This is a genomic window from Kosakonia sp. S57 (assembly GCF_016516575.1).
In the GTDB taxonomy this organism is placed as follows: domain Bacteria; phylum Pseudomonadota; class Gammaproteobacteria; order Enterobacterales; family Enterobacteriaceae; genus Kosakonia; species Kosakonia cowanii.
Genome location: NZ_JACVUL010000003.1, coordinates 230686 through 286994 on the forward strand (window position 1 = coordinate 230686; position 56309 = coordinate 286994).

At 56.7% G+C, this 56309-nt stretch carries 58 protein-coding genes and 1 other annotated feature (1 of these 59 running past the window's edge); of the genes, 29 read left to right on the plus strand and 29 right to left on the minus strand.

Annotation, left to right across the window (positions count from 1 at the left end; genetic code table 11):
- Positions 1 to 78 precede the first annotated feature (78 nt).
- Positions 79 to 267, minus strand: a complete 189-nt coding sequence (locus IAE48_RS04295) for a YdiH family protein (protein ID WP_023478583.1) — start codon at positions 265 to 267, stop codon at positions 79 to 81.
- Positions 268 to 682: 415 nt separating this feature from the next.
- Positions 683 to 2299 carry an ABC transporter substrate-binding protein gene (locus tag IAE48_RS04300; RefSeq protein WP_200133598.1) on the minus strand — a complete coding sequence of 539 codons (1617 nt, stop codon included), beginning with the start codon at positions 2297 to 2299 and terminating at the stop codon, positions 683 to 685.
- Between the two features lie 156 nt (positions 2300 to 2455).
- On the opposite strand from IAE48_RS04300, the gene mpaA reads away from it, so the two are divergent.
- Complete coding sequence (gene mpaA / locus IAE48_RS04305; RefSeq protein WP_094419960.1) at positions 2456 to 3169, plus strand: murein tripeptide amidase MpaA; 714 nt, start codon at positions 2456 to 2458, stop codon at positions 3167 to 3169.
- On the opposite strand, the gene ycjG is transcribed toward mpaA, so the two are convergent.
- On the minus strand, positions 3121 to 4125 hold the full coding sequence (gene ycjG, locus IAE48_RS04310) for an L-Ala-D/L-Glu epimerase (protein ID WP_200133599.1): 1005 nt from the start codon (positions 4123 to 4125) through the stop codon (positions 3121 to 3123). The genes mpaA and ycjG overlap by 49 nt on opposite strands.
- 115 nt (positions 4126 to 4240) lie before the next feature.
- Here ycjG and tpx point away from each other — a divergent pair, with 115 nt between their 5' ends.
- Positions 4241 to 4747 (plus strand): thiol peroxidase, encoded by a 507-nt coding sequence (tpx, locus tag IAE48_RS04315; protein ID WP_023478815.1) that lies wholly within the window; start codon positions 4241 to 4243, stop codon positions 4745 to 4747.
- A 67-nt stretch (positions 4748 to 4814) separates the two neighbouring features.
- On the opposite strand, the gene tyrR is transcribed toward tpx, so the two are convergent.
- From tyrR to pspA, 7 genes are all read right to left on the minus strand, one after another.
- Positions 4815 to 6356, minus strand: a complete 1542-nt coding sequence (tyrR, locus tag IAE48_RS04320; RefSeq protein ID WP_139966282.1) for a transcriptional regulator TyrR — start codon at positions 6354 to 6356, stop codon at positions 4815 to 4817.
- 145 nt (positions 6357 to 6501) lie between these two features.
- The gene (locus tag IAE48_RS04325; protein ID WP_200133600.1) at positions 6502 to 7563 is read right to left on the minus strand and encodes a TIGR01620 family protein; all 1062 of its coding nucleotides are present in this window, start codon (positions 7561 to 7563) and stop codon (positions 6502 to 6504) included.
- Complete coding sequence (locus IAE48_RS04330; protein ID WP_200133636.1) at positions 7560 to 8957, minus strand: YcjX family protein; 1398 nt, start codon at positions 8955 to 8957, stop codon at positions 7560 to 7562. Before IAE48_RS04330 ends, IAE48_RS04325 begins: the two co-directional genes overlap by 4 nt.
- Positions 8958 to 9027: 70 nt before the next feature.
- Positions 9028 to 9270, minus strand: a complete 243-nt coding sequence (gene pspD, locus IAE48_RS04335; protein ID WP_094419805.1) for a phage shock protein PspD — start codon at positions 9268 to 9270, stop codon at positions 9028 to 9030.
- Positions 9271 to 9279: 9 nt separating this feature from the next.
- Entirely contained in the window at positions 9280 to 9639 is a 360-nt protein-coding gene (gene pspC, locus IAE48_RS04340; protein WP_094419804.1) for an envelope stress response membrane protein PspC, read from the minus strand.
- Positions 9639 to 9863, minus strand: a complete 225-nt coding sequence (pspB, locus tag IAE48_RS04345) for an envelope stress response membrane protein PspB (RefSeq protein WP_023478697.1) — start codon at positions 9861 to 9863, stop codon at positions 9639 to 9641. The genes pspC and pspB overlap by 1 nt, the downstream gene beginning before the upstream one ends.
- A 52-nt stretch (positions 9864 to 9915) precedes the next feature.
- Complete coding sequence (gene pspA / locus IAE48_RS04350) at positions 9916 to 10584, minus strand: phage shock protein PspA (RefSeq protein ID WP_200133601.1); 669 nt, start codon at positions 10582 to 10584, stop codon at positions 9916 to 9918.
- A 152-nt stretch (positions 10585 to 10736) separates the two neighbouring features.
- Here pspA and pspF point away from each other — a divergent pair, with 152 nt between their 5' ends.
- The 10 genes from pspF (at position 10737) to pdeR (ending at position 23691) form a co-directional block, all read left to right on the plus strand.
- Complete coding sequence (gene pspF, locus IAE48_RS04355) at positions 10737 to 11741, plus strand: phage shock protein operon transcriptional activator (protein WP_200133602.1); 1005 nt, start codon at positions 10737 to 10739, stop codon at positions 11739 to 11741.
- Positions 11742 to 11839: 98 nt separating this feature from the next.
- Complete coding sequence (sapA, locus tag IAE48_RS04360) at positions 11840 to 13471, plus strand: ABC transporter substrate-binding protein SapA (protein WP_200133603.1); 1632 nt, start codon at positions 11840 to 11842, stop codon at positions 13469 to 13471.
- Entirely contained in the window at positions 13468 to 14433 is a 966-nt protein-coding gene (sapB, locus tag IAE48_RS04365) for a putrescine export ABC transporter permease SapB (RefSeq protein ID WP_054803435.1), read from the plus strand. Before sapA ends, sapB begins: the two co-directional genes overlap by 4 nt.
- On the plus strand, positions 14420 to 15310 hold the full coding sequence (gene sapC, locus IAE48_RS04370; protein ID WP_023478710.1) for a putrescine export ABC transporter permease SapC: 891 nt from the start codon (positions 14420 to 14422) through the stop codon (positions 15308 to 15310). The genes sapB and sapC overlap by 14 nt, the downstream gene beginning before the upstream one ends.
- A complete protein-coding gene (gene sapD / locus IAE48_RS04375; protein WP_094419800.1) occupies positions 15310 to 16302 on the plus strand; it encodes a putrescine export ABC transporter ATP-binding protein SapD in 993 nt (330 codons plus the stop codon). The genes sapC and sapD overlap by 1 nt, the downstream gene beginning before the upstream one ends.
- A gap of 1 nt (position 16303) precedes the next feature.
- Positions 16304 to 17110: a peptide ABC transporter ATP-binding protein SapF gene (sapF, locus tag IAE48_RS04380; protein WP_200133604.1), complete on the plus strand. Its 807-nt coding sequence runs from the start codon at positions 16304 to 16306 to the stop codon at positions 17108 to 17110.
- A 123-nt stretch (positions 17111 to 17233) separates the two neighbouring features.
- A complete protein-coding gene (gene fabI / locus IAE48_RS04385; RefSeq protein WP_023478625.1) occupies positions 17234 to 18022 on the plus strand; it encodes an enoyl-ACP reductase FabI in 789 nt (262 codons plus the stop codon).
- A 177-nt stretch (positions 18023 to 18199) separates the two neighbouring features.
- Positions 18200 to 19360, plus strand: a complete 1161-nt coding sequence (locus tag IAE48_RS04390; protein ID WP_200133605.1) for a CMD domain-containing protein — start codon at positions 18200 to 18202, stop codon at positions 19358 to 19360.
- Between the two features lie 110 nt (positions 19361 to 19470).
- Entirely contained in the window at positions 19471 to 21405 is a 1935-nt protein-coding gene (locus IAE48_RS04395) for an exoribonuclease II (protein ID WP_200133637.1), read from the plus strand.
- Between the two features lie 294 nt (positions 21406 to 21699).
- Positions 21700 to 23691 carry a cyclic di-GMP phosphodiesterase gene (gene pdeR, locus IAE48_RS04400; protein WP_200133606.1) on the plus strand — a complete coding sequence of 664 codons (1992 nt, stop codon included), beginning with the start codon at positions 21700 to 21702 and terminating at the stop codon, positions 23689 to 23691.
- On the opposite strand, the gene IAE48_RS04405 is transcribed toward pdeR, so the two are convergent.
- Positions 23688 to 24557, minus strand: coding sequence for a crotonase/enoyl-CoA hydratase family protein (locus IAE48_RS04405; protein ID WP_094419797.1), 870 nt, complete (start codon positions 24555 to 24557; stop codon positions 23688 to 23690). The two genes, pdeR and IAE48_RS04405, sit on opposite strands and share 4 nt — an antisense overlap.
- A 190-nt stretch (positions 24558 to 24747) precedes the next feature.
- On the opposite strand from IAE48_RS04405, the gene IAE48_RS04410 reads away from it, so the two are divergent.
- The 3 genes from IAE48_RS04410 (at position 24748) to osmB (ending at position 26251) form a co-directional block, all read left to right on the plus strand.
- Positions 24748 to 24930 (plus strand): hypothetical protein, encoded by a 183-nt coding sequence (locus IAE48_RS04410; RefSeq protein ID WP_200133607.1) that lies wholly within the window; start codon positions 24748 to 24750, stop codon positions 24928 to 24930.
- An 88-nt stretch (positions 24931 to 25018) separates the two neighbouring features.
- Positions 25019 to 25777 (plus strand): DNA-binding transcriptional regulator YciT, encoded by a 759-nt coding sequence (locus tag IAE48_RS04415; RefSeq protein ID WP_200133608.1) that lies wholly within the window; start codon positions 25019 to 25021, stop codon positions 25775 to 25777.
- A gap of 255 nt (positions 25778 to 26032) precedes the next feature.
- Positions 26033 to 26251 (plus strand): osmotically-inducible lipoprotein OsmB, encoded by a 219-nt coding sequence (osmB, locus tag IAE48_RS04420; RefSeq protein WP_034812242.1) that lies wholly within the window; start codon positions 26033 to 26035, stop codon positions 26249 to 26251.
- A gap of 107 nt (positions 26252 to 26358) precedes the next feature.
- Here the strand turns inward: osmB and yciH are convergent, their stop codons facing one another.
- The 5 genes from yciH to pgpB all read right to left on the minus strand — a co-directional run bounded on the left by yciH (position 26359) and on the right by pgpB (position 30000).
- Positions 26359 to 26685: a stress response translation initiation inhibitor YciH gene (yciH, locus tag IAE48_RS04425; protein ID WP_200133609.1), complete on the minus strand. Its 327-nt coding sequence runs from the start codon at positions 26683 to 26685 to the stop codon at positions 26359 to 26361.
- Positions 26682 to 27422: an orotidine-5'-phosphate decarboxylase gene (pyrF, locus tag IAE48_RS04430; protein WP_200133610.1), complete on the minus strand. Its 741-nt coding sequence runs from the start codon at positions 27420 to 27422 to the stop codon at positions 26682 to 26684. The genes yciH and pyrF overlap by 4 nt, the downstream gene beginning before the upstream one ends.
- Before the next feature lie 188 nt (positions 27423 to 27610).
- Positions 27611 to 28780, minus strand: coding sequence for a lipopolysaccharide assembly protein LapB (gene lapB, locus IAE48_RS04435; RefSeq protein WP_094419792.1), 1170 nt, complete (start codon positions 28778 to 28780; stop codon positions 27611 to 27613).
- A gap of 6 nt (positions 28781 to 28786) precedes the next feature.
- Positions 28787 to 29095, minus strand: coding sequence for a LapA family protein (locus tag IAE48_RS04440; protein WP_200133611.1), 309 nt, complete (start codon positions 29093 to 29095; stop codon positions 28787 to 28789).
- 140 nt (positions 29096 to 29235) lie between these two features.
- Positions 29236 to 30000 carry a phosphatidylglycerophosphatase B gene (pgpB, locus tag IAE48_RS04445; protein WP_200133612.1) on the minus strand — a complete coding sequence of 255 codons (765 nt, stop codon included), beginning with the start codon at positions 29998 to 30000 and terminating at the stop codon, positions 29236 to 29238.
- Positions 30001 to 30194: 194 nt separating this feature from the next.
- On the opposite strand from pgpB, the gene ribA reads away from it, so the two are divergent.
- On the plus strand, positions 30195 to 30782 hold the full coding sequence (ribA, locus tag IAE48_RS04450) for a GTP cyclohydrolase II (protein WP_200133613.1): 588 nt from the start codon (positions 30195 to 30197) through the stop codon (positions 30780 to 30782).
- A gap of 32 nt (positions 30783 to 30814) precedes the next feature.
- Here the strand turns inward: ribA and acnA are convergent, their stop codons facing one another.
- From acnA to topA, 5 genes are all read right to left on the minus strand, one after another.
- The gene (gene acnA, locus IAE48_RS04455; RefSeq protein WP_200133614.1) at positions 30815 to 33490 is read right to left on the minus strand and encodes an aconitate hydratase AcnA; all 2676 of its coding nucleotides are present in this window, start codon (positions 33488 to 33490) and stop codon (positions 30815 to 30817) included.
- A 183-nt stretch (positions 33491 to 33673) separates the two neighbouring features.
- Positions 33674 to 33772 (minus strand): small membrane protein YmiC, encoded by a 99-nt coding sequence (gene ymiC, locus IAE48_RS24000; protein ID WP_233631411.1) that lies wholly within the window; start codon positions 33770 to 33772, stop codon positions 33674 to 33676.
- A 309-nt stretch (positions 33773 to 34081) separates the two neighbouring features.
- Positions 34082 to 34243, minus strand: a complete 162-nt coding sequence (locus IAE48_RS04460) for a YmiA family putative membrane protein (protein WP_076769923.1) — start codon at positions 34241 to 34243, stop codon at positions 34082 to 34084.
- A 315-nt stretch (positions 34244 to 34558) separates the two neighbouring features.
- Entirely contained in the window at positions 34559 to 35533 is a 975-nt protein-coding gene (cysB, locus tag IAE48_RS04465; RefSeq protein ID WP_023478728.1) for an HTH-type transcriptional regulator CysB, read from the minus strand.
- 179 nt (positions 35534 to 35712) lie between these two features.
- On the minus strand, positions 35713 to 38310 hold the full coding sequence (topA, locus tag IAE48_RS04470) for a type I DNA topoisomerase (RefSeq protein ID WP_200133615.1): 2598 nt from the start codon (positions 38308 to 38310) through the stop codon (positions 35713 to 35715).
- A 393-nt stretch (positions 38311 to 38703) separates the two neighbouring features.
- Here topA and IAE48_RS04475 point away from each other — a divergent pair, with 393 nt between their 5' ends.
- Positions 38704 to 38955 carry a YciN family protein gene (locus IAE48_RS04475; protein WP_023478774.1) on the plus strand — a complete coding sequence of 84 codons (252 nt, stop codon included), beginning with the start codon at positions 38704 to 38706 and terminating at the stop codon, positions 38953 to 38955.
- Between the two features lie 34 nt (positions 38956 to 38989).
- Here the strand turns inward: IAE48_RS04475 and sohB are convergent, their stop codons facing one another.
- Complete coding sequence (sohB, locus tag IAE48_RS04480) at positions 38990 to 40036, minus strand: protease SohB (protein WP_200133616.1); 1047 nt, start codon at positions 40034 to 40036, stop codon at positions 38990 to 38992.
- Between the two features lie 226 nt (positions 40037 to 40262).
- Between sohB and IAE48_RS04485 the strand changes: the two genes are divergently transcribed.
- Together IAE48_RS04485 and cobO are read left to right on the plus strand one after the other, a co-directional pair.
- Entirely contained in the window at positions 40263 to 41018 is a 756-nt protein-coding gene (locus IAE48_RS04485; RefSeq protein WP_200133617.1) for a YciK family oxidoreductase, read from the plus strand.
- Complete coding sequence (gene cobO, locus IAE48_RS04490) at positions 41015 to 41605, plus strand: cob(I)yrinic acid a,c-diamide adenosyltransferase (RefSeq protein WP_054803446.1); 591 nt, start codon at positions 41015 to 41017, stop codon at positions 41603 to 41605. The genes IAE48_RS04485 and cobO overlap by 4 nt, the downstream gene beginning before the upstream one ends.
- Positions 41606 to 41637: 32 nt before the next feature.
- Here the strand turns inward: cobO and rluB are convergent, their stop codons facing one another.
- The 3 genes from rluB to rnm form a co-directional block, all read right to left on the minus strand.
- Positions 41638 to 42534, minus strand: coding sequence for a 23S rRNA pseudouridine(2605) synthase RluB (gene rluB / locus IAE48_RS04495; protein WP_054803447.1), 897 nt, complete (start codon positions 42532 to 42534; stop codon positions 41638 to 41640).
- A 98-nt stretch (positions 42535 to 42632) separates the two neighbouring features.
- Entirely contained in the window at positions 42633 to 43253 is a 621-nt protein-coding gene (locus tag IAE48_RS04500) for an L-threonylcarbamoyladenylate synthase (protein WP_200133618.1), read from the minus strand.
- The gene (rnm, locus tag IAE48_RS04505) at positions 43250 to 44131 is read right to left on the minus strand and encodes an RNase AM (protein ID WP_094419784.1); all 882 of its coding nucleotides are present in this window, start codon (positions 44129 to 44131) and stop codon (positions 43250 to 43252) included. The genes IAE48_RS04500 and rnm overlap by 4 nt, the downstream gene beginning before the upstream one ends.
- Before the next feature lie 160 nt (positions 44132 to 44291).
- Positions 44292 to 44387, plus strand: a sequence feature (Trp leader region).
- 19 nt (positions 44388 to 44406) lie between these two features.
- On the opposite strand from rnm, the gene IAE48_RS04510 reads away from it, so the two are divergent.
- Genes IAE48_RS04510 through trpA form a run of 5 tightly spaced genes read left to right on the plus strand, consistent with a single transcriptional unit; the run spans position 44407 to position 50938 of the window.
- Positions 44407 to 45969 carry an anthranilate synthase component 1 gene (locus tag IAE48_RS04510; protein WP_200133619.1) on the plus strand — a complete coding sequence of 521 codons (1563 nt, stop codon included), beginning with the start codon at positions 44407 to 44409 and terminating at the stop codon, positions 45967 to 45969.
- A complete protein-coding gene (trpD, locus tag IAE48_RS04515) occupies positions 45969 to 47564 on the plus strand; it encodes a bifunctional anthranilate synthase glutamate amidotransferase component TrpG/anthranilate phosphoribosyltransferase TrpD (RefSeq protein WP_200133620.1) in 1596 nt (531 codons plus the stop codon). The genes IAE48_RS04510 and trpD overlap by 1 nt, the downstream gene beginning before the upstream one ends.
- 3 nt (positions 47565 to 47567) lie before the next feature.
- Complete coding sequence (gene trpCF / locus IAE48_RS04520; RefSeq protein ID WP_200133621.1) at positions 47568 to 48926, plus strand: bifunctional indole-3-glycerol-phosphate synthase TrpC/phosphoribosylanthranilate isomerase TrpF; 1359 nt, start codon at positions 47568 to 47570, stop codon at positions 48924 to 48926.
- A 9-nt stretch (positions 48927 to 48935) separates the two neighbouring features.
- Positions 48936 to 50129 (plus strand): tryptophan synthase subunit beta, encoded by a 1194-nt coding sequence (gene trpB / locus IAE48_RS04525; protein ID WP_023478707.1) that lies wholly within the window; start codon positions 48936 to 48938, stop codon positions 50127 to 50129.
- Entirely contained in the window at positions 50129 to 50938 is an 810-nt protein-coding gene (trpA, locus tag IAE48_RS04530; RefSeq protein ID WP_200133622.1) for a tryptophan synthase subunit alpha, read from the plus strand. Before trpB ends, trpA begins: the two co-directional genes overlap by 1 nt.
- Positions 50939 to 50989: 51 nt before the next feature.
- Here the strand turns inward: trpA and ompW are convergent, their stop codons facing one another.
- Complete coding sequence (gene ompW, locus IAE48_RS04535) at positions 50990 to 51625, minus strand: outer membrane protein OmpW (protein ID WP_023478900.1); 636 nt, start codon at positions 51623 to 51625, stop codon at positions 50990 to 50992.
- A 278-nt stretch (positions 51626 to 51903) separates the two neighbouring features.
- Between ompW and IAE48_RS04540 the strand changes: the two genes are divergently transcribed.
- From IAE48_RS04540 to yciA, 4 genes are all read left to right on the plus strand, one after another.
- Entirely contained in the window at positions 51904 to 52308 is a 405-nt protein-coding gene (locus IAE48_RS04540) for a YkgJ family cysteine cluster protein (RefSeq protein ID WP_200133623.1), read from the plus strand.
- 24 nt (positions 52309 to 52332) lie between these two features.
- Positions 52333 to 53076, plus strand: coding sequence for a YciC family protein (locus IAE48_RS04545; protein WP_200133624.1), 744 nt, complete (start codon positions 52333 to 52335; stop codon positions 53074 to 53076).
- Positions 53077 to 53122: 46 nt separating this feature from the next.
- Complete coding sequence (locus IAE48_RS04550) at positions 53123 to 53665, plus strand: septation protein A (protein ID WP_023478762.1); 543 nt, start codon at positions 53123 to 53125, stop codon at positions 53663 to 53665.
- 99 nt (positions 53666 to 53764) lie between these two features.
- Complete coding sequence (gene yciA / locus IAE48_RS04555; protein ID WP_076769929.1) at positions 53765 to 54166, plus strand: acyl-CoA thioester hydrolase YciA; 402 nt, start codon at positions 53765 to 53767, stop codon at positions 54164 to 54166.
- Positions 54167 to 54194: 28 nt separating this feature from the next.
- Here the strand turns inward: yciA and tonB are convergent, their stop codons facing one another.
- The gene (gene tonB / locus IAE48_RS04560) at positions 54195 to 54926 is read right to left on the minus strand and encodes a TonB system transport protein TonB (protein WP_167552481.1); all 732 of its coding nucleotides are present in this window, start codon (positions 54924 to 54926) and stop codon (positions 54195 to 54197) included.
- Positions 54927 to 55146: 220 nt separating this feature from the next.
- Here tonB and IAE48_RS04565 point away from each other — a divergent pair, with 220 nt between their 5' ends.
- Positions 55147 to 55443, plus strand: a complete 297-nt coding sequence (locus tag IAE48_RS04565) for a YciI family protein (protein ID WP_023478925.1) — start codon at positions 55147 to 55149, stop codon at positions 55441 to 55443.
- 39 nt (positions 55444 to 55482) lie between these two features.
- Here IAE48_RS04565 and IAE48_RS04570 read toward each other — a convergent pair whose 3' ends face one another.
- The gene (locus IAE48_RS04570) at positions 55483 to 56103 is read right to left on the minus strand and encodes a LysE family translocator (RefSeq protein ID WP_200133638.1); all 621 of its coding nucleotides are present in this window, start codon (positions 56101 to 56103) and stop codon (positions 55483 to 55485) included.
- A 62-nt stretch (positions 56104 to 56165) separates the two neighbouring features.
- Positions 56166 to 56309, minus strand: the 3' portion of a protein-coding gene (locus IAE48_RS04575) for a YciY family protein (RefSeq protein WP_023478828.1). It continues 30 nt past the right edge of the window; 144 of the gene's 174 nt are visible here — the last part of the coding sequence; its start codon lies off the right edge, out of view; the stop codon is at positions 56166 to 56168.

Genomic DNA, 56309 nt, shown 5'->3' on the forward strand with positions numbered 1-56309 from the left:
ATAGCAAAATTAAACAGGCGCTGCTGCTTGTAAACAAGCCAGCATAACGCCTCTTTCGTTTTAAACGTGGTGCGGCAATCAGTGGATGCCAAGCCGCCAGGCAAAGTCGATCTCCTCTTTCAACTCACTATGGGAGAGCGTAAGCAGATCTTCAAACTCAAGTTTCAGCAGGTTCAGTCTCTTCAGGTATTCAGCCGGGGTGAGCGCGCTTTTGTCGCGACGCAGGTATTCGATGGCCAGTTCGGTAGGGTTGAGTGGGTTCGACATAACATCCTCTTGGTTGGTTAAAACATCAGCACTATAGCACAAATGACTGCTTGTTTTTTGACCAAAGTCGGAAAAATCTGCCGGAAACGCCCACTATACGCGGCCTGCGGGAAAAATGTAAAAAGGAGTTGCATGTTCAAATGATAAAGATTATCTTTCTCATTACTGAATAGTTGAGTAACCCACTCAACTATTCAGTACGACATTGCTCACATTGCTTCCAGTATTTTTTGCCCGCTCTCTGTAGCGGGCTTTTTTTTGCCCTTTGCGCATCTGCGGCTGCGTCTCCTTTTTTCCTCCATTGTGCCTCCACAATGCCTAACTAAAATTTTCGGCATACCTGCCCAGACAGGAAACATTCAGTAATCAACGACTTTCCCCCTTACCTCCCGTGATGTAAGGGGGATTTTTTTTATCAGTGCTTAATGATGTAGAGCGTACGGCTGTAGGCCACATCTTCCGGGTTGGTGATCGGGTAGCCCTTCAGCCACGGCTTGATCAACCGCGCGTTGGTGTACTGGTAAATCGGCGCGATCGGCGCTTTGCTGGCGATGATCTGCTCCGCTTCGTTGTAATCCGCATTGCGGGCTTCCGGCGTATTTTCCTGTGTCGCCTGGTTAAACGCTTTATCATAGGCTGCGTCGCTAAAACGCGGAATATTGCTGCTGCTGTTGGAGGTTAACACCGAGAGAAAGGTCGATGGCTCGTTGTAATCCCCGACCCACGAGGCGCGGATAACATCGAAATTGCCGCTGTTACGGCTGTCGATATAGGTTTTCCACTCCTGATTTTGCAGCTTCACCTCCGCACCGAGATTTTTCTTCCACATCGACGCCACCGCAATAGCAATCTTTTGATGGTTCTCAGAGGAGTTATAGAGCAGCGTCAGCTTCAGTGGCCGCTGCGGACCGTAACCCGCCGCCTGCAATAGGGTTTTCGCCTGCGCGTTCAACTCCGGCTGGCTCATCTGTTCAAACGGCGACGGCTTCGGCGTAAACCCGGCGGTGACATCCGGAGTAAAGCGCCACGCTGGTTTCTCGCCGCTACCCAACACTTTCTCGGCAATCACGCGGCGATCGATAGTTAAGCTCAACGCCAGGCGCACGCGCGCATCTGCCGTCGGCCCCTTCTGAGTATTGAAGGCGTAGTAATAGGTGCCCAGCTGCGGCGGCGTATAGACCTGGCCCGGGATCTCTTTTTGCAGCTTCTGGTAGAGGTTTTTCGGGAAAGATTCGGTGATATCAACGCCATTCGCCAGGTAGCGTTTGGTGGCGGCAGACTCCTGATTGATCGGCACAAAGGTCACCTTATTGATCACCGTTTTGCCATCGTCCCAGTACTGTTTATTGCGCGCCAGCTCCAGCTTTTCATTCACCACGCGGTTAGTCAGCACAAAAGCGCCGTTACCGACCAGATTGCCGGGACGCGTCCACTCTGCGCCGCTCTCGACGTTCTTCTTTTGCACCGGATAGAGGGCGAAACTGGCCGCAAGGTTCGGGAACCACGGCAGCGGTTTATCAAGCTGCACGCGCAGCGTTTTCGCATCCACCGCACTGACGCCCAGCTTATCGACCGCCATTTTGCCATCGGTGATCGCTTTCGCATTGCTGATGCCCGCTAAGGCTGCGAAGCCAGCAAAAGGCGATGTGGTTTGCGGGTTAACCAGCCGCTGCCAGCTATAGACAAAATCCTGCGCCGTGACCGGCGTGCCGTCGGACCAGCGGGCATCATCACGCAGCGTAAAGGTCCAGATGCGATTATCGCTGCTCTGCCAGCTTTTCGCCACGCCGGGAATGACTTCACCCTTCTCATTCTGATTGACCAGGCCTTCAAACAGATCGCGGATCACCTGAATTTCCGGCAGGCCAACCGCCTTTGCCGGATCGAGCGTTGCCGGCTCATCTTTGAGGTGGCGCACCACGTCTTGTTTTTCCGCAAGCGGGGTTCCCGGCGGCACATCCGCTGCAAACACGCTGACAGATAAGCCGCACAGCGCCAGCGCGCAGCAGAGTTTTGAAAATCGGTATGTCATGAAAGCCCCTTGTGATGTGCCACATCCCGCAAAAAAGATGCGGTAATTATTTGTTTTAGCTCTAAGGAATGCAAATTCATACATCAGGAAAATGATTTGCGTCGCACCGCTTTATATCCAACACTTGGTTTATTCAACGCAGAAACAGGTAAACCTATGCCAGCGACACGTCCGCGCTCTTTACGGGGAAACTTTGCCGACAGCCGTCAGCAGTATGGCGAGTCCCTACTCGGTGCCCCGCTTTTCTGGTTTCCGGCACCGCTGGCAACGGCAAAAAGCGGGCTGATTATTGCCGGTACGCACGGGGACGAAAATGCCGCCATGGTCGCCCTCTCCTGCGCCATGCGTACGCTCCAGAGCGATCTGCGCCATCATCACGTGGTGCTGGCGGTGAACCCCGATGGCTGTCAGCTCGGTTTACGCGCCAATGCCAACGGCGTCGATCTCAACCGTAACTTTCCGGCGGCAAACTGGAAGGCGGGCGATACCGTTTATCGCTGGAACAGCGCAGCGCCAGAGCGGGATGTGGTGTTGCAGACGGGAGCAGCTCCGGGTTCCGAGCCGGAAACCCGTGCGCTCTGCCAGTTAATTCATCGCCTGCATCCGGCGTGGGTGGTGACCTTTCACGATCCGCTGGCCTGCGTGGAAGATCCGCGCGAAAGCCCGCTTGGCGAGTGGCTGGCGCAGGCCTTTTCGCTGCCCTTAGTCAAAAGCGTCGGGTATGAGACGCCCGGCTCCTTCGGCAGCTGGTGTGCGGAGATCAACCTGCCCTGCATTACCATGGAGCTGCCGCCGGTCTCTGCCGATGCCGCCAGCGAAGATTATCTCGCGGCAATGACCTCGCTGCTTTGCTGGGATGCCGAAAGGTGAAGCTCACCGGTGGAGAAGCGCAGCGACGGCTCGACATCCACCGCCAGCCAGGTAGGGCCATCAAGATCGGCGAAGCGCACACCACTAATCAGCGGTAGCGCCGCTGCTATGGCGCGTGAGGTGCAGATCATGCAGCCGAGCATTAATCCGAAGCCGCGCTCGGCGGCTTCATGGGCCAGCGCCAGCGCTTCGGTCAGCCCGCCGGTTTTATCCAGCTTAATGTTGACCATCTCATAGCGCCCCTTTAGCGCTTCAAGGCTTTCACGCGTGTGGCAGCTCTCATCTGCGCAGATCGGTAGCGGGTGGATAAAGTTGATCAGCGCCGCGTCTTCGCCAGCAGGCAGTGGCTGCTCAAGCATCGCCACACCTAAATCAGCCAGCAGCTGGCAGCGTGCTGCCAGCCCTTCGCTGTGCCACGACTCGTTAGCATCGACAATCAGCGTTGCCTCTGGCGCAGCGGCGCGGATCGCCACAAGCCGCTCGCTAATAAGATGATCATCCAGTTTAATCTTCAGCAGCCGGGCGCCGGTTTCGCTCAGTGCCGCCGCGCTGGCGGCCATCTGTTCTGGTGTGCCAATCACCACCGTTTGCGCGGTAATGACGGTTTCCGGCAGGGTTACGCCGGTATAGTGCGCCAGTGAACGCCCCGCTTTGCGCGCCGCCAGATCCCACAGGGCGCAATCGACGGCATTGCGCGCCGCGCCGGGCGGCAACAGGGTTTGCAGCGCTTCACGGCTGAGGCGGTTTTGCAGCTGCGGCACAATGGTCATGATTTGTGCCATCACTGAGGCCTCGCTCTCGCCGTAGCGCGCGTAAGGGGTACATTCGCCAACCGCTTTGATCCCGTCCTCTTCCAGTTCGACCACCACCACTTTCGCTTCACTGCGCGCGCCGCGCGAAATCACAAACGGCGAATGCAGCGGCCAGTTTTCCTCATAAACGTTCACATTTCTCATACATGCTCCTTTGACGGAATGTAAACCAGTATAGATACGAAAATTGGTTTGCCGTGGTCTCGGACGATGGCATAAACTAGCGCCGACGTTAACTATATGTAAACAGGAAGCTATTATGTCGCAACTCGTTCATTTTCAGGGCAACCCGGTTCCCGTTGCTGGCGCTATTCCGCAGGTTGGCGCAAAAGCGCAGCCGTTCACGCTTGTCGCTAAAGATCTTTCCGATGTTGCGCTGAGCCAGTTCGCCGGTAAGCGCAAAGTGCTGAACATTTTCCCGAGCATCGATACCGGTGTTTGCGCCGCTTCCGTGCGCAAATTCAATCAGCTGGCGACAGAGGTGAACAACACCGTTGTACTGTGCATCTCTGCCGATCTGCCGTTTGCCCAGTCCCGCTTCTGCGGTGCGGAAGGCCTGAGCAACGTTATCACCCTCTCCACCCTGCGCGGTGCAGATTTCCTCGACAACTATGGCGTCGGTATCGCCGACGGCGCGCTGAAAGGCCTGGCTGCACGTGCGGTCGTGGTGCTTGATGAGAACGATACGGTCATCTTCAGCGAGCTGGTGAATGAGATCACCAACGAGCCGGATTACACCGCTGCACTGGACGTGCTGAAAGGCTAATCGCGTCTGGAATGAAACAGGCCGGATAAGCGCTTACCGCTATCCGGCCTTTTTTATCGCAACAACGTTACTCGTCGCTCTTCTTCTGGCTTAAGCCATACTCCCGCAGCTTGTTAGCAATCGCCGTATGCGAGACGCCTAAGCGCTTCGCCAGCTTGCGCGTGCTGGGGTAGTTTCGATAGAGCTGGGTTAACACCGAGCGCTCGAAGCGGCTGGTGATATCATCCAGCGATCCCTCCATCGCATCATCCCCGACCGGCACGGTGGCCGCATCGTAATCCGGCAGCTGGATATCCTGCGCGCGCAGTTCATACCCCTCCAGCTGGGTTAAGGCGCGATAGATAGCGTTTTTTAACTGGCGCACGTTGCCCGGCCAGTTATAGCGGCTAAGCAGCTGCGTCAAATCGTGGGCGAGTTTCGGCCGGGGCAGACCCTGTTCATCGGCAAAGCGCGCAACAAACAGTTCGGTCAGCGGCACGATATCCTGCGGGCGATCGCGCAGCGGCGGCAGATTGAGGGTCAGCACGTTCAGGCGATAGTAGAGATCTTCGCGGAACAGCCCCTTCTGCACCAGCTCGACGAGGTTACGCTGCGTGGCGCAGATGACCCGCACATCCACATGCACTTCGTGATCTTCGCCAACGCGACGGAAAGTACCATCATTGAGGAAACGCAGCAGTTTCACCTGCATACGCGGCGACATTTCGCCAATCTCATCCAGCAGCACTGAACCGCCGTTCGCCTGCTCGAAAAAGCCCTTTTTGCCTTCCGGCGCATGGCCAAACAGCTCGCTTTCGACAGACTCTTCAGGAATCGAGGCGCAGTTCAGCGCCAGATAGGGTTTTGCCGCGCGCGGGCTGGAAAGATGACAGGCATGCGCCAGCAGATCTTTCCCGGTGCCGGTATCGCCGGTAATCAGCAGCGGCGCGGTGAGGGTTGCCAGCTTGCGCGCCTGCTCAATAACGTGACGCATTTTCGGGCTGACAGCGACAATCTGGCTGAACGCGCTGACATCCTGCTGGGTGATATTTTGCAGCTGGCGGCCCATCCGCGCCGTCGAGCGCAGCATCACTACCGCGCCGGTCAGCACCGCCTCGCCGGTTTCCCCTTCCAGGTGCACCGGCGTGATCTCCATCAGGAAGTTTTGCCCGCCAATCACTACATGTTCGTTATGCGAATGCTGCGGATTGCCCTCCAGCCAGCGCTGGAAGTTGAAACCGGTGATTAATTGAGCCGCATTATGGTTGAGCAGCTTATCCGGCTGTTGCCCAAACAGCTGCGCGCTGGCGGCATTCGCCAGCTCGATTTTGCACTTCATGTCGAGCGACAGCACCGGTTCCGGCAGCGCTTCAAGCAGCGCGCTCATCGCGCGGTGTTCGCGCTCGGAGGGCATCCACAGCACGGTGCGGACGTCGGTGACGCCCTGAATACGGCGGATCTCCGCCATCAGGCTGCTGAAGCTGTTAAAGTCGAGCGCGGCGAAATTGAGGTAGATACGCCCGATGGGATCGATCTCAATGCCGCGCAGATCGATACCGCGCAGCACCAGCAGATCAAGTAATTCGCGTGTCAGACCAAGCCGGTCCTCACAAAAAACTTCAAGACGCATGGGAACCTTCACCCTTATTCATTCACGTAATGAAAGGATGATATGCCACTTAACGGTCGGCAGGAAGATGTCTGTCAACAAATATTGACAGCCTGCGGAAAAAAGCGGCGCGGCGGCGTAAAGATAAGCGCGCAGCGCCTGCTTTCTAACCGGCTGTGCCGGAAGATTTGCCTTTCTGTAGCGTCTCTTTGACCTGAGTGATCAGCTGACGGCGGAAATCGCCCAGCCGGGGTTTGTCACCATCGATCCACGGCAGCGGACGGCAAAGCTCCATCGCTTTAATACCGAGGCGCGCGGTAAGCAGACCGGCACCGATCCCCTGCGCTGCGCGGGCTGAGAGACGCGCGGCAAGATCCTGCGACATCCAGTCCATCCCCACTTCGCGCACCAGTTCGCTGGCTCCGGCAAAAGCCATATTCAGCAGCACCAGGCGAAAAAGACGCAGGCGGCTGTAATAACCCAGCTCAATACCATTGAGCGCGGCGATGCGGTTAATTAAGCGCAGATTGCGCCAGGCGATAAACGCCATATCGACCATCGCCAGCGGGCTGACGGCGATCATCAGCGTCGATTCCGCCGCCGAGCGGCTTATTTCACGCCGCGCCTGCGCATCCAGCACCGGCTGCACCAGGTGAGCGTAGAGCGTAACGATTTCGCGGTCGCTCTGGGTTTCATGGATCGCCGCGTACCAGCGCTGCAAGGCGGGATGAGACTTATCCAGCCCCGCCTGCTGCGCCAGTTTTTCGCAAAAGGCGCGCCCTTTGCCGGTGCCGTGGCTCTGCAACAGTTCGCGGGCTTCATCGCGCTCGTGCGCCCGCTGACGTAAACGCCATAGCCGCCGCCACTCGCTGGCAATCGATCCGACACCTGCGCCGACGATCAGCGTCCCCGCCGCGCAGCCGCCAAGGGCTACCCAGTCCTGGGTCTGCCAGGCATTCATCGCCCACTGCACGCCCTGACCAATCACGGTAATGCCTGCCAGCGCCAGCCCGGCGGTGACCATTTTGCGCCATAACGTGCGCTTCGGGCGCAGCGCGGCTTCAACCACCGCTTCCGCCTGCCCCTCTTCGGGCAGCTCCTCAACGGCGACTGGCGCAAACTTCTCGGCGGCGAGAGCGTCAAAGCGCTGCGCCTGTTTAAACTGCTCCTGTGCTGGCGTCTCCAGCGGCCCGGTGAAATCGATACGCGGTTTTAGCGGCTCGGTCATCGCAATTTATCTCCCAGTAAAAACTCCAGCGCGGCATCCAGCCGGATGTGCGGCAGCGGCGAATCGACATCCATCACCTGCGGGCGAAACGCCTCGAAATTGAAGCCCTGCTTCTCCCAGAATGCCTGCCCCGGCAAGCGCGCCGGCACTTCGCCCGGGTAGAAGGTGAGCGGCGAACCGTCGCTTAATCGGTGACCGCGTAACGCCGGAATCGTCTCGCCGTTAACCTCAATCAGGCCGCTCTGCGTCGCCTGAATGGAAGCCAGCCCCATGCAATCCATGCTGATGCCTTCAAAGGCGGCGTTTTGCCACGCGTCCTGAATCAGCTGTTGCAGGAGCGACACCATATTGGCGTGCTGATCGACGGTGATGTGATCCGCCTTGGTGGCGGCAAAGAGCAGCTTATCGATCACCGGCGAAAAGAGACGGCGAAACAGCGTCCGCTGGCCGTAGTGGAAACTCTGCATCAACTGAGTAAGCGCGAGGCGCATATCGTTAAAGGCCTGCGGGCCGTTGTTGAGCGGTTGCAGGCAGTCAACCAGCACGATCTGGCGGTCAAATTTCAGGAAGTGGTTTTTATAAAAGCCTTTTACTACGTGGTCGCAATAGTACTGATAGCGTTCACGCAGCATCCCGGCGTTGGTGTGCCTGTCGGCTTGCGCCAGCTTCGCTTCGCCGGTGCCGTCAACATCCGGCCACGGGAAAAACTGCAATGCCGGTGCACCTGCCATATCGCCCGGCAGCACAAATCGCCCCGGCTGGATAAAGTGCAGCCCTTCGCGCTTGCACTGATGAAGGTACTCAGTCCAGGCGGCGGCGATCTCCGCCAGCCGGTTCTCATCGGCGGGCGCGAGCGGATCGAGCCCGGCGCAGAGCGCGCGCCACTTCTCAGACCACGCCTGACGCTGCCCGGTAAGCAGGCCGGTCATCTGCCGCGACCAGCTCAGGTAATCCTGCGCCAGCATCGGCAGATCGAGCAGCCATTCGCCGGGGTAATCGACAATTTCCAGATAGAGTGTGGAAGTCTCTTTAAAGTGACGTAACAGCGAATCGCGGGAGCGAAAGCGCAGCGCGAGGCGGATTTCACTCACGCCGCGCGTCGGGGTTGGCCATACCGGCGGCGAGCCGTAAAGCTGGGCCAGCCCTTCATCGTAGGTAAAACGGGGAATACCGAAATCACGCTGGGGAACGCGTTTAACGCCGAGTAAGCGCTCTTCGCGCACCGCGCTGAACAGCGGCAGGCGCGCGCCCGTGTGAATGGAGAGAAGTTGATTAACCAGCGCGGTAATAAACGCGGTTTTACCGCTGCGGCTAAGGCCGGTCACCGCGAGACGGAGATGCTTGTCCATCCCGCGGTTGACCAGCGAGTTGAATTCGTTTCGTAATCGTTCCATCGCCATGCGTATGCGCCCTTAAATCCAGAAGAGTCCTGCTCACTATGAGATATGGGCGGCGACGCAGTTGTCAACGCTTGCGCGTAACAGGCTTGTTATCAAAGCGGCGGGAGAGCTTGTTCGCCGCGCGCTTGAGAAGCGGCTCAAGTGCGAATGCCAGCACCATTTTCAAGGGTCGACGGGCAACGGATTTTACCGCCCAGCCCGCCACGCCCGCAGGTCCAACGCGCAGTGCGGTCAGCAACATCAGTTTGCCGACCAGCTTCAGGCCGGGTTTGACATTGCGGTTAATCTGTTGCCAGTGTCGATTCATATTCACCTCTTAAAGCTGACGAAAACGGCTACGCAGCGAGAACGTATCGGATGTGACATAACGCTCCATCTGGCGCAAACGGCTCTCGCCGGCGGCCAGCTGCGCATCTACCGCATCCAGCAACTCGCTGTTGCTGGCGGGCACCTCACCTTCAGTGTAGTTATCCGGCAGCGGATCAAGCGCAAAATAGAGCGCGATATAGGCGACGACGACAAAGAAAAAGAGGCCAAACAGCATCGCCAGCACGGTGACGATACGCACCAGTCTGACCTGAATATCGAGATATTCCGCGATACCGGCGCAGACGCCGCCGAGCTTACCGCGCTGCGGAATACGCCATAATTTTTTATTCAGATTTAGGGTAGCCATCAGCGATCTCTCCAGTTTGGATGTTCTGCATCCAGAATATCTTCCAGCGCCTGAATGCGTTCGCGCATGCGCGTTGCTTCATCCGTCAGCTGCAGCAAACGTTGCTGCTCGTTCTGGTTAAGCGCACCGCGTGAAGCGCGGTTGTTGTAGTGCAGCCATAACCAGACCGGTAAAACAAACAGAATGAATAACGTCAGGGGTATAGCCAGAAAAAGCGTGCTCATGTGTACTCCTTACAGGGATGCCAGCGGCATCTTCTGATGCCGCCGCTCGTTATTATTGGTTGTCCTGTTTCATTCTGGCTTTCAGTTGCGCCAGTTGCTCGCTGATTTCATCATCTGCCTGCAGATCGGCAAACTGCTGATCCAGCGGTTTTTGCTTACTAAAACCGTGGCTTTCCGCTTCGGCTTCCATCTGGTCGATACGACGTTCGAAGGATTCGAAACGTGCCATCGCTTCATCCATTTTGCCGCTGTCGAGCTGACGGCGAACATCGCGCGAAGAGCTTGCCGCCTGGTGACGCAGGGTCAGCGCCTGCTGGCGGGCACGGGTTTCGCTCAGTTTGTTCTCCAGCTCGCCAACCTCTTTCTTCATGCGCGCCAGGCTTTCGTCAACCAGCGTCACTTCCTGCTCCAGCGTCTCGATAAGCGTGGTCACCTTCTGTTTTTCGATCAGCGCCGCACGCGCCAGATCCTCTTTCTCTTTACGCAGCGCCAGTTCGGCTTTTTCCTGCCATTCAGCCTGCTGCGCGCTCGCCTGCTCAATACGGCGCGTTAACTGTTTCTTTTCAGCCAGCGCACGTGCAGAGGTGGAACGCACTTCAACCAGCGTATCTTCCATCTCCTGAATCATCAGGCGGACCAGTTTTTGCGGATCTTCCGCTTTCTCCAGCAGCGAGTTGATGTTGGCGTTCACGATGTCGGCAAAACGAGAAAAAATACCCATAATCTAATCCTCTTGATTTCTGTTATCGGGCTGAGCCCTGCTGCCTGATTAATACAATCTCCGTGCCAACTTTTCATCTGATTGATTATAAAGGGAATAAATGATTTCACCTTAACCATAACTTAGACTAGAGTGGTTAAAGAGACCAACTTGTGGCGAATTTCATCATGGCAGAACAGAAAGATAACCTTCTTGGCGAAGCCAACAGCTTTATTGAGGTGCTGGAGCAGGTTTCCCGCCTTGCGCCGATCGATAAACCGGTGCTGATTATCGGCGAGCGCGGCACCGGTAAAGAGCTGATTGCCAACCGCCTGCACTACCTCTCCTCGCGCTGGCAGGGGCCGTTTATCTCCTTAAACTGCGCGGCGCTGAATGAAAACCTGCTCGACAGCGAGCTGTTTGGTCATGAGGCGGGCGCGTTTACCGGCGCGCAGAAGCGCCATCCTGGCCGTTTTGAGCGCGCCGACGGCGGCACGCTGTTTCTGGATGAGCTGGCGACCGCACCGATGCTGGTGCAGGAGAAACTGCTGCGGGTGATTGAGTATGGCGAGCTGGAGCGCGTCGGCGGCAGCCAGCCGTTACAGGTTAATGTGCGACTGGTGTGCGCCACCAACGCCGATCTGCCGCAGATGGTGCAGGAAGGAACGTTTCGCGCCGACCTGCTCGACCGGCTGGCGTTTGATGTGGTGCTGTTACCGCCGCTGCGCCAACGCCAAAGTGACATCATGCTAATGGCTGACCATTTCGCCATCCAGATGTGCCGCGAACTGCATCTGCCGCTTTTTCCGGGTTTCACCGGGCATGCCCGCGACGTGCTGATGAATTATGGCTGGCCGGGAAACATCCGCGAACTGAAAAACGTGGTGGAGCGATCCGTCTACCGTCACGGCAGTAGCGACACGCCGCTGGATACCATTATCCTCGACCCTTTCCGCCGCGATGTGAGTGAGAAAGCGCCAGCGCCGGGGCAAGAAAATAGCGCAACTTCGCTGCCCGAACTGCCGCTGGATCTGCGTCAGTTTCAGCTCGATCAGGAGAAAAGCCTGCTCGAGCAGAGCCTGCAACAGGCAGAATTTAATCAGAAACGGGCGGCAGAGCGGCTTGGTTTAACCTATCACCAGCTACGCGCCCTGCTGAAAAAGCATCAAATACGCTGAAATCGTCGACAATAACAGCAGTTGTCCGCAGACATTTGTACGTAGCCCAGGTAAGTGCGATACACTTTGCCCATTACTTTAAAACCGTTGAAAAAATCATGCGTCTGGTTTTCTCTTCCCTGCTTTTCACCGCACTGCTGGCGACCGATACGGCTCAGGCTGCGCCTGCGGCCACGTCAGATATCCGCGAAAGCGGCTTTGTCTATTGCGTGAATGGCCAGGTTAATACCTTTAACCCGCAGAAAGCGAGCAGCGGGCTGATTGTCGACACCCTCGCTGCGCAGCTTTATAGCCGCCTGCTGGATGTTGACCCTTATACTTATCGTCTGGTGCCGGAGCTGGCGGAAAGCTGGGAGGTGTTGGATAACGGCGCGACCTACCGTTTTCGCCTGCGCAGCGGCGTCAATTTCCAGCATACCGCGTGGTTTACCCCCACCCGCACGCTGAATGCTGACGACGTGGTCTTTACCTTCCAGCGCATTTTCGATCGCCACCATCCGTGGCATAACGTCAATGGCGACAGCTTCCCCTATTTCGACAGCCTGCAATTCGCCGACTCGGTGGAGAGCGTGCGCAAGCTGGATAACCGTACCGTCGAGTTTCGCCTGAAAAAACCGGATGCCTCCTTCTTATGGCACCTTGCCACCCATTACGCTTCGGTGATGTCGGCAGAGTACGCCGCGCAGTTGCAAAAAATTGACCATCAGGAGCTGATTGACCGCCAGCCGGTCGGCACCGGGCCATTCCAGCTGGATGAGTATCGCGCCGGGCAGTACGTTCGGTTACAACGTCACGAAAAATTCTGGCTCGGCAAACCGCTGATGCAACAGGTGGTGGTCGATCTCGGCTCGGGCGGCACCGGACGTTTATCGAAACTGCTCACCGGCGAGTGCGATGTGCTGGCATGGCCTGCTGCCAGCCAGCTGACCATTTTGCGTGACGACCCGCGGCTGCGTTTAACCCTGCGCCCGGGAATGAACATCGCCTACCTGGCGTTCAATACCAACAAACCACCGCTCAATAACCCGGCGGTGCGCCACGCGTTAGCCCTGTCGATCAATAACCAGCGCCTGATGCAGTCGATTTACTACGGCACGGCGGAGACTGCGGCGTCGATCCTGCCCCGCGCGTCGTGGGCGTACGATAACGATGCCAAAATTACCGAATATGACCCGAAACAGGCGCGCGAGCGCCTGAAAGCGCTGGGGCTGGAGAACCTCACCCTGCAACTGTGGGTGCCAACCAGCTCGCAGCCCTGGAACCCCAGCCCGCTGAAAACCGCCGAGCTGATTCAGGCAGATATGGCGCAGGTGGGTGTAAAAGTGGTGATCGTGCCGGTTGAGGGGCGCTTCCAGGAGGCGCGCCTGATGGACATGAATCACGATTTGACGCTTACCGGCTGGGCCACGGACAGTAACGATCCGGACAGTTTCTTCCGCCCGCTGTTGAGCTGTGCGGCGATTGATTCACAAACCAACTTTGCCCACTGGTGCCAGCGCGAGTTTGATGAGGTGCTGCAAAAAGCGCTCGCCTCGCAGCAGCTGGCGTCGCGCATCGATGAGTATGATGAGGCCCAGCAGATCCTCGCCCGCGAACTGCCGGTGCTGCCGCTCGCCTCCTCCCTGCGCTTGCAGGCATACCGGTACGATATTAAAGGCCTGGTGCTGAGCCCCTTTGGCAGCGCCTCTTTCGCTGGCGTGTCGCGGGATAAAAAAGAGGTGTCGCCGTGATTATTTTTACTTTGCGTCGTTTGCTGCTGCTGCTGGTCACCCTCTTTTTACTGACCTTTGTCGGCTTCAGCCTGAGCTACTTTACCCCCCATGCGCCCTTGCAGGGCGCGACGCTGTGGAATGCGTGGATCTTCTGGTTTAACGGCCTGCTGCACTGGGATTTTGGCGTCTCAAGCATTAACGGACAGCTGATCTCCGAGCAGTTACAGGAAGTTTTCCCGGCGACCATGGAGCTCTGTATCCTCGCCTTTGGCTCGGCGTTACTGGTCGGTATTCCGGTGGGAATGCTGGCAGGGGTCATGCGTGGTCGCTGGCAGGATAAAGCCATCAGCGCCGTGGCGCTGCTCGGCTTCTCCATTCCGGTCTTCTGGCTGGCGCTGCTGCTCACCCTCTTCTTCTCTCTCAATCTCGGCTGGCTGCCGGTCTCCGGGCGTTTTGATCTGCTGTATGAAGTGAAAACCGTCACCGGTTTTTCGCTGATTGATGCCTGGATTTCCGACTCGCCGTGGCGCGATGAGATGCTGATGAGCGCCCTGCGCCACGTCATCCTGCCGGTGGTGACGCTGGCGGTGGCACCGACCACCGAAGTGATCCGCCTGATGCGTATCAGCACCATTGAGGTCTTTGAGAAAAACTACATTAAAGCAGCGGCGACGCGCGGTTTGTCCCGCTTTACCATTCTGCGCCGCCATGTGCTGCACAACGCCCTGCCGCCGGTGATCCCGCGTCTGGGGCTGCAATTCTCCACCATGCTGACGCTGGCGATGATCACTGAAGTGGTCTTTAGCTGGCCGGGGCTGGGCCGCTGGCTGATCAACGCTATCCGCCAGCAGGATTATGCCGCGATCTCCGCTGGCGTGATGGTTATCGGTTCATTAGTGATTATCGTCAACGTGCTCTCCGATATTCTTGGCGCGCTGGCGAACCCGTTAAAACATAAGGAATGGTATGCCTTACGATAGCGTCTACAGCGAAAAACGTGCGCCCGGCGCGCTGCGTACCGCGTGGCGCCACTTTTATGGCGATCCCACCGCGATGATCGGCCTTTATGGCTGCGGCGCGCTGGCGCTGCTCTGCCTGTTCGGTCACTGGTTCGCCCCTTACGGCATCGACCAGCAGTTTCTCGGCTACCAGCTTCTGCCGCCGTCGTGGTCGCGCTACGGCGATGTGTCCTTTTTCCTCGGCACCGACGATCTTGGCCGCGATGTGTTAAGCCGCCTGCTGAGCGGCGCGGCGCCTACCGTTGGCGGCGCCTTTCTGGTTACGCTCGCCGCCACGGTGTGCGGGCTGCTGCTCGGCGTTTTTGCCGGAGCGACGCACGGCCTGCGCTCGGCGGTGCTGAACCATATTCTCGATACTCTGCTTTCGCTGCCAACGCTGCTGCTGGCGATTATTGTCGTCGCCTTTGTCGGCCCGCATCTCTCCCATGCGATGTTTGCCGTCTGGCTGGCGCTTTTGCCGCGCATGGTGCGTTCGGTCTACAGCCTGGTGCATGACGAGCTGGAAAAAGAGTATGTTGTCGCCGCCCGTCTTGATGGCGCGTCGACGATGAATATTTTGTGGTACGCGATTCTGCCGAATATCACTGCCGGTATGGTGACGGAGATTACCCGCGCGCTGTCGATGGCGATCCTTGATATTGCCGCGCTGGGCTTTCTCGATCTCGGCGCGCAGCTCCCCTCCCCGGAGTGGGGCGCGATGCTGGGCGATGCGCTGGAGCTGATTTATGTTGCACCGTGGACGGTGATGCTGCCGGGCGCGGCGATTATGGTGAGCGTGCTGCTGGTTAACGTGCTGGGTGACGGCATCCGTCGCGCCATCACTGCGGGGGTGGAGTAATGCCGCTTCTTGATATCCGTAACCTGACCATTGAAGTCAAAACCGGTTCTGAATGGGTAAAAGCAGTCGACCGCGTCAGCCTGACCCTTGCCGAGGGTGAGATTCGCGGGCTGGTGGGTGAGTCCGGATCCGGTAAGAGCCTGATAGCGAAAGCGATCTGTGGCGTTACCAAAGATAACTGGCGCGTCACGGCGGACCGTATGCGCTTTGATGATATCGACCTGATGCGCCTCTCGGCGCGCGAGCGGCGCAAGCTGCTGGGCCACAACGTGTCGATGATTTTCCAGGAGCCGCAATCCTGTCTCGATCCCTCCGAGCGGGTCGGCAAGCAGCTGATGCAAAACATCCCGCGCTGGACCTTTAAAGGCAAGTGGTGGCAGCGCATGGGCTGGCGCAAACGCCGGGCGATTGAGCTGCTGCACCGCGTCGGCATTAAAGATCATAAAGATGCGATGCGCAGTTTCCCTTATGAGTTGACGGAGGGCGAGTGTCAGAAAGTGATGATCGCCATTGCGCTGGCCAACCAGCCGCGTCTGCTGATTGCTGATGAGCCGACCAACGCCATGGAGCCGACCACCCAGGCGCAGATTTTCCGCCTGCTTGATCGGCTGAATCAGAACAACAACACGACCATCATTTTGATCAGCCATGATTTGCAGATGCTGAGCAAATGGGCCGATCGTATCAATGTGATGTACTGCGGGCAGACGGTTGAGACTGCGCCGAGCGAAGATCTGATCGCCACGCCGCATCACCCCTATACCCAGGCGCTGATCCGCGCGATTCCCGACTTTGGCAGCGCGATGCCGCACAAAAGCCGCCTGAATACACTGCCAGGCGCGATTCCGCTGCTTGAGCAGCTGCCGATTGGCTGCCGCCTCGGGCCGCGCTGCCCCTATGCTCAGCGCAAATGTATCGAAACGCCGCGGCTTGCAGGACCGCGTAATCACCTGTTTGCCTGCCATTTCCCGCTGAATATGGAGAGTGAGTGAGATGGTTGAAACCTTGCTTGAAGTGCGCAACCTGAGCAAAACCTTCCGCTACCGCACTGGCTGGTTCCGCCGCCAGACCGTGGAAGCGGTCAAGCCGCTCAGCTTTACCCTGCGTGAACGGCAGACGCTGGCGATTATTGGCGAGAACGGCTCCGGAAAATCGACGCTGGCGAAAATGCTGGCGGGAATGATTGCCCCTACCGCCGGTGAACTGGTGATTGACGATAAGCCGCTGCATTACGGCGATTACACCTTCCGCAGCCAGCATATCCGCATGATTTTTCAGGATCCGACCACCTCGCTTAACCCGCGCCAGCGCTTGTCGCAGATCCTCGATTTTCCACTGCGCTTGAATACCGATCTTGATCCGGAAGCGCGGCGTAAACGCATCCTGGAAACCCTGCGTATGGTCGGCCTGCTGCCGGATCATGTCAGCTACTATCCGCACATGCTGGCACCGGGGCAGAAACAGCGCCTTGGGCTGGCGCGCGCGCTAATCTTGCGCCCGAAAGTGATTATTGCCGATGAGGCGCTGGCCTCGCTCGATATGTCGATGCGTTCGCAGTTAATCAACCTGATGCTGGAATTACAGGAGAAACAGGGTATCTCTTATATTTATGTCACCCAGCATATCGGCATGATGAAACATATCAGCGATCAGGTGCTGGTGATGCATCAGGGGGAAGTGGTGGAGCGCGGCAGCACTGCCGATGTGCTCGCCTCGCCGCTGCACGATCTCACGAAACGCTTAATTGCCGGCCACTTTGGCGAAGCATTAACCGCCGACGCCTGGCGAAAAGACCGCTGAGACCAAACCTTTCAGTGGTCGGATTAACGGAGACGGCGACTCATGATAGAATCGCCGCGTTTTAACGACGCTCGCCCCAACAGAGCCGCGAGCGCCACAACAATGAATATAAGGATTAAAGCTATGGGTTTTCTTTCCGGTAAGCGCATTCTGGTGACTGGCGTAGCCAGCAAACTCTCCATCGCATACGGCATCGCACAGGCTATGCATCGCGAAGGCGCAGAGCTGGCGTTCACCTACCAGAACGACAAGCTGAAAGGCCGTGTTGAAGAGTTTGCCGCCCAGCTGGGTTCCAGCATCGTGCTGGAGTGTGATGTGGCGCAAGATGAGAGCATCGACGCCCTGTTTACTGACCTGGCGAAAGTCTGGCCAAAATTTGACGGCTTCGTGCACTCCATCGGTTTCGCACCGGGCGATCAGCTGGACGGCGACTATGTTAACGCCGTAACCCGTGAAGGCTTCAAAATCGCTCACGACATCAGCTCCTACAGCTTTGTAGCGATGGCTAAAGCCTGCCGCGAAATGCTGAACCCGGGCTCCGCGCTGCTGACTCTCTCTTACCTGGGCGCAGAGCGCGCTATCCCGAACTACAACGTGATGGGTCTGGCGAAAGCCTCTCTGGAAGCGAACGTGCGCTATATGGCGAACGCGATGGGTCCGGAAGGCGTGCGTGTCAACGGCATCTCCGCCGGTCCAATCCGCACCCTGGCAGCTTCCGGTATCAAAGACTTCCGTAAAATGCTGGCACACTGCGAAGCAGTTACCCCGATCCGTCGCACCGTGACCATCGAAGACGTCGGCAACTCTGCGGCATTCCTCTGCTCTGACCTCTCTGCCGGTATCTCCGGTGAAGTGGTTCACGTCGACGGCGGTTTCAACATCGCTGCGATGAACGAGCTGGAAATCAAATAATTCCCCAATGCCCCTTCTGCCGAAGGGGCGTTTTTTTATGCCTTTCTGATATTTGTTATCACCTAACAATCTTTTATCCCGCCTCCCCCTTACGCCAGGATTAAGCAGCACCACCGATCCGGCAAGCTAAGACCTGACGTCGTCCCCGGATCGCCACTTTGAGACCAAGGAACGACCATGGAACAACGCCGGATTGCAGGCAAAAGCCACTGGTATCATGAGACCCAGTCAAGCGCCAGCCGGGTACACGCGCTACCGTTGGTTCCCGAAGCCGCTACCGTTAATGACCCCTTTCTGCTCGACCTCACTGTGCCGGATGATCTGTATGGCGATGTCGAGGCCATTGCCGCGCCCGCACGCAAACTTTACGCCCTGCTCTTTCCGCAGCGGGTACAGACGACGCGGCTGCGCACCTTCAGCGCCTACGATCGGCTCAGCACCGCGCTCACCGTGGCGCAGGTGTTTGGCGTCCAGCGTTTGTGCAACCACTACGCCGCACGGCTCGCGCCCCTCGCAGCACCCGACTCATCGCGCGAGAGCAACTGCCGGCTGGCGCAAATTACGCAATATGCGCGTCAGCTTGCCGCTTCGCCGTCCGTGATTGATACCCGGGCCCGCCAGCAGCTCGAAGAGGTGGGCCTGACGCTGTTCGATATTGTGCTTTTCAATCAGATTGTCGGGTTTATCGCCTTCCAGGCGCGGGTGCTCGCTATTTTGCAGGCGCTGCTCGGGCAACCGGTGCGCTATATTCCCGGCATGGAGACGCAGCCGCCTGCCGACGCGAGCCTGTTTGCCGATGAAAATGCGGGCTGGCAACCGGCGATTGAGGGGGTTGATCCCCGCGTTTCAAACGCCGCGCAGATGGGCTCCCTTGCCCACTGGCAACCCCTGCCCGAGCTGCGCCAGCTTGCGCCGCTACTGGCGCACGAGCATCTGCTGCTTAACGAGCTGGGCGAGATTTGCCAGCAGGTGAACGCCATTACGCCGAATAAAACGCTGGGCTGGCTGGTCGGGGCCTCTACAGCGCGGATCAATGGCAGCACCGGCTGTTTTGCTGAACGGCTGCAGCGCGGCGTTCACGCTGCCGGATTGCGGGAAGCGCTGCGCCAGGGCGAACCTGCCCTCAGCGCCTTTCTGGCGGATAACGATAAAGAGCGCGCGCTGGTGCAAGCGGTGCAGGTGCTGACCTGCGCGCCAGACAGATTCAGCCCCGCTCAGCTTGCAGCACTCTCAGATGCGGGTTTTAGCCCTCAGGCCGCATTCAGCCTGCTGCTGCGCTGTGCCCTGTGCGGCTGGATCAACCGGCTTAAGATCGCTCTCGGCGAGCCTGCGGCGTAAGGCTATAAACCGGGCGGCGCGCAGGAGATTTTGCTGAAACAGCGCTTGCTGCAACAGGCGGAATCGCGTAAAACTGTCAGCCGCTCTTTTAGCCACGAAAATAGATGATTATGCTCCAGGATAACCCGCTGCTCGCGCAGCTTAAACAGCAGCTCCACTCTCAGACACCGCGTGCAGAAGGTGTTGTTAAAGGCACCGAGAAAGGCTTCGGATTTCTGGAAGTCGATGCTCAAAAAAGCTATTTCATCCCGCCGCCGCAGATGAAAAAAGTGATGCACGGCGATCGGATTGTTGCCGTTATTCACACGGAAAAAGAGCGCGAAAGCGCGGAGCCGGAAACGCTGGTCGAGCCTTTTCTGACCCGTTTCGTAGGCAAAGTGCATAAGAAAGATGACCGCCTGTCGATTGTGCCGGATCATCCTTTACTCAAAGACTCCATCCCCTGCCGCGCCGCGCGTGGCGTGGAGCATGATTTTAAAGAGGGTGACTGGGCGGTCGCCGAGATGCGCCGTCACCCGCTGAAAGGCGACCGCGGCTTCTACGCGGAACTCACGCAATTTATCACCTTCTCCGATGACCACTTCGTGCCGTGGTGGGTAACGCTTGCCCGTCATAACCTCGAAAAAGAGGCGCCAAACGGCGTGGCAACAGAGATGCTCGATGATGGCCTGCAGCGTGTCGATCTGACCGCGCTTGATTTCGTCACCATCGACAGCGCCAGCACCGAAGATATGGATGATGCGCTTTACGCCGAAGAGCTGGCGGATGGCAAGCTGCAGCTGACCGTGGCGATTGCCGATCCTACCGCGTGGATTGCCGAAGGTAGCAAGCTTGACGATGCGGCGAAAATTCGCGCCTTCACCAACTACCTGCCGGGCTTCAACATTCCGATGCTGCCGCGCGAACTCTCTGACGATCTCTGCTCCCTGCGCGCGAACGAAGTGCGTCCGGCGCTGGTCTGCCGCATGACGCTGGACAGCGACGGCACGATCGAAGAGAACATTGAGTTTTTCGCCGCTACCATCGAATCAAAAGCCAAACTGGCCTATGACGATGTCTCTGACTGGCTGGAAAACCGCGGCGAGTGGCAGCCTGTTAATGACGCCATCGCCTCGCAGATCCGTCTGCTGAAACGCGCCTGCGATTTGCGCGGCCAGTGGCGTCAGACCCATGCGCTGGTGTTTAAAGACCGCCCGGATTACCGTTTTGTACTGGGCGAGAAAGGCGAAGTGCTGGATATCGTTGCCGAGCCGCGCCGCATTGCCAACCGCATCGTTGAAGAGTCGATGATTGCCGCTAACATCTGCGCCGCGCGCGTGCTGCGCGACAAGCTGGGCTTTGGTATCTACAACGTCCATTTAGGTTTCGACCCGGCGAACAGCGAGCAGCTGGTGGCGATGCTGAAAACCCACGGCGTTGAAGTGAATGCTGAAGAGGTGCTGACGCTGGAGGGCTTCTGCAAACTGCGCCGTGAACTCGACGCGCAGCCTTCCGGCTTCCTCGACAGCCGCATTCGTCGCTTCCAGTCCTTCGCCGAAATCAGCATCAATCCAGGCCCGCACTTCGGCCTGGGGCTGGACGCTTATGCGACCTGGACCTCGCCGATCCGTAAGTATGGCGATATGGTCAACCACCGCCTGCTGAAAGCGATCATCAAAGGTGAAACGCCGGTGCGTCCGCAGGATGAGACTACCGTGCAGATGGCGGAACGCCGTCGCCTGAACCGCATGGCCGAGCGTGATGTCGGCGACTGGCTGTATGCCCGTTTCCTGCAAAACAAAGCCGGCACCGACACCCGTTTCGCGGCAGAGATTATCGATGTCAGCCGCGGCGGTATGCGCGTGCGCCTGGTGGATAACGGCGCGGTCGCCTTTATCCCTGCCCCGTTCATTCACGCCGTGCGTGATGAGCTGGTGTGTAGCCAGGAGAGCGGCACCGTGCAGATCAAAGGCGAAGCGGTGTTCAAAGTGACGGATGTCATTGATGTCACCATCGCCGAAGTGCGGATGGAAACCCGCAGCGTGATCGCCCGTCCGGTGATGTAACGCTTCTACGCTCCTTCCCGTTCGGGAGGGAGCGCTTTTCTGGCAATATATCGCGCATTTTTAAGCACTTTCCCTCCCACAAATAGCGAAAACCGACCACACTTCTCATCATGCAGCGGTTTGTTTACCGCCCACATTTGCGTGCGGCAGCCGTCTCTGCTTTTCCACACCAGGTAACGCTTTACTCAACACTCCTATAAAAACAATACGTTAACGGAGATCCGCCTTGTCATTAATGGCGGTTGTCGGTCATCAACAGGTGCCCGTCCTGTGGCGGGTAGGTTGGGAGAACGCATGAGAGAGACGCAGGAACAGAGCGTGCTGTTTCGCTATCTGGGTTCACACAGTCCTTACTGGCGGCTTACGGCTGACAGCAATGCCCTGCATTTCGCCCCTGAAGAGCATGCCGATACGACGCAGGTGGTCGCGCTGACCGATGAGCAAGCGGCGCAGATCCGCGCGATGACGGTGATCACCTCCAGCCTGACCATGCCCCTCACCCTGTTTGGCGAAGAGGTGACGGTTCACCTTGTCGGGCGGAAAATTACCCGTAACGCCTGGGCGGGTAGCGCATCGGCATGGGACGATACCCAGGCTGTCGCTCGCGATCTGGTGCAGGGTCTCTCCTTTGCAGAGCAGGTGGTGTCGGAAGCCAATTCAGTGATTGTGATCCTCGACCGGCTGGGCAACATTCAGCGTTTTAACCGCCTGAGCGAAGAGTACACCGGTCTGAAAGAGCATGAGGTGATTGGGCAGAACGTCTTTAAGCTGTTTATGAGCCGCAGCGAAGCGGCGGCCTCAAAGCGCAATATCACCCAGTTTTTCCGCGATGGATCTTCTTATGAAGTGGAGCGCTGGGTAAAGACGCGCAAAGGCCAGCGGCTGTTTATCTTCCGTAATAAGTTTGTGCACAGCGGCAGCGGCAAAAACGAGGTTTACCTCATCTGCTCCGGCACCGACATTACCGAGGAGCGCCACGCCCAGGAGCGGCTGCGGGTGCTGGCGAATACCGATACCGTTACCGGTTTACCCAATCGCAACGCTATCCAGGATCGCATCAGTGATGCGATTGCCGCACGCGGCGACACCCAGGTCGGCGTGGTCTATCTCGACCTCGATAACTTTAAAAAAGTGAACGATGCCTACGGGCATATGTTTGGCGACCAGCTGTTGCAGGCCGTTGCGCTGGCCATATTAGGCTGTCTTGATGAGGGCCAGGTGCTGGCGCGGCTTGGCGGCGATGAGTTTATCGTGCTGGCGACGAATACCTCGCAAATGGCGCTGGAAGCGATGGCCTCGCGCATTTTGTGCCGACTGCGCGCGCCGTTTCGCATCGGGCTGATTGAGATCTACTCCGGCTGCTCGATTGGTATCGCCCTCGCCCCTGAACATGGCAACGATCGCGAAAATCTGATCCGCAATGCCGATACTGCGATGTATACCGCCAAAGAGAACGGTCGCGGCAAGTTTTGCGTGTTTTGCGCCGAGATGAACCAGCGGGTATTTGAGTACCTTTGGCTCGATACCAACCTGCGCAAGGCACTGGATAAAGAGCAACTGGTGATTCATTACCAGCCGAAAGTGAACCGGGATGGCGAAGTGCGCAGCCTCGAAGCGCTGGTGCGCTGGCAGTCGCCCGAGCGCGGGCTGATCCCACCGCTCGATTTTATCTCCTACGCCGAAGAGTCCGGCCTGATTGTGCCGCTCGGCCGCTGGGTAATGCTGGATGTGGTACGGCAAGTGGCGCAATGGCGCGACCAGGGGATTAACCTGCGTGTGGCGGTGAATGTCTCTGCCCGACAGCTGGCCGATCAGACCATCTTTAGCGATCTGAAACGGGCGCTCAGCGAGCTTCATTTTGCTGACTGCCCGATTGATGTTGAATTGACCGAAAGCTGCATTATCGAAAACGAAGCGCTGGCGCTCTCGGTGATCCAGCAGTTCAGCGCGTTGGGATCGCAGGTGCATCTGGATGATTTTGGTACCGGTTACTCCTCACTGTCACAACTGGCGCGCTTTCCCCTTAACGCCATCAAACTCGATCAGAGCTTTGTGCGCGATATCCATCAACAGCCGATTTCGCAATCGCTGGTGCGCGCCATTGTCGCAGTGGCGGCGGCGCTTAATCTGCAGGTGATTGCTGAAGGGGTGGAGAGTGCGCAGGAGGATGCGTTTTTGACCGACAATGGCGTCCATGAGCGGCAGGGGTTTCTGTTCGCCAGACCGATGCCCGCTGCCGCGTTTGAACGTTGGTTTACACGCTACCAGCCACGCAAGGCGCGTTAACCGGCTTTACTGAGCGCAACCGCCGTATGGCGGTTTTGCAACAGCACCAGGCGCTCCATATAGGCGATATCTTTCGCTTGCAGGCAGAAGGCGGCATCTACCCAATCTTCCGTGATATCCATTAGCTCACTGCGTGGCAGTTGCAGCACGCGCTGGCGCGCCCTGAGCATGGCACGCACGCCATTCAGGCGCGGTTGCAGCGTATCGATAAAGGTACGCACGGCCATAAAGCCTTGTCCCTCTTCAAACGCGATATCGACCAGCCCTTTTGGCGCATACCACTCCGCCGAATGGGACTCCCCTTTGTAGATAAGCTCTTCAGCCAGTTTCATCCCCGCACGGCGGGCGACCAAAGAGTAGGCTCCCATGCCGGGAAAGAGGTTAAAGGCGATCTCCGGGAAACCGAGACGCGCATCGCGTTGCGCCAGCACAAAATGGTGCGCCAGCGCGGCTTCGAATCCACCGCCGAGCGCGCTCCCTTCGATCATCGCCAGCGAAATTGCGCCGGTGTCAAAACCGCGTGAAGCGGCATGCACACAGTCAACGCAGGCGCGGGCATAAGCGCGCAACGCTTCTCGCCGCCCGTTTTTGATGCACTCGACAAAAAAGTGCAGATCGCCGCCGGTGTTGAACATACCGGGAACCAGCGATCCGGTGACCCAGAAGTCGACGGCAAATCCGCTCTGCCTGACCAGCCAGGAGAGGTTCATGATCTCCTCAATCAGTTGGTGGTTGAAGCAGGGTCGCGGCCTGGCGCGCAGCATCATCCACACGGTGCGCCGCTCCTCTTCGTAAAAACCTGAGAGTTGCGTGAAACGTTGTTCATCGGTAAAGAGTTTGCAGGTCGGTTGATTACTTATCGTCATTGCGTATTCCTCCAGATAGTGCGCGTTGCGCGCCTGAAAAGACTACGTCACGCGCTGAACCGACCACGGGCGGAGGGATGAATATATACTTCATGCAGAGAAGCCGTTGAGATGTGGTTTTTTCCCTTCTCTTTTTAAACGCTTTTCTGCATCATTGAATTTATTCGTTTTTCGATATGAAGGTGAAGGTATGGCAGAGATCGATGTAAAACAGCTGGCCGCCCGGATCGATACCGTGCTTGATATTCTGGTGGCCGGAGATTATCAGTCCGCTATCCGTAATCTGGAAATTCTGAAGACGGAGTTGCGGGATATCGATAACAGCGACCAGCCCCCCCACTCAGGCACGCAGAAAACGCCCTGGGAAATTTAAGTAATCTCTTTTCGCCATGACGCGGCAGCCGGGAATGCCACCGCAGTCGTGGCGATTTACATTCGCGCGAAAGATAAAAAGTGTGGCTATGAATTCCCGACAACAACTTATTTTGCAAACGGTCATCGACAAAGGTCAGATGAGCGTCGCCGATCTTGCTCGTATGACCGGCGTTTCTGAAGTGACGATTCGCCAGGATCTGAATACGCTGGAAAAGCAGAGCTATTTACGTCGCACCCACGGGTTTGCCGTGCCGCTCGACAGCGAAGACGTCGAAACGCGCATGCTGACTAACTATGCTGTTAAGCGCGAGCTGGCTGACTTTGCCGCCTCGCTGGTCAGCGCCGGTGAAACGGTGTTTATTGAGAACGGCAGCAGCAACGCCCTCCTCGCCCGCAAGCTTGGCGAGCAGCGGGACATCACCATCATTACGGTCAGCAGCTATATCGCGCATCTGCTGAAATCGGCGCAGTGCGAAGTGATTTTACTCGGAGGCATTTACCAGAAAAAGAGCGAAAGCATGGTGGGGCCGCTGACGCGCCAGTACATTTCCCAGGTCCATTTCAGTAAAGCCTTTATCGGCATTGACGGCTGGCAGCCGGAAACGGGCTTTACCGGGCGCGACATGATGCGTACCGATGTAGTGAACGCGGTGCTGGAAAAAGGCAGCGAGGCGATTGTGCTGACGGACAGCTCAAAATTCGGCGTCGTACACCCCTACACGCTTGGCCCGGTTGACCGCTTTCAGCGGGTGATCACAGATGACGCCATTTCCGCCGAGGCACAGCGCCAGCTTCAAGCGGCGGGGTTAATTATCGATATTGTCCAAACTCCATCCAACGCCTGATCCCTTTGCCCGTGAAAACGGGCTATCTCTCTCTTTTCTGAGACGATTCTGAGTATTTTATTAAGAGTTTTTACCTGGTTTGTTGCGTGCCGCTGCGTAAAATTATTATCAGCGATATAACAGGAAGTAATTATCACTCAGGTGATTGCATTACCCCTGCGCAGCAAGGTTTCACGGAAGATCTTTGAGATTATTTCTAAGACTATACTTAGAGAGCCTCTGGTTCCGTGAATCGATTATTCAGGAGAAAGTATGATGATGTTAACAAGTAAAAAAATGGCCGCGGCAGTACTGGCAGTTACCCTGGCAATGTCTCTGAGTGCTTGTGGTCACTGGGATAAACGTTCTCGTAACACCGCGATTGGCGCGGGTGCGGGTGCGCTTGGTGGTGCTGTATTAACAGACGGCAGCACGCTCGGCACGCTGGGCGGCGCGGCAGTCGGCGGTATTATTGGCCATCAGGTCGGTAAATAATTAGTCGGTACTACGGCAAATAAATATCAAGAAATCTACTTTCTTTCAGGTCTGATTTAAAAAATAGGTAAATAAAAGGCCGCGTTATTCACGCGGCCTTTCTTTTTTTAGCCACCGGCAAGTTTTACTTTCATGCCTTTTGCTTCCAGCAGTGATTTAAGCAGATCGCGTTTATCACCCTGAATCTCAATAACGCCCTCTTTCACCGCCCCGCCACAACCGCATTTTTTCTTCAGCTCGGCCGCCAGTTTGGTGAGCGCCTCGTCATCAAGATCGATGCCGGTGATTAAACAGACGCCTTTGCCTTTACGTCCGCTGGTCTGGCGCTGGATGCGCACAATGCCATCGCCTTTTGGGCGCTCTACGGCTGCTTTCTCTTCATCAATACGCCCGGTTTCGGTGGAGTAGACCAGACGGCTGTTGTTATCGCTCATGCTCTCCCCTTGCCTAACGAGGCGTTGATTGCTTTCAGGGTTTGCGCCGGATCGGCAGATTGCGTAACCGGGCGGCCAATCACCATGTAATCGACGCCTGCCTGCAGCGCCTGCTCGGGCGTCATAATCCGGCGCTGATCGCCTGCGTCGCTACCCTGCGGGCGAATCCCCGGCGTGACCAGTTTAAATGACTGACCAAGCTCGCTTTTGAAACGCACCGCTTCCTGCGCCGAGCAGACGACGCCATCAAGCCCGCACTGCTGAGTGAGACGCGCCAGGCGTTCGGCATGCTCCGCAGGGGTGGCGTTAATGCCGATATCCTGCAAATCGCTCGCTTCCATGCTGGTTAACACGGTAACCGCAATCAGCAGCGGTGCATCTGCGCCAAATGGCAGCAGCGCCTCTTTGGCTGCGGTCATCATGCGCGCGCCGCCCGAGGCGTGGACGTTGACCATCCAGACGCCAAGATCGGCCGCCGCTTTTACCGCATGCGCTGTGGTATTAGGGATGTCGTGAAATTTCAGGTCGAGGAAGATATCGAACCCGCGCTGCTGTAACTCACGCACGAATTGTGGCCCGAAGAGCGTGAACATCTCTTTGCCCACTTTCAGCCGGCAATCGCGCGGATCGATGCGGTCTACAAAAGCCAGGGCGCTGTCGCGGTTGGCGTAATCGAGGGCGACAACGACCGGAGAGTCGGTAACCGCGCGGGAAGTCGATAAAGCAGTGGACGTCATGATCAGACCTTCTGAAATGAGGGCACCCGCTCAGGCGCAAAATGGATAAACGGGCAGCATTCTACCTGCGCCGCGAGCGAAATGACAGTTCCCCTTACCTGCAAAGCGCTGACCGCACAGGAGTTGATGAAACCGTCTAAAAAAAACTCTTAAGTATGTTGTAACTAATAAAGATGTTTTTAAAAAAATTACTGTCCGTCGAGACCGCGAATTGGTTTAACCGTCGACCAGGCGCGGCAGGATGGGCAGTGCCAGTACATGGTATAAGCCGTAAAACCGCATTTATGGCAGCGATAGCGCGGCTTGCTGCGTACCTGCTCGCCGACCATCTCGCGCAGCACCATCAGGCTCTCTTTCGCGCGCCCCTCTTCCGCTTCATTGAGGTGGTAGTCCATCAGTTTATGGAACACACGCATAGTCGGATGACGCTGTAGCTGGCGCGTGACGTATCCCTGCGCGGCATCTGCCCCCTCACGACGCTCAACGATCTCTGCCAGCATCAGTTCGGCGGCGGCACCGGTATTCTCTTCAACGCAACGCTGCAGGAAAGCGGCCCACTCGTCGGTTTTACCCAATTGCAGATAGCAGGTTTGCAGCATCTCCAGCGTTTCGCTGACCAGGTCTTTATCCTGATCGATCACCTTCAGCAGGCTATCTACCGCTTTCGCGTAATCGCCGCTGGCCATAAAGACGCGCCCCATCATAATGGAGACACGCGCGCTGTCGCGATCGGCTGCTGCGCCCTTCTTCAGCAGCGCCATGGCGCGATCCATATCTTCATTACCCATCTGCTGCAGCGCGAGCTCGCAGTAGAAGTGGGCGATTTCACCGCGCTGCTTATCTTTACCAAGCTTCACAAGGCGTTCAGCGACGTCGATCGCTTTCTGCCATTCGCTGGTCGCCTGGTAGATCTGCAGCAGTTGTTGCAGCGCGCTGACGCGAAAATCGGTCTCATCCACCAGTTGGTTAAACATATCTTCGGCGCGATCGTACATCCCGGCCGCCATATAATCGCGGCCAAGCTGCTGCACTGCTAACAGGCGCTGATCGTAAGAGAGGGAGGCGCTCTCCATCAGGGTTTGATGGATGCGGATAGCGCGGTCAACTTCGCCGCGCGAACGGAACAGATTCCCGAGAGTAAGGTGCGCCTCAACCGTGCCGGTATCTTCTTTCAGCATATCGAGAAAGAGGTCTACCGCTTTATCCTGCTGATTGCTCAGTAAAAGGTTAACCCCGGCAACGTATTCACGCGACAGCCGGTTAGCCTCATCCTGTTTAGTTTGTTGAGCATTTCTGCGCCCCATGTACCAGCCATAGGCCGCTGCGACAGGCAACAACAGAAACAGCAACTCCAGCATAGAATATTATTCCTTCACCGCCGGCGTGCCGGACGTAACCGGAACATCCGCGGCGGGAGTAAGCTGCTGTTCGAGGCGTTTGATTTTACGTTCTGCACGGGCGAGAGAAACACGCACGCGTAACCAGAAGAGACCGCAAATCAGCCAGCCGATAGCGAAGCCGGTAGCAAACAGCACGGCCAGCAGCGTAGAGATGCGATATTCACCCTGTGCAAGGAGATAATTAAACGTGACTTGCTGATCGTTTTGCGCACCAAGCGTAATCGACACGACAAAAATCGCTAACACCAGTAGAAAAATGAGTAAATATTTCACATTACATCCCGTTATGTGGTTCGTGCGATGAATTTATGTGCAACTGACTGCCACAAGCCTTATAAACTACCATTTTAGCGCCCGCCGCGAAATGGGGATGCATAATGTTAATTTCTGATTTGCGGCCAAAATGATGGAAATCAAGTCTCGCTGTCACGCTCGACGATCTCCGGCACCTCTTCCGCTGGCGGCGTGAGCGGCCCGCAGATGCGCTGCGCCAGCCATGTCGCCAGCGTAACCAGAATCCAGGAGATAAGCGTCGCGACCGCTAAATCGCGCGGCCAGTGCATGCCGAGCAACAGACGGCTGCCCATCACGCTCGTCGCCCAGGCGAGTAAAATCACGATAGTCCATGTCCTTCTGCGCGGCCACAGCAGCCCGACGCCAAGCAACGCCCAGCTTGCCGCGAACATGGTATGCCCGGACGGAAAGGCAAAGCCGGTCTCTTTTTGCCAGTGATGGCGTAAAAAAGCGGGAATATCATGCTGGCTGGCGAGCTGCTCTTTTACCAGCGCGCCGCGCTCTTTGCGCTTCAGGCTGTAGAAGTGATCGGTTGGGACGGCGTGCTCTTTTTCCAGCCATAAGACGAAGGGACGCGGCTCCTGCACCTGCCCTTTGACGAAGGATTTCACCCCCTGCCCGGCCACAATCGCACAGCCGAGGATGACAAAGAGCATCAATGCGGCTTTCAGGCGAAAACGTAAGCACCACAGGAACCAGGCACAAAGTACAACGTGGGTGATAATGCCCCAGGGCTGCGTCACCGTTTCGGTCATCCAGAAGAGCACACGCAGCCACCAGTGGTTTTGCCCGGGCCCCCAGTGCCAGCCGGAGATCCAGACCGCCAGCGGCATAATTAATAAAATCGCCGCACCGGCGGTTGTTCGCTTAGCAATAGACAGCATCTCATCTCCTTGTGCGTAAGTGACACAATCATAACCGAAAAATGACAGTTTCGCTGAAACGGCGCATTTGTGCGTTTATGCGGTATTCACCGCGCAGATATAGGCGTCGTCAGGCAGCTTGTGGCAAAATGGCGCGACTCAGAAAACTTACAGGTTAACGGTGCGCGCGGCGCCCAAATAATCCGGAGATTCACATGCAACTTAAACGTGTGGCAGAAGCCAAACTGCCAACCCCATGGGGCGACTTCATGATGGTGGGTTTTGAAGAACTGGCAACCGGACAGGATCATGTGGCCCTGGTCTATGGTGATATTTCCGGGCAGTTGCCCGTTCTCGCACGTGTGCACTCCGAGTGTTTGACCGGCGATGCGTTGTTCAGCCTGCGCTGCGACTGCGGCTTCCAGCTTGAAGCGGCGCTCAATCACATTGCTGAAGAGGGTCGCGGTGTCCTGCTCTATCATCGCCAGGAGGGCCGTAACATCGGCTTGCTGAATAAGATCCGCGCCTATGCGTTGCAGGATCAGGGATATGACACCGTCGAAGCCAACCATCAGCTTGGCTTTGCCGCCGACGAACGTGACTTCACCCTCTGCGCTGATATGTTCAAACTGCTGGCGGTGGATGAAGTGCGTCTGCTGACCAATAACCCGAAGAAAGTGGAGATCCTGACCGAAGCCGGGATCAATATCGTCGAGCGCGTGCCGCTAATTGTGGGGCGCAATCCGAAGAACGAGCACTATCTCGATACGAAAGCGGAAAAGATGGGACATCTGCTGAAGTAATAAAAAAGGCCTGCAGAAGCAGGCCTTTTTGTTTAGTTGAGCATATTACGGATCACATAGTGCAGGATGCCGTCGTTACGGTAGTAGGTAAGCTCTGTCGAGGTATCAATACGGCAACGGCACGGAATCACCTCTTGCGTGCCATCGGCGCGCGTTAAGGTCACCGGCAGTTCGCCACCCGGTTTGATATTTTGCAGATCGGCAATATCGAGCCGCTCCTCCCCGGTCAGGCCCAGCGTCTTACGTGTGACGCCCTGCGGGAACTCCAGCGGCAGGATGCCCATGCCAATCAGGTTCGAGCGGTGAATACGTTCGAAGGATTCGGCAATCACCACACGAATGCCAAGCAGACGCGGACCTTTCGCAGCCCAGTCACGGCTTGAGCCGGAGCCATACTCTTTCCCGGCGATCACCGCCAGCGGCGTGCCCTCTTGCTGATAACGCATCGCCGCATCATAGATGGAGATCACTTCGCTGCCCGGCAGATGGCGCGTCATTCCGCCCTCAACGCCCGGGACCATCTCATTGCGAATGCGGATATTGGCAAAGGTGCCGCGCATCATCACTTCATGGTTACCGCGACGTGAACCGTAGGAGTTGAAATCACCCCGCTCCACGCCATGGCTTTGCAGGTAGCGCCCCGCCGGGCTGTCCGCTTTAATACTCCCCGCCGGTGAGATATGGTCGGTAGTCACAGAATCGCCCAGCATCGCGAGGATGCGTGCACCGTGGATATCCTCAACCGGTTTCGGCTCTGCCAGCATCTCGTCAAAGAAGGGTGACAGACGGATATAGGTGGAGTCATCCTGCCAGCTGTAGGTGTCGGAGCGTTCAACCTCGATCGATTTCCACTCGTCGGTGCCTTCAAACACCTCTGCATACTCTTTGCGGAACATATCGGTTGATACCTGCGCAACCGCGTGAGCAATCTCGGCGCTCGATGGCCAGATATCTTTCAGGTAGACCGGATCGCCTTTGCGATCGACCCCAAGCGGATCGGTGGCAAGGTTGATATTCATATTCCCGGCCAGCGCATAGGCGACAACCAGCGGCGGCGAAGCCAGCCAGTTGGTTTTCACCAGCGGGTGAATACGGCCTTCAAAGTTACGGTTACCGGAAAGCACCGCGCCAACGGTCAAGTCGCCTTCGCGAATCGCCTGCTCGATAGGTTCCGGCAGCGGGCCGGAGTTACCGATACAGGTTGTACAGCCGTAACCGACAAGGTTAAAGCCCAATTCATCGAGGTATGGCGTCAAACGCGCCTGCGCGAGATAGTCGGAGACCACTTTCGATCCCGGTGCCAGCGAGGCTTTCACCCACGGCTGGCGTTTCAGCCCGAGTGTGACCGCGTTCTTCGCCAGCAGGCCCGCAGCCATCAATACGCTCGGGTTAGAGGTGTTGGTACAGGAGGTGATCGCTGCAATAACTACCGCACCATCCGGCAGCTCATACTGATGGCCTTTGTGAACATAGCCGACCGGTTTGCGATCTTTCTGCGCGGTGTTGAGTTCCAGCTCGGTGCTGGCAGCAAAGGCTTTCGGCACTTCATTAAGGGTTACACGATCCTGCGGACGCTTCGGTCCGGCGATGCTCGCCTCAACCTCGCCCATATCGAGCGCCAGCGTGCTGGTGAAAACCGGCTCATCGCCCGGATTACGCCACATTCCCTGCGCTTTCGCATAGGCTTCGACCAGTGCGACCTGCTCTTCGCTACGCCCGCTCAACTGCATGTAGCCGAGCGTGACGCTGTCAATCGGGAAGAAGCCGCAGGTTGCGCCATATTCGGGTGCCATATTGGCGATGGTTGCGCGGTCGGCCAGCGGCAGCGAGTCCAGCCCGTCGCCGTAAAATTCGACAAACTTCCCGACCACGCCATGTTTACGCAGCATCTGCGTCACGGTTAGCACGAGATCCGTCGCGGTAATGCCCTCACCCAACTTGCCGGTGAGTTTAAAACCAACCACATCGGGAATCAGCATTGATACAGGTTGACCGAGCATGGCGGCTTCGGCCTCAATCCCGCCGACGCCCCAGCCCAGCACGCCGAGCCCATTGATCATGGTGGTGTGCGAGTCGGTACCTACCAGCGTGTCCGGATAGGCGATCCACTCTTTATCCTGCAACTCGCTCCAGACCGCTTTGCCCAGATACTCCAGGTTGACCTGGTGGCAAATACCGGTGCCCGGTGGCACAACGCTGAAGCGGCTAAAGGCTTGCTGGCCCCAGCGTAAGAAGGCATAACGCTCGTGGTTGCGCTCCATCTCAAGACGGACGTTCTCTTCAAATGCGTCGTCATCACCGAAGTGGTCCACGGTGACGGAGTGGTCAATCACCAGATCGACCGGTGAGAGCGGGTTCACTTTGGCGGTATCGCCGCCGAGGCGTTTAACCGCTTCGCGCATGGCGGCAAGGTCAACAACGGCCGGGACGCCGGTAAAATCCTGCATCAACACCCTGGCCGGACGATAGGCGATCTCCCGGTCGGCATGGGCATTTTTCAACCAGCCGGCCAGCGCCTGGATATCCTCTTCGGTGACGGATTCACCATCCTGCCAGCGCAGCAGGTTCTCAAGTAAGACTTTCAGGGACTTGGGTAAGCGCGAAATATCCCCAAGTTGTTTCGCAGCCAGCGGCAAGCTGTAGTAGTGGTACGTTTTGTTCTCTGCCTGCAACGTGTCCTTACTGGCTTCGCGTAGGGTCGACGACATGTGCTCCTCCTTTATTACAGGGATAGCTTTACCCTGATGCTTATCAGGGTCTGTATTAAAGATAACACAAACATATCGTAACGTTTTGATAACACCCTAAATTGCTACAAAAGGGAAAATCTTACGGGCGGGGATAAGGCGCGGATAATAAAAAACCCCGCCGACGCGAGGTTTTTCAATTCGTTACTGCAGGGCCAGCCAGACCAGCTCACCCCAGATGAGGGTGGAAACCGAGAACGCTGTCAGCCATGACCAATATTTCATACCAAGGTTATTAATCATAAAAATTTACCTCGTGAATCTATTCATCGAAACTGAGTTTTTACTCAATTCATTTATGCTGCGTATTAATTAAAGAGTACAAAAGAGCACGTCAATGAATAGCGGGTTAATTCCCCACATTGATCTTGCTGGTATATTTATTGTTTTTTAATGTCGTCTTCAGCAAAGGCGTCAATAAACGCTTTCTGCTGCGGCGTCAGCTTCCAGGAGGCCGGGAGAACGGTCACCGCTTTGTTTTTTGCTTTTGGTGGCGTGTCACGAAGCTGACACACTCGCTTAACGGGTTCGTATCGACCTGCTATCGCCATTTTACCCCCAAAATTTCCAGACCAGTAACGCAACCACTGCCCAGAACAAGGCAGAGCCAAGAAATACCGCTAGCCAGGCTTTACGCTTCAGCTCAGGGTCCCTTTGCGGCTCTTCACTTCCTGTTGGCATTGCTAACCTCGTACAATCGACATCGCTTATCATTCTGTGCACCAACAATCGGTATTAGTAATCATGGGATGAGACAAATCCTAAAAGAACTTTAGCGGAAAATCCAGTGAATTTACTCACCATTTCCAAAGAAATATTAAATCTTTTGACAACAAAGAAATAATTGAAGTAATGAATTTGCAGAGTTGCTATTTAGTTTCTATGTTTGTCGCAAAATAGAGACGGTGCGGATTTGAAATGTGACGTCAATCACTCTGCGGAGGGATTTTATCAGAGTTGATGATAATTCTAATTTAGGTTTAGGCGGCATTATGGGTATCTTTTCGGGTGATAAGATACCCGTCGGTATTATTTCTGCGGCAGCTTAATATCTTTAAACATCGCTTCGATATCGTCATTCGATCGCAACGCTACGGCGGCATCGACCACATCGCGCGTTAAATGCGGCGCAAAGCGTTGAATAAAATCATACATATAGCTTCGCAGGAAGGTGCTGCGACGGAAGCCTATTTTGGTTGTGCTGTGGCTAAAGACGCCATCGGCATCGAGTTTCACCAGATCCGGGTCCGAGACGGGATCAACCGCCATGCTGGCAATCACCCCAACCCCTAAACCGAGGCGGACATAGGTTTTAATCACGTCGGCATCTGTCGCGGTAAAGACGATACGCGGCGTTAACCCGGCGCGATTAAAGGCGGTATCGAGCTCTGAGCGGCCAGTGAAACCAAATGTATAGGTAACCAGCGGATACTGCGCCAGTTCCTCAATCGACACGGACTGCTTCGCCGCCAGCGGATGGTCCGGCGTGACCACAATCGAGCGGTTCCAGTGGTAGCACGGCAGCATCACCAGGTCGTCATAGAGATGCAGCGCCTCGGTGGCGATGGCAAAGTCAGCATTGCCTTTAGAGACCGCTTCAGCGATCTGCGTCGGCGATCCCTGATGCATATGCAACGAGACGCGCGGATAGCGCTCAATAAAGCCTTTAATCACATTTGGTAGCGCATAGCGCGCCTGGGTATGGGTGGTCGCGACGTAGAGCGAGCCCTTATCCGGCCAGGTGTGTTCCCCTGCCACCGATTTAATGGCCTCCACTTTGGACAACACTTCCCGTGCGATGCGAATAATCTCCTGCCCGGCTGGCGTCACCTGCGTAAGATGCTTTCCGCTACGGGCGAAGATTTGAATACCGAGTTCATCCTCAAGCATCCGCACCTGTTTGCTGATGCCAGGCTGCGAGGTATAGAGGCCTTCGGCCGTAGAGGAGACGTTGAGGTTGTGGTTGACCACCTCAACAATATAGCGAAGCTGCTGTAGTTTCATGACAGACCATCCGAATGAGGCAAGCGGTGAGCGCTTAAGACGATTTGATAATAAAAAAGAGAAAAACTATAACCACTATATCATTTATAGCTTCTGTGTATAGCGAGGAACTAAGAATAATAACAGATAATAAAAAGGGCCGGATTATCCGGCCCTTCTCAGTAGGTGCTTGATAGCGATTACTTTTTCGCTTCAGTCCATTTGTTGTCGATATAGAAAGCGGACCAGCCGGTGGCTTTCCCCTCTTTCTCAGAGGCGACGTACTGCTGCTTGGTTTTACGGCTAAAACGCACGATGGTTTTATTCCCGTTCGGATCTTCCTGCGGCGCATCGGCGAGATAGCGCAGCTTCTCCGGCAGGCGATCGCGGAAGCGATAGAGCTCTTCCACCAGCGGCGCACGGGTCTCGCGCGATTTCGGGAAGGTGTTAGCCGCGAGGAAGACACCTGCCGCACCGTCACGCAGCACGAAATAGGCGTCTGATTTCTCGCACGGCAGCTCAGGCAGCGGCACCGGATCTTCTTTCGGCGGCGCGACTTCACCATTGCGCAGGATCTTACGCGTATTTTTGCAATCGTCGTTGGTACAGGCCATGTATTTACCAAAACGTCCCATCTTCAGGTGCATTTCAGAACCACACTTTTCACACTCAACGATCGGACCATCATAGCCCTTGATGCGGAACTCGCCCTCTTCAATCTCGTAGCCGTCGCAGGTCGGGTTATTACCGCAGACATGCAGCTTGCGCTTCGGATCGATCAGGTAGCTGTCCATCGCCGTGCCGCACTTCTGGCAGCGACGTTTGGCACGCAGCGCGTTGGTTTCGGCGTCGTCGCCTTCCAGCACGTTGAGCACTTCATTTTCCGGGATCAGGTTGATGGTGGTTTTACAGCGCTCTTTCGGCGGCAGTGCATAACCCGAACAGCCCAGGAAGACGCCGGTGCTGGCGGTACGAATACCCATCTTGCGCCCGCAGGTCGGGCAGTCGATGCTGGTCAGCACCATCTGGTTCGGGCGCATGCCGCCCTCTTCCGGATCCTGCTCAGCCTGCTCCAGCTGACGTGAGAAATCGCCAAAGAAGCTGTCCAGCACGCTGCGCCATTCAGCTTCGTGGTTGGCGACGCGGTCGAGGCTATCTTCCATCTGCGCGGTGAAATCGTAGTTCATCAGCTCACGGAAGTTCTCTTCCAGGCGATCGGTGACGATTTCACCCATTTTTTCCGCGTAGAAGCGGCGGTTTTCAACGCGTACATAGCCGCGATCCTGAATGGTCGAGATGATCGACGCATAGGTAGACGGACGGCCGATACCGCGTTTTTCCAGCTCTTTTACCAGTGACGCTTCGCTGAAGCGCGCAGGTGGTTTAGTAAAGTGCTGGGCTGGTGTCAGTTCAATCAGCGTCAGCTCATCACCTTTATTGACCGCTGGCAGGGTGCGATCTTCATCGCCCTTACGCAGCGCAGGCATCACTTTCGTCCAGCCGTCGAAACGCAGGATACGTCCGCGTGCTTTCAGGCGGAAATCGCCCGCGCCGACGGTGAGCGTGGTGGAGTCATATTTCGCCGGTGTCATCTGACAGGCAACGAACTGGCGCCAGATCAGCTGATAGAGCTTCTGCGCGTCCGCTTCCATATCTTTTAACGATTCAGCCAGCACACTCACATCGGAAGGACGAATCGCTTCGTGAGCTTCCTGCGAGTTCTCTTTGCTGGCGTACTGGTTGGCGTTTTCTGGCAGATATTTCTTACCAAAATTATCGCCGATATAGCTGCGCACCATGCTGACCGCGTCCTGGCTCAGGTTGGTGGAGTCGGTACGCATATAGGTGATGTAACCCGCTTCATACAAGCGCTGGGCCATCATCATGGTTTTCTTCACGCCGTAGCCAAGACGCGTACTGGCGGCCTGTTGCAGCGTAGAGGTGATAAACGGCGCGCCAGGCTTGCTGCTGGTCGGCTTATCTTCGCGATCGATAACGGTATAGCGCGCTTTTTCCAGCAGGCTGACCGCCGCCATTGTCTGCTCACGGTTAACCGGACGGAAGGTTTTATCGCCTTCGTGGGTCACCTGCAGCGGCAGAGTATCGCCGCCTGGCGTTGTCGTTGCGGCGTCAATTTCCCAGAACTCTTCCGGGACAAACGCTTTGATCTCGCGTTCGCGCTCTACCACCAGGCGGACAGCGACGGACTGCACACGACCGGCGGACAAACCACGCGCGATCTTTTTCCACAGCAGCGGCGAGACCATATAACCCACCACGCGGTCCATAAAGCGCCGCGCCTGTTGGGCATTAACACGGTCGATATTCAGTTCGCCAGGCGTTTCGAAGGCCTGACGAATCGCATTCTTGGTAATTTCGTTAAACACGACACGGCTGTAGCGTGTCTCATCGCCACCGATCACTTCCCGCAGGTGCCATGCAATGGCTTCCCCTTCGCGGTCAAGGTCGGTTGCGAGATAGATGTGGTCAGCTTTTTCAGCGAGGGATTTCAGCTCGGAAACCACCTTCTCTTTACCGGGCAGCACTTCATAATGCGCGTCCCAGTTGTGCCACGGGTCAATGCCCATGCGGTTTACAAGCGCGCCCCGCTCATCCTTTTTAGGCTTTTTAGCCGGCTTGGTGGCGGTGGAGTCGGCGCTCTTTTTAGGTGCTGAGCCGCTGGTCGGCAAATCACGGATATGCCCTACGCTGGATTTCACCACGTAGTCATTGCCGAGATATTTATTGATCGTTTTGGCTTTTGCCGGGGACTCAACGATAACGAGAGCTTTACCCATATTCACCTTTACCTATTGTATTCTTCCGGAAATGCGTCGCATGTTGCGTCACATCCACTGATAAACAGTCACTATTGCGGCGGAGCCAGGGGATATCAACCCTTTGACGTTGCCGGTCACGCGAATAGAGGCATTCAGGTGACTGAGATTTCAGGCTTTTTCATATCAGCGTGGTATAGCAAGACGATAATCCGGTCGAATGTCAAGCAATTCTGTTGCCAGATTGACGAAAGGGTCACACTGTACCTGATAAAATTTGTTAAGCAACTTTATTAGCATGCAAAAACGCATCGCGCCAGGTTAACGAGACCGTAAGCCCCTCACAAAACAAGGGAAAATTTGCCCCTCATCGCGGCTAGCAGTAAACTCCGACAAAAAATGAGGAGAATGAAAATGAGCGAGACATCTCAGCCTATCGATCGTCAGTCCCTGCTTGAGCTGGCAAATCAGCTAATTCGCGATCATGACGACACGCTGGCGGGCATTGAAGCCACCGGTGTGACGCAGCGCAACGGCGTGCTGGTGTTCAGCGGAGAGTACTACCTGGATGAGCAAGGGTTGCCAACGGGGAAAAGTACGGCGGTATTCAATATGTTCAAATATTTAGCCCATGAACTTTCTGAAAAGTACCACCTGATCGATTAAAGAAGAACGCGAGGCCTGAGCCTCGCGTTTTTGTTTACATCATCGGTTTTTGCCCGCGCTGCCACCAGCGCATCAACAGATGATCTACGCTTTCTGTTGCGCTACCGGTAAAGCGCTCCAGCAACTTTTTGCGCTGCTGGTAACGCACGCCAATCGCTTCATGCTCCTGAATCAGCCCCAGTAACAGCTCGTCGCTGGTGCCTACCTCATCCACCAGCCCTTTCTCCAGCGCCTGGCTACCGTACCAGTGCTCGCCGGTCGCCACCTGCTCGATATCAAGCTGCGGCCGCATCTGGCTGACAAACTCTTTGAAGAGATCGTGCGTCTCATTAAGGTTCTCACGAAACTTCTGCCGTCCCTCTTCCGTGTTCTCACCCAGCAGCGTCAGCGTGCGCTTATACTGCCCGGCGGTATGCAGCTCGATATCGATATCTTTGCTTTTCAGGAAGCGGTTGAAGTTGGGAACCTGCGCCACCACGCCAATGGATCCAATGATGGAGAACGGCGCGGCGACAATTTTATCCGCCACGCAGGCCATCATATACCCGCCGCTGGCGGCGACTTTATCCACGGCAACGGTGAGCGGGATCTGCTTATCACGCAGGCGTTGCAGCTGGGAAGCCGCCAGACCGTATCCGTGAACCACGCCGCCCGGGCTTTCAAGACGCAGCAGCACCTGATCGTTCGGCGTTGCGACGCTCAGCACGGCAGTTACCTCTTCACGCAGGCCGTGCACTTCGCCGGCATCCATGCTGCCTTTAAAGTCGAGCACATAAACGCGCGGTTTAACCGGATCTTTTGACACGCCCGCCTTCGCCTGTGCTTTTGCCGCCTTCGCATCTGCCTTCAGCTTTTTCTTCTGCGCTTTATGCCACTGCTTCTGCTGGTGAGCATCCATCAGGCCAACGGACATCTCCTCCTGCATCTCTTTATAGTGCTCGTTAAAGCGGGTGATCTTCAGCTCGCCGCGCTGACGTTTGCGCTGGCGCAAATTGATGATAAGCGTCATAACGATCGCCACCGCAACCACCACGGTGGCGACTTTGGCTAAAAACAGACCATATTCAGAGAGTAATTCCATGCATACCACCTCGGTGACTTCACTCAATAATCGGCTCAGTGTACATGAGCGCTGCGGGCGCGTCTCGCGCCAGGCGTGCGCCCGCGTCGCCATGTTGCTGAATTTTTTAGCACTCCTTAAGGTAAAGGGTGTGTAACTCTCCCCTTCACCGATTGAAATAGCCGGACGTTTAAGGCATAAAGCCAACACGTGAAGGTGATTACAGGCTGCGGCCTGAGGAGACAGAGTGCACTATCAGCCCAAACGCGACCTGCTAAACGGTCGCATCATTCTTGTCACCGGTGCCAGCGACGGTATTGGAAAAGAGGCGGCATTAACCTACGCCCGCCACGGCGCCAGGCTGATTCTGCTGGGTCGTAATGAAGAGAAACTGCGCCACGTCGCGCAGCAGGTAAAAGACGAAGGCCAGGCCGCACAGTGGTTTATCCTCGATATGGCAACCTGCACCCCCGAAGCGTGCCAACAGCTCGCCAGTGAAATCGCCACCACCACATCCCATCTGGATGGCGTGCTGCATAACGCCGGTCTGCTCGGCGATATCTGCCCAATGAGCGAGCAGGATCCGGCTGTCTGGAACGACGTGATGCAGGTCAACGTAAATGCGACGTTCTACCTTACCCAGGCACTGCTTCCTTTATTACTCAAATCAGATTGCGGCTCGCTGGTCTTTACCTCCTCCAGCGTCGGTCGCCAGGGTCGTGCCAACTGGGGCGCCTATGCGACCTCGAAATTTGCTACCGAAGGGATGATGCAGGTGCTGGCGGAAGAGTACCAGAACCGGCTGCGCGTCAACTGCATCAACCCCGGAGGAACGCGCACCAGTATGCGCGCCAGCGCCTTCCCGACGGAAGATCCCCAGAAGCTTAAAACCCCCGCCGACATTATGCCGCTCTACTTGTGGCTGATGGGCGATGACAGCCGCCGCAAAACCGGCATGACGTTTGATGCGCAACCGGGCCGCAAGCCGGGGATCGCCCAATGAGCGATGAACGTTATCAGCAGCGCCAGCAGAAGGTAAAAGAGCGTGTCGACGCACGGGTTGCCGCCGCCCAGGATGAGCGTGGAATTGTTATTGTCTTCACCGGCAACGGCAAAGGCAAAACCACGGCGGCCTTCGGCACCGCCACGCGCGCCGTCGGGCATGGCAAAAAGGTGGGCGTAATTCAGTTTATCAAGGGCACCTGGCCAAACGGTGAGCGTAACCTGCTCGAACCGCTGGGCGTCGAATTTCAGGTGATGGCCACCGGCTTTACCTGGGACACACAAAACCGCGAAAGCGATACCGCCGCCTGCCTTGAAGCATGGCAGCACGCCGAGCGAATGCTGGCCGACCCGGCGCTGGATATGGTGCTGCTGGATGAGTTGACCTACATGGTGGCGTACGACTATTTGCCGCTGGAAAAGGTGTTAACCGCCCTGCAAAACCGGCCGCCGATGCAGACGGTGATTATTACCGGACGCGGCTGCCATCGCGATATTCTCGAGGCGGCGGATACGGTAAGCGAGTTAAGACCGGTGAAGCATGCGTTTGAGGCGGGAATAAAAGCGCAGATCGGCATCGATTATTAGCGATAAAAAAAGGGGCTTGCGCCCCTTTTTCATTAATCGTTTTTAGTGCGTCCGCCACCCGGGCGGCGATTACCACCGGCAGGCTTACCGCCAGTCGGCTGAGCGTGGCGCTTCACGGCGCGACGGATCTGATTCGCTTTCATGCGACGGCGATCTTTCTCCACCGCGACTTTTGATTGCGTCTCAGCATCCAGACCGACCAGCTCACGCAGGTAGTTAGTCTGCGCCAGATCCAGCTCGGTCCAGCCGCCGCGCGGCAGCCCTTTCGGCAACGGAATATCGCCGTAGCGTACGCGGATAAGACGGCTTACCTGCACACCGACCGCTTCCCACAGGCGACGCACTTCACGGTTTCGCCCTTCGGTCAGCGTAACGTTGTACCACTGGTTAATACCTTCACCGCCGCTGAACTTGATGGTCTTAAACGCTGCCGGACCATCCTCCAGCTGCACACCGCGCGAGAGATCGCGCAGCTTCGCGTCATCCACTTCGCCAAACACGCGCACGGCGTATTCGCGCTCGACTTCGCGGCTCGGGTGCATCAGGCGGTTCGCCAGCTCACCGTCGGTGGTGAAAAGCAGCAGACCGCAGGTGTTGACGTCCAGACGACCGACGGCAATCCAGCGCGCACCGCGCAGTTTCGGCAGACGATCAAACACCGTCGGGCGCCCTTCCGGATCGTTACGGGTGCAGAGTTCGCCTTCCGGTTTGTAATAAGCCAGTACGCGGCAGATCTGTTCGACGGACTCTTTCACCGAAATGAGGTGACCATCGATACGGATTTTCAGCCCCGGCGTGACCTCGACGCGGTCGCCCAGCGTGGCGATTTTGCCATCAACGCTGACGCGGCCTGCCTGGATAATAGTTTCGATTTCACGGCGGGAGCCGTGGCCGGCCCGCGCCAGCACTTTCTGTAGTTTCTCGCTCATCGAGCATCCTTTATGTCGCCTTCACAGGCGTCGAATAGGGTCTTCAGCCCGGCTTAAGCCGCGTCTGAAATGGCCGCGTAGTATAGCGACTTGCGCCGCTATAAGAAAGGCCTAACGTCACCGACGCCTTCACGGACCACCACCGGCGCAGCGTCAGTCAGATCGACCACCGTTGTCGGCTGCTGGCCGAGATAGCCGCCGTGAATTACCAGATCCACCAGTTTCTCCAGCCGATCTTTAATTTCATCGGGATCCGACTCGGTAAACTCGCTACCCGGCAGCATCAGCGATGTCGAGAGCATCGGCTCATTGAGCGTCTCCAGCAGCGCCAGCGCAATCGGGTTCGACGGCACGCGCAGGCCGATGGTTTTACGCTTCTCCTGCAACAGGCGACGCGGCACCTCTTTCGTCCCTTTCAGGATGAAGGTGTAGTTACCCGGCGTGTTGTTTTTGATCAGGCGAAACGCCACGTTATCGACGAACGCGTAGGTGGAGAGTTCGGAGAGATCGCGGCACATCAGCGTAAAGTTGTGGCCGTCCGGCAGGTGACGGATGCGGCAAATACGCTCCATCGCCCCTTTATCTTCAAGCTTGCAGCCCAGCGCGTAGCCGGAATCGGTGGGATAGACGATAACGCCGCCTTTGCGCACGATATCGACGGCCTGGTTGATTAAACGCGGCTGCGGATTATCTGGATGAATATAAAAAAACTGACTCATACAACCCTCTCTGTGTTGTTCTGCGGCTGCTCCCACGCCGACCAGACGCCGTCGACGCCCGCCGGAAGCCAAAGTTTGCGTCCCAGTTCGATCCAGGGACAGGGCTGATGAAAATCAGACCCCTGCGACCCCAACAGACCAAACTGACGGGCATACTCCGCCAGCTGGGTTCGCTCATTGGGAGCCTGCTGACATTGGGCAACTTCCATCGCCTCACCGCCGCATTGAGCAAAATGCGCCAGCAGTCTTTTAAGCCACTTGGCAGAAAGATTATAACGCCCCGGATGGGCCATTACCGCCGTTCCGCCAGAATGATGAATCACATCAATGGCTTGTTCTATTGTACACCACTGAGGCGGAACGTAACCCGTTTTGCCACGGGCGAGATACTTTTTGAAAACATCGGCCATATTGCCCGCTTTGCCCTGCTCAACCAGGAAGCGGGCGAAATGGCCGCGCGTCACATTCGCCCCCTGCGCCAGGCGCATCGCCCCTTCCAGCGCACCGGGAATATGCGCTTTCTCCAGCCGCTCAGCGATAAGCTTTGCGCGCTCGGTGCGGCGCTGTGATTGCTGCTCAAGAAAGTCACGCATTGCCGGGTGGTCAATATCAATATTCAGCCCAACAATGTGGATCTCATGGTTTTCCCAAAGCGTTGAGATCTCTACCCCGCTAATTAAATTGAGATCCAGCCCGGCGCGGGCGATCTCAGCGCGGGCGGCAGGAATGGCGTCCGTGGTGTCATGATCGGTGATCGCCAGAGTACCGATGCGCATTTCAACCGCGCGGTGCACCAGCGCCTCGGGGGAAAGCAGGCCATCGGAGGCGAGCGTGTGGCTGTGAAGATCGTAAATAATGGCGTAATTCGTGTCGCTCAAAGCGGCTCCGCTAATTCATCAAACTGCAATTTGTGACCTATCATAACGGGTAGCACACATTTTCTGAATTCATGGTTGACTTTCTTTTCATGAACCAGTTAACTAGTACGCAAGTTCACTCGACAACGGTATCGCAAAAATGAATGCACATCTCTTTAACAATCGCTGGTGGCGCACTCCCTGTTAAGGGCTTTGTGATCACGTGCGCATTCAGCATACCGATACCAGGCCCGCTTTTTTCAGCGGGCTTTTTTTTGAACAAATTAATGAGAGCGATGCAGATGCAAAAACCAGCACTCGACCTTCTGACCACCCAGGCGCGTTACCATAACAACCCGACGGCGCTGTTCCACCAGCTGTGCGACGCCCGTCCTGCAACACTGCTGCTTGAATCCGCCGATATCGACAGCAAAGACGATCTCAAAAGCCTGCTGCTGGTCGACAGCGCGCTGCGCATTACCGCCTTAGGTGACACTGTCACCTTAACCGCACTGACTGCTAACGGTGCCGCCCTGCTGACACTGCTTGATAATGTGCTGCCTTCAGGCGTCGAAAACCACGTGCTGGAAAACGGTCGCGAACTGCGCTTCCCGGCGGTCAGCCAGTTGCTTGATGAAGATGCCCGTCTCTGCTCGCTCTCGGTGTTTGATGCGTTTCGTCTGCTACAAGGGCTGGTTGAACTGCCGGCTGATGAGCGGGAAGCGATGTTTTTCGGTGGCCTCTTTGCCTATGACCTGGTCGCGGGTTTTGAAGATCTGCCGGAGCTGAAGCACGACCGCAACTGCCCGGACTACTGCTTCTATCTCGCTGAAACCTTACTGGTGATCGACCACCAGAAAAAAGAGACGCGCATTCAGGCGAGCCTCTTCACCCCGTCTGCGAGTGAAAAAGATCGTCTGCTGCAACGCGTCGAGACGCTGCGCCAGCAGCTGGATGCGCCCGTTACGCCGCTGCCGGTAGAAACCGTTGAACATATGCAGTGCGACTGCAACCAGAGCGATGACGCGTACGGTGATGTGGTGCGCAAAATGCAAAAAGCGATTCGCGCCGGTGAAATTTTCCAGGTGGTACCGTCGCGCCGCTTCACCTTGCCCTGCCCGTCGCCGCTCGCCGCGTATGAAGTGCTGAAAAAGAGCAACCCCAGCCCCTACATGTTCTTTATGCAGGATGCGGATTTCACGCTGTTCGGCGCCTCGCCGGAGAGTTCGCTGAAATATGACGCCAGCAACCGCCAGATTGAGATCTACCCGATTGCCGGGACGCGCCCGCGCGGGCGTCGCGCTGATGGTTCATTGGATCGCGATCTCGACAGCCGCATTGAGCTTGAGATGCGTACCGACCACAAAGAGCTCTCTGAACACTTGATGCTGGTTGACCTGGCGCGTAACGACCTGGCACGTATCTGTACGCCAGGCAGCCGTTACGTGGCGGATCTGACGAAAGTCGACCGTTACTCCTATGTGATGCACCTGGTCTCCCGCGTGGTGGGCGAGCTGCGTCACGATCTTGATGTGCTGCACGCCTATCGCGCCTGCATGAATATGGGCACCCTCAGCGGCGCGCCGAAAGTACGCGCTATGCAGCTGATTGCCGAAGCTGAAGGTACGCGCCGCGGCAGCTACGGCGGCGCGGTGGGTTACTTCACCGCCCACGGCGATCTCGATACCTGCATCGTCATCCGCTCCGCCTGGGTTGAGGATGGTATTGCCACCGTTCAGGCCGGTGCAGGCGTAGTGCTGGATTCCGTTCCGCAGTCTGAAGCCGATGAAACCCGTAACAAAGCCCGCGCGGTTCTGCGCGCTATTGCCACCGCCCACCACGCACAGGAGATTTTCTGATGGCTGACATTCTGCTGCTCGATAATATCGACTCCTTTACTTACAACCTGGCGGATCAGCTGCGCGCAAGCGGACACAACGTGGTGATTTACCGTAACCATGTTCCGGCCCAAACCTTAATTGACCGCCTGGCAACCATGCAAAACCCGGTGCTGATGCTCTCACCTGGCCCGGGTGCCCCTTCTGAAGCGGGCTGCATGCCGGAACTGCTGACGCGTATGCGCGGCAAGCTGCCGATTATCGGCATCTGCCTCGGTCACCAGGCGATTGTCGAAGCTTATGGCGGATATGTCGGCCAGGCCGGTGAGATCCTGCATGGTAAAGCCTCCAGTATTGAACATGACGGCCAGGCGATGTTCGCAGGCCTCAGCAACCCGCTGCCGGTTGCCCGCTACCACTCGCTGGTTGGCAGTAATATTCCCGCCGGGCTCACCATCAATGCCCATTTTAATGGCATGGTAATGGCGGTGCGTCATGACGCCGATCGCGTTTGCGGCTTCCAGTTCCACCCGGAATCGATTCTCACTACCCAGGGCGCGCGCCTGCTGGAGCAGACGCTGGCATGGGCGTTGCAGAAGCTGGAGCAAGCAAACACGCTGCAACCGATCCTTGAAAAGCTCTATCAGGCTGAGACGCTGAGCCAGCAGGAGAGCCACCAGCTCTTCTCCGCAGTAGTACGCGGTGAGCTGAAGCCGGAGCAACTGGCGGCGGCGCTGGTCAGTATGAAGATCCGTGGCGAGCAGCCGCAGGAGATTGCCGGTGCGGCGACTGCTCTGTTGGAAAACGCCGCGCCCTTCCCGCGCCCGGAATATGCCTTTGCCGATATCGTTGGCACCGGCGGCGATGGCAGCAACAGTATCAATATTTCCACTGCCAGCGCCTTTGTCGCTGCCGCCTGCGGCCTGAAGGTGGCCAAGCACGGCAACCGCAGTGTCTCAAGCCGCTCAGGCTCGTCGGATCTTCTGGCGGCGTTTGGCATCAATCTGGATATGAATGCGGATAAATCCCGCACGGCGCTTGATGAGCTCGGCGTCTGCTTCCTCTTCGCGCCGAAGTACCACACCGGGTTTCGCCACGCGATGCCGGTTCGCCAGCAGCTAAAAACCCGCACGCTGTTTAACGTGCTCGGGCCGCTGATTAACCCGGCGCACCCGCCGCTGGCGTTGATTGGCGTCTACAGCGCCGAACTGGTGTTGCCGATTGCCGAAACCCTGCGCGTGCTCGGTTATCAGCGTGCGGCGGTGGTACACAGCGGCGGAATGGATGAGGTGTCGCTGCATGCGCCGACGGTGGTTGCCGAACTGCACGACGAGGAGATCAGGAGCTATCAGCTAACGGCGGCTGACTTTGGCCTGACCGCGTACCATCAGGAGGCGCTGGCGGGCGGCACGCCGGAAGAAAACCGTGACATTCTGACCCGCTTATTACAAGGTAAAGGCGAGCCTGCTCACGAGGCTGCCGTCGCCGCCAACGTCGCCATGTTGATGCGGCTACACGGCAAAGAAGATCTGAAGGCTAACGCGCAGCAGGTACTGGACGTCCTGCACAGCGGCGCCGCTTACGACAAAGTCACCGCACTTGCGGCAAGAGGGTAAACAATGCAGACCGTTTTAGCGAAAATCGTCGCCGACAAAGCTGTATGGGTTGCGGCGCGCAAGGAGCAACAACCGCTGGCCTCTTTTCAGAACGAGGTGCAGCCGAGCACACGCCACTTCTATGAAGCACTGCGTGGAACACATACCGTGTTTATCCTCGAGTGCAAAAAAGCGTCCCCCTCGAAAGGGGTGATCCGCGCGGATTTCGACCCGGCGCGCATTGCGGATATCTATCAGCATCACGCCTCGGCAATCTCGGTGCTGACCGATGAGAAATATTTCCAGGGCAGCTTCGACTTCCTGCGTATCGTCAGCGAAATCGCGCCGCAGCCGGTGCTGTGCAAAGACTTTATTATCGATGCCTATCAGATTTACCTGGCGCGCTACTACCATGCGGACGCCTGCCTGTTAATGCTCTCGGTGCTGGATGATGAGCAGTACCGCACGCTTTCCGCCGTGGCGCACAGCCTCAATATGGGCGTGCTGACAGAAGTGAGTAATGAAGAGGAGCTGGAGCGCGCCATCGCGCTGGGCGCCAAAGTTGTCGGCATTAATAACCGCGACCTGCGCGACCTCTCCATCGATCTCAACCGCACCCGCGAACTGGCCCCGCGTCTTGGCGCTGGCGTAACGGTAATCAGCGAGTCCGGCATCAACACCTATGCGCAGGTGCGTGAACTGAGCCACTTTGCCAACGGTTTCCTGATTGGCTCCGCGCTGATGTCTCACGACGATCTGGATGCGGCGGTAAAACGCGTCCTGCTGGGTGAAAACAAAGTGTGCGGCTTAACCCGCGCCGAAGATGCGCAGGCAGCATATGACGCCGGAGCGCTTTATGGCGGGCTGATTTTTGTTGCCGCCTCGCCGCGCGCGGTCAGCGTTGAGCAGGCAGAAAAAGTGATGCAGGGCGCGCCCCTGAATTATGTTGGCGTGTTCCGTAATGCCCCTGTCGACGACGTTGTGGCGACCGCAGCTAAACTTAAGCTCAGTGCTGTTCAGCTGCACGGCGATGAAGATCAGGCCTACATCTCCGCCCTGCGCGCGCAGCTTGGCGAGCAGACGCAAATCTGGAAAGCCCTGAGCGTTACCACCACACTGCCGCCGCGCAACCTTGAGCACGTCGATAAATATGTGCTGGATAATGGCCAGGGCGGCACGGGCAAAAGTTTTGACTGGTCACTGCTGACCGGCGAAACGCTCGACAATGTGCTGCTGGCGGGCGGCCTGGGCGCGGATAACTGCGTACAGGCGGCGAAAGCTGGCTGTGCCGGATTAGATTTCAATTCTGGCGTAGAGTCGGAGCCGGGTATTAAAGACGCCAGCAAACTGGCCTCGGTATTCCGTACGCTGCGTGCATATTAAGGAAGCAAGATGACGACACTACTGAACCCCTATTTTGGTGAATTTGGCGGCATGTACGTTCCGCAAATTCTGATGCCCGCGCTGCGCCAGCTGGAAGAGGCGTTTGTCAGCGCGCAGAGCGATGCAGCGTTTCAACAGCAGTTTAATGACCTGCTGAAAAACTATGCCGGTCGCCCGACGGCGCTGACCAAATGTCAGAACCTGACCGCCGGCACCCGCACCACGCTTTATCTTAAGCGTGAAGATCTGCTCCACGGCGGCGCGCACAAAACTAACCAGGTGCTCGGCCAGGCGCTGCTCGCCAAACGGATGGGCAAAACCGAGATTATCGCCGAAACCGGCGCGGGCCAGCATGGCGTGGCGTCGGCGCTTGCCAGCGCCCTGCTCGGCCTGAAGTGCCGCATCTATATGGGCGCAAAAGATGTTGAGCGCCAGTCGCCGAACGTCTTCCGTATGCGACTGATGGGCGCGGAAGTAATCCCGGTGCATAGCGGTTCAGCCACCCTGAAGGATGCCTGTAACGAAGCGCTGCGCGACTGGTCCGGCAGCTACGAAACCGCGCACTATATGCTCGGCACCGCAGCCGGCCCGCACCCCTTCCCGACCATTGTGCGCGAGTTCCAGCGCATGATCGGCGAAGAGACCAAAGCGCAGATCCTTGAAAGAGAGGGACGCCTGCCGGATGCGGTGATCGCCTGCGTTGGTGGCGGCTCTAACGCCATCGGGATGTTTGCCGATTTTATCGAAGAGAGCGCCGTCGGCCTGATTGGCGTGGAACCGGCGGGTCACGGCATTGAGTCTGGCGAACATGGCGCACCGCTGAAACATGGCCGCGTCGGCATCTACTTCGGCATGAAATCGCCGATGATGCAGACGGAAGATGGGCAGATTGAGGAGTCCTACTCCATCTCCGCCGGGCTCGATTTCCCGTCAGTGGGGCCACAGCACGCCCATCTCAACAGCACCGGTCGCGCTGAGTATGTCTCGATTACCGATGATGAAGCGCTGGAGGCGTTTAAAACCCTCTGTCGCCATGAAGGCATTATCCCGGCACTGGAGTCCTCCCATGCGCTGGCCCATGCGCTGAAGATGATGCGCGAGAACCCTGAGAAGGAGCAGTTGCTGGTGGTTAACCTCTCCGGGCGCGGCGACAAAGATATCTTCACCGTCCATGACATTCTGAAAGCGCGAGGCGAAATCTGATGGAACGCTATGACAACCTCTTCAAGCAGCTCAACGCGCGCCGGGAAGGTGCCTTTGTCCCGTTTGTCACCCTTGGCGATCCGGAGCCGGGCCTGTCGCTGCAAATTATCGATGCGCTGATCGAAGGCGGCGCGGATGCGCTGGAGCTGGGCATCCCCTTCTCCGATCCGCTGGCCGATGGCCCGACCATTCAGAGCGCCACGCTGCGCGCCTTCGCCGCGGGCGTTACGGTTGGTCACTGTTTTGAAATGCTGGCGGCGATCCGCCAGAAGCATCCGACCATTCCGATCGGCCTGTTGATGTATGCCAACCTGGTCTTTAGCCGCGGCGTTGATGAGTTTTACGCCCAGTGTGCCAGTGTTGGTGTCGATTCGGTGCTGGTCGCCGACGTGCCGATTGAGGAGTCCGCCCCGTTCCGCCAGGCGGCGATGCGCCATAATATCGCGCCTATCTTTATCTGCCCGCCGAATGCCGATGACGATCTGCTGCGCCAGATTGCCTCTTACGGTCGCGGGTACACCTACCTGCTGTCGCGCGCTGGCGTGACCGGTGCGGAGAACCGCGCGGCGCTGCCGCTGCATCATCTGGTAGAGAAACTGACGGAGTACCATGCGGCGCCTGCGCTGCAGGGCTTTGGCATCTCCGCACCGGATCAGGTGGCTTCCGCAATTGAAGCCGGTGCCGCAGGGGCAATTTCCGGATCGGCAATTGTGAAGATTATCGAAAGCAATCTGGATAACCCGACCACGATGCTGGCCGAGCTGAAAGGGTTTGTGCAGCGCCTGAAAGCCGCCACGCTGGCGAGCTAAGGGCGTAAAAAACGGAAACGGGTCTGCAAAGGCCTGTTTCCGTTATTACCATCAGAAGCGGTAACCAGCAGAGAACATAAACACCCACGGATCGAGACGGGTATGCACACTCTGCTGAACGCCGTTGTGTTTGAAGCGCACATCGGTATCGATATCCATCCACCACACCGACATGTTGATCAGCCAGTCGCGGTTAATCAGATAATCCACGCCCGCCTGTCCCGCTACGCCCCACGAATCCTTCAGACTCAAATCAGAGAGCCCTGCGGCTTTGCCGGTGGCGTTAAATTTCTCATCGAAAAAGGTGGTGTAGTTGATACCGGCGCCAAGGTAGGGGCGCACTTTGCTCTGGGCATCAAAGAAGTACCACTGCGCCATCAGCGAAGGCGGCAGATGGCTTACGGTAGCCAGATCGCCGGTCGGCGCGGTGCCAACGTGGTGGCGGAACGGCGTTGCGGCCAGCAGTTCAATACCGACGTTGTCGGTCGCCATCCATGTCATGGTCAGGCCAAGCTGCGTATTGTTATCGACGTTAAAACTGCCCAGCGCGCCCAAAACGTTATCTGAACCTTCCGTTGGACGGACGGTGGCCGAACCGGCCCGGATGAAAAACTCGCCTGCGTCGTGCGCGTATGCTACCCCGGAAAGGGTGCTCAGGATCAGTGCTGCCACGGCTAACTTCTTCATATCCACTCCATGTTTGAGGTTTTATCGCCGCGCACTATACCTGGTATTAGGTAGGATGTGATCCAATGCAGATCACACTTAACCCTGTAATTTAACATTCATTGATCTGGGTTAATTTTTGCGTTTCGTTACACTCCTTAACTTTTGTTGTTGCATCAATTTTTGCCTTATGAAGGCAAAAAAATATTCTTTTCGCCCCCTCTTGTGCGCCCGATTGGGCAGCGATAATTTATCTGCCTGACTTTTCCTGTTGATGCGTCGTTAAGTGCAGGTGCGCTATGAGTGATCTCAACCCGTGCATGTCGTGCGGAGCCTGTTGTGCGTATTTTCGTGTCTCTTTCTACTGGGCTGAAGCTGATGATGCTGGCGGCCCGGTTCCGGTTCAGTTAACTGAACCCCTCACCCCATTTTTGCGCTGTATGAGCGGGACCAACCAAAAACAGAGCCGCTGTACGGCACTGGTCGGCACGCCGGGCGAAAACGCCACTTGCAGTATTTATGCGCAACGCCCCTCGCCGTGCCGTGAATTTCAGATGTCAGGCGAAGCAGGCGAAGTGAATGAAGCCTGCGATCGGGCGCGGGCGCGCTACGGTTTAGCGCCCCTTTACAAAGATATGCTTTTCCATACAAGCCGTGATGCTGCCACTGAGGGGCTATTCGGGGTACAATCGCCCGTCAATTAATATCGCCATACTCAAGGAGAGTGCATGTCTATCACGGCGAAATCCGTTTACCGTGACACGGGGGATTTTCTTCGTTACCAGTTCATTACAATCTTACTGATTGTGCTGTCGTGTACCGTTATCACCGCAGTCATCGGACACGTCCTTTCACCCAGTGAAGAGCAGTTCTCCAGCGTAATGGATGCTGACAACCTGGCGGAAACAAATAACCCATTCGAGCTGGTGCAGAGTATGACGCTGGAACAGCAAAAGATGCTGTTACACACCTCGGCTGCAGCAACGGTTGCCGGATTGACGGGGTATGCACTGCTGATAGGCGCGCTGGTTGTGCTGATGCAGAGGGTGACAGCCCGGCAGCCTGTCAGCGCGTTAAGTGCAATGGGTGCCAGCGTGCCGACGGCACCGAAGCTCTTTTTACTGCTTCTGCTGACCATTTTTATCGTGCAACTCGGCATGCTGTTCCTTTACGTCCCGGGCATATTTCTGGCTATTTTCCTCGCCCTTGCGCCGATTCTGCTGGTGCATGAGAAAATGGGCGTCTTTGCCTCGATGCGTAGCAGTATGCGCTTTAGCCGGGCAAATATGCGTTTCGTCGCTCCGCCGGTAGTAGCCTGGCTGCTGACGAAATTTCTGATGCTGAGATATGGTCACCATCTCATCGCGTTTTCGCCCGAAGGCGGCGCGATAATTGCCAATGCGCTGAGTAATCTCTTCTCGGCAGTGCTACTGATTTATCTTTTCCGCCTCTATATGCTGATGCGCAAATAATTACCCCGGCCACCCGTCCGGGTGGCCCTTTTGATGGAATCGTAGAATGAAGCAGTTTCTTGATTTTCTTCCGCTGGCGCTCTTTTTTGTGGTCTACAAGATGTACGACATTTTCACCGCCACCAAGGTGCTGATTGTCGCCTCGGCCATCGTGCTGATCTACTGCTGGATCCGCTATCGCAAGGTAGAAAAAGTTGCGCTGATTACCTTTGTGCTGGTCGCCGTGTTTGGCGGGCTGACAATTAAATTCCATGACGTGGAATTTATTAAGTGGAAAGTGACGGTGATCTACGGTCTGTTTGCCACAGCGCTGCTCTTCAGCCAGTGGGTGATGAAGAAGACGCTGATCCAGCGCATGCTGGGCAAAGAGTTGACGCTGCCGGACGCCGTCTGGTCGAAGCTCAATATCGCCTGGGCACTCTTCTTTATCGTCTGCGGGCTGGCGAATATCTATATCGCGTTCTGGCTGCCGTTTGACGTGTGGGTCAATTTCAAGGTCTTTGGCCTGACGATCCTCACCCTGCTGTTCACCGTGCTGAGCGGCGTCTATATCTACCGGCACATGCCGGCGCAGGATGAGAAATCCTGATGCTGAAAGCCAGGCGCAATGCCTGGCTTTTTTCTTTCCGAACCTCCCATATTCGTAGTAGCATCCCGCCGGAAATCCCTCATCACAGAAGAGATAATAATGACAACGCCTTCAACTGCGCCTCAGGGCGAACTTGTACTACGCACACTCGCCATGCCCGCCGATACCAATGCTAACGGCGATATTTTTGGCGGCTGGTTGATGTCGCAAATGGATATGGGCGGCGCCATTCAGGCAAAAGAGATCGCCCACGGACGCGTGGTGACCGTGCGGGTAGACGGCATGACCTTCCTGCGCCCGGTCGCGGTTGGCGATGTGGTCTGCTGCTACGCCCGCTGTGTCAAACGTGGCAACACGTCAATTACGATTAACGTCGAAGTGTGGGTGAAAAAAGTGATGTCTGAACCGATTGGTCAGCGCTATAAAGCCACCGAAGCGCTGTTTATCTATGTCGCGGTGGACAATGAAGGCAAACCGCGCCCGCTGCCCGCACAGCCATAAAAAAAGCCTCCGCAAGGAGGCTTTTCTCTTATTCCATCGAGGTGCTGCCGTCGAGGCGGAAGACCACGTTGACGATCAGCCCCGAGCCGGGCTTACCGGCTTCATAGCGCCATTTGCGCATTGCGGCTTTCACTTCGCGCTCAAACATATTCGCCGGCTGCGCCGAGAGGATCTGCACGTTCTCAACCCGGCCATCCGCCGTCACGTCAAATTTCACTCTTACACGCCCTTCAATGCGCAGCGCCTGCGCACGCGGCGGATATTGCGGCTGGTTGCGGCTTAATGCGCGCGGGCCTGCCGGAACAGACGGTGCCGGTTTTGTCGCGGTGGAAGTCGTGGTGCTTGCCGCCGGACGTGACGGAGCGCTGTTCTCAAACGGATTCGCCTGCTGCGGCTCAACCGGCTTGCTTTCACGCTTCGGCTGCTCCACTTTTTTCACCGGCTTCGGTTTAGGCTTCGGCTTGGGTTTAGGTTTTGGCTTCTCAATCACCACCGGTGCCTCTTTGGGCGGCTCGGGGATCGGCTCTGGCTCAACAACCGGTTCGGGTTCCGGCTCGACAACCGGCTGCGGCGGTGCCGGAGCGGGAGCAGGCTCCAGCTCCGCAGGCGAGACCATGGTGACAGAGATGGGCTGCGCGGGCGCGGGCAGTTCAACAACCTGATGTACCGAGGTATAAAGCAGACCCGCCACAACAGCACCGTGAATGGCGACGGAGAGCAGCGTCGGCCAGGGAAAGCGGCGAGGTAAATCCAGGGTCATTGAAGTCATAATCGTGTCAGTTAAAAAACCAGGGCTCGATTTTAAATGCAAATAGCAATCATATTCAACAAGACAGCCTGGTGCAGATCAAATTTATCGCTGCTACGGGTAAAAAAGCCCCGTTAATTGGCAGGGTTGCCTGCCCGTTGCAATCTTTGCATTGCAGTCACTGCACCTTTCACTTACGTTATGCCTTTCTGAAAAGACAGGAGCTTGCTCTGTGCTATACGTTATTTTTGCTGAAGATATTGCCGATTCTCTGGAAAAACGCCTCTCCGTGCGTCCGGCCCACCTCGCACGCCTGCAACTGCTGCGCGATGAAGGCCGTCTGTTAACCGCAGGCCCACTGCCGGCTGTCGACAGTAACGATCCTGGTGTTGCGGGGTTTAGCGGCTCAACGGTGATTGCTGAGTTTGAATCGCTGGAAGCGGCGAAATCCTGGGCGGAAGCCGATCCCTATGTGGCGGCGGGCGTCTATCAGACTGTCACGGTCAAACCCTATAAAAAAGTTTTCTAAGTCAGTACGGGGCAATGCAGGTCATTGCCCCGCATGGCTTCAGCGCTTGCTTAGCGCTAAGCGGGTAGCAAAAAGCAGGAATACAATACCCGTGCAGCGATCCATCCAGCGGATCACTCGCGGCTTACGCAGGAAGGTTGCCAGTGGCCGGGTCGCCGAAATCAGTGCCGTTGACCAGCATGTGCCAATCAGCACATGAATCATTACCAGGCCAAATGTCCAGGCAATAAGCGGTTGCCCGTGAGGGATAAACTGCGGCAGAAACGAGACGTAAAAAATCCCTATTTTCGGATTAAGTACATTGCCGAACATCCCTTTGATAAACCAGTTCTGCGAAGGGTTCTCAACGTTATTGATACCTGTCAATGCCCCGCGCGGACGCAGCAACATATTTAACCCCAACCAGCATAAGTACGCGGCACCGCAATATTTGAGCACGTTGTACGCCAGTTCCGAAACGGCAATTAGCGCCCCAAGTCCGAATGCCACCATTGCGCCCCAGATCAGGCAGCCGGCATTAATGCCCATCTGCGCCTGAAAAGCCTGTTTCCGCCCTTCTACCGTGGCTGTGCGCAAGATCAACGCGGTATCAAGACCCGGCGTGAGCGTTAAGAGCGTCGCGGCAAAGGTAAACGCCATAAGGCTGTCGGTCACTGACATCATCTATCTCCTGAAACTAAGGGGCTAAAAACGACCGCGGGCACCTTTTCGGTGCCCGGGATTCAGATATCGTAGATGGCAAACAGCAGCACATTACGATGGCGATTAACGCCGCATTTCCTGATGCTGTGGATTCGCATATTACGGCGGGACTGCGCTTCCAGCCAGCGCGCTTTCCGGCGGCCAACCTGACGCAGCATACGCCA

Excerpts from the sequence above, each read along its gene's own strand:
- IAE48_RS04295 (WP_023478583.1), bottom strand. The coding sequence starts at position 267 with ATGTCGAACCCACTCAACCCTACCGAACTGGCCATCGAATACCTGCGT.
- IAE48_RS04300 (WP_200133598.1), bottom strand. The coding sequence starts at position 2,299 with ATGACATACCGATTTTCAAAACTCTGCTGCGCGCTGGCGCTGTGCGGC.
- mpaA (WP_094419960.1), top strand. The coding sequence starts at position 2,456 with ATGCCAGCGACACGTCCGCGCTCTTTACGGGGAAACTTTGCCGACAGC.
- ycjG (WP_200133599.1), bottom strand. The coding sequence starts at position 4,125 with ATGAGAAATGTGAACGTTTATGAGGAAAACTGGCCGCTGCATTCGCCG.
- tpx (WP_023478815.1), top strand. The coding sequence starts at position 4,241 with ATGTCGCAACTCGTTCATTTTCAGGGCAACCCGGTTCCCGTTGCTGGC.
- tyrR (WP_139966282.1), bottom strand. The coding sequence starts at position 6,356 with ATGCGTCTTGAAGTTTTTTGTGAGGACCGGCTTGGTCTGACACGCGAA.
- IAE48_RS04325 (WP_200133600.1), bottom strand. The coding sequence starts at position 7,563 with ATGACCGAGCCGCTAAAACCGCGTATCGATTTCACCGGGCCGCTGGAG.
- IAE48_RS04330 (WP_200133636.1), bottom strand. The coding sequence starts at position 8,957 with ATGGAACGATTACGAAACGAATTCAACTCGCTGGTCAACCGCGGGATG.
- pspD (WP_094419805.1), bottom strand. The coding sequence starts at position 9,270 with ATGAATCGACACTGGCAACAGATTAACCGCAATGTCAAACCCGGCCTG.
- pspC (WP_094419804.1), bottom strand. The coding sequence starts at position 9,639 with ATGGCTACCCTAAATCTGAATAAAAAATTATGGCGTATTCCGCAGCGC.
- pspB (WP_023478697.1), bottom strand. The coding sequence starts at position 9,863 with ATGAGCACGCTTTTTCTGGCTATACCCCTGACGTTATTCATTCTGTTT.
- pspA (WP_200133601.1), bottom strand. The coding sequence starts at position 10,584 with ATGGGTATTTTTTCTCGTTTTGCCGACATCGTGAACGCCAACATCAAC.
- sapA (WP_200133603.1), top strand. The coding sequence starts at position 11,840 with ATGCGTCTGGTTTTCTCTTCCCTGCTTTTCACCGCACTGCTGGCGACC.
- sapC (WP_023478710.1), top strand. The coding sequence starts at position 14,420 with ATGCCTTACGATAGCGTCTACAGCGAAAAACGTGCGCCCGGCGCGCTG.
- sapD (WP_094419800.1), top strand. The coding sequence starts at position 15,310 with ATGCCGCTTCTTGATATCCGTAACCTGACCATTGAAGTCAAAACCGGT.
- sapF (WP_200133604.1), top strand. The coding sequence starts at position 16,304 with ATGGTTGAAACCTTGCTTGAAGTGCGCAACCTGAGCAAAACCTTCCGC.
- fabI (WP_023478625.1), top strand. The coding sequence starts at position 17,234 with ATGGGTTTTCTTTCCGGTAAGCGCATTCTGGTGACTGGCGTAGCCAGC.
- IAE48_RS04390 (WP_200133605.1), top strand. The coding sequence starts at position 18,200 with ATGGAACAACGCCGGATTGCAGGCAAAAGCCACTGGTATCATGAGACC.
- IAE48_RS04395 (WP_200133637.1), top strand. The coding sequence starts at position 19,471 with ATGCTCCAGGATAACCCGCTGCTCGCGCAGCTTAAACAGCAGCTCCAC.
- pdeR (WP_200133606.1), top strand. The coding sequence starts at position 21,700 with ATGAGAGAGACGCAGGAACAGAGCGTGCTGTTTCGCTATCTGGGTTCA.
- IAE48_RS04405 (WP_094419797.1), bottom strand. The coding sequence starts at position 24,557 with ATGACGATAAGTAATCAACCGACCTGCAAACTCTTTACCGATGAACAA.
- IAE48_RS04410 (WP_200133607.1), top strand. The coding sequence starts at position 24,748 with ATGGCAGAGATCGATGTAAAACAGCTGGCCGCCCGGATCGATACCGTG.
- IAE48_RS04415 (WP_200133608.1), top strand. The coding sequence starts at position 25,019 with ATGAATTCCCGACAACAACTTATTTTGCAAACGGTCATCGACAAAGGT.
- osmB (WP_034812242.1), top strand. The coding sequence starts at position 26,033 with ATGATGTTAACAAGTAAAAAAATGGCCGCGGCAGTACTGGCAGTTACC.
- yciH (WP_200133609.1), bottom strand. The coding sequence starts at position 26,685 with ATGAGCGATAACAACAGCCGTCTGGTCTACTCCACCGAAACCGGGCGT.
- pyrF (WP_200133610.1), bottom strand. The coding sequence starts at position 27,422 with ATGACGTCCACTGCTTTATCGACTTCCCGCGCGGTTACCGACTCTCCG.
- lapB (WP_094419792.1), bottom strand. The coding sequence starts at position 28,780 with ATGCTGGAGTTGCTGTTTCTGTTGTTGCCTGTCGCAGCGGCCTATGGC.
- pgpB (WP_200133612.1), bottom strand. The coding sequence starts at position 30,000 with ATGCTGTCTATTGCTAAGCGAACAACCGCCGGTGCGGCGATTTTATTA.
- ribA (WP_200133613.1), top strand. The coding sequence starts at position 30,195 with ATGCAACTTAAACGTGTGGCAGAAGCCAAACTGCCAACCCCATGGGGC.
- acnA (WP_200133614.1), bottom strand. The coding sequence starts at position 33,490 with ATGTCGTCGACCCTACGCGAAGCCAGTAAGGACACGTTGCAGGCAGAG.
- ymiC (WP_233631411.1), bottom strand. The coding sequence starts at position 33,772 with ATGATTAATAACCTTGGTATGAAATATTGGTCATGGCTGACAGCGTTC.
- IAE48_RS04460 (WP_076769923.1), bottom strand. The coding sequence starts at position 34,243 with ATGATAAGCGATGTCGATTGTACGAGGTTAGCAATGCCAACAGGAAGT.
- cysB (WP_023478728.1), bottom strand. The coding sequence starts at position 35,533 with ATGAAACTACAGCAGCTTCGCTATATTGTTGAGGTGGTCAACCACAAC.
- topA (WP_200133615.1), bottom strand. The coding sequence starts at position 38,310 with ATGGGTAAAGCTCTCGTTATCGTTGAGTCCCCGGCAAAAGCCAAAACG.
- IAE48_RS04475 (WP_023478774.1), top strand. The coding sequence starts at position 38,704 with ATGAGCGAGACATCTCAGCCTATCGATCGTCAGTCCCTGCTTGAGCTG.
- sohB (WP_200133616.1), bottom strand. The coding sequence starts at position 40,036 with ATGGAATTACTCTCTGAATATGGTCTGTTTTTAGCCAAAGTCGCCACC.
- cobO (WP_054803446.1), top strand. The coding sequence starts at position 41,015 with ATGAGCGATGAACGTTATCAGCAGCGCCAGCAGAAGGTAAAAGAGCGT.
- rluB (WP_054803447.1), bottom strand. The coding sequence starts at position 42,534 with ATGAGCGAGAAACTACAGAAAGTGCTGGCGCGGGCCGGCCACGGCTCC.
- IAE48_RS04500 (WP_200133618.1), bottom strand. The coding sequence starts at position 43,253 with ATGAGTCAGTTTTTTTATATTCATCCAGATAATCCGCAGCCGCGTTTA.
- IAE48_RS04510 (WP_200133619.1), top strand. The coding sequence starts at position 44,407 with ATGCAGATGCAAAAACCAGCACTCGACCTTCTGACCACCCAGGCGCGT.
- trpD (WP_200133620.1), top strand. The coding sequence starts at position 45,969 with ATGGCTGACATTCTGCTGCTCGATAATATCGACTCCTTTACTTACAAC.
- trpCF (WP_200133621.1), top strand. The coding sequence starts at position 47,568 with ATGCAGACCGTTTTAGCGAAAATCGTCGCCGACAAAGCTGTATGGGTT.
- trpB (WP_023478707.1), top strand. The coding sequence starts at position 48,936 with ATGACGACACTACTGAACCCCTATTTTGGTGAATTTGGCGGCATGTAC.
- trpA (WP_200133622.1), top strand. The coding sequence starts at position 50,129 with ATGGAACGCTATGACAACCTCTTCAAGCAGCTCAACGCGCGCCGGGAA.
- ompW (WP_023478900.1), bottom strand. The coding sequence starts at position 51,625 with ATGAAGAAGTTAGCCGTGGCAGCACTGATCCTGAGCACCCTTTCCGGG.
- IAE48_RS04540 (WP_200133623.1), top strand. The coding sequence starts at position 51,904 with ATGAGTGATCTCAACCCGTGCATGTCGTGCGGAGCCTGTTGTGCGTAT.
- IAE48_RS04545 (WP_200133624.1), top strand. The coding sequence starts at position 52,333 with ATGTCTATCACGGCGAAATCCGTTTACCGTGACACGGGGGATTTTCTT.
- IAE48_RS04550 (WP_023478762.1), top strand. The coding sequence starts at position 53,123 with ATGAAGCAGTTTCTTGATTTTCTTCCGCTGGCGCTCTTTTTTGTGGTC.
- yciA (WP_076769929.1), top strand. The coding sequence starts at position 53,765 with ATGACAACGCCTTCAACTGCGCCTCAGGGCGAACTTGTACTACGCACA.
- tonB (WP_167552481.1), bottom strand. The coding sequence starts at position 54,926 with ATGACCCTGGATTTACCTCGCCGCTTTCCCTGGCCGACGCTGCTCTCC.
- IAE48_RS04570 (WP_200133638.1), bottom strand. The coding sequence starts at position 56,103 with ATGTCAGTGACCGACAGCCTTATGGCGTTTACCTTTGCCGCGACGCTC.